Origin of the sequence: Bradyrhizobium sp. Leaf396, assembly GCF_001424605.1 — a bacterium.
GTDB classification, from domain to species: Bacteria; Pseudomonadota; Alphaproteobacteria; order Rhizobiales; family Xanthobacteraceae; genus Bradyrhizobium; species Bradyrhizobium japonicum_C.
Genome location: NZ_LMQJ01000009.1, coordinates 1 through 56,203, shown reverse-complemented (window position 1 = coordinate 56,203; position 56,203 = coordinate 1). Strand labels below are relative to the sequence as shown.

The window sequence follows — 56,203 nt, the reverse complement described above, 5'->3', positions numbered from 1 at the left end:
GATCGGCTTCCTGATCGCCGGCCCGGCCGGCGATCAGGTGGTGCCGGTGGTCTCGATGATCGGACTGGCGCTGCTGTGGGCTTCGGCGATCCTGACCATGTACACCGGCTACGACTATTTCCGTGCCGGCATCCATCACCTCATCGAGGAGGACGAGGGATGAAGGTGAAATATTTCGCCTGGGTGCGCGAGCGCGTCGGCAAGGCGGAGGAGATCATCGAGCCGCCCGCCAGCGTGCGCACGGTGGAGGAACTGATCGCCTGGCTCTCCGGTCAGAGCGAGGCCTATGCGTATGCCTTCGAGAAGCCGAAGGTGATCCGCGCCGCGATCGACCACGCCCATGTCAAGCCGGACGCCGCCATCGCGGGCGCCCGCGAGATCGCGTTCTTCCCGCCCATGACGGGCGGCTAGGCTCATGACCTGCCCAGTCACCATCCGCATCCAGGAAGACGATTTCGACATCGCGCGCGAGATCGCGCTCCTGACCAGGAGCCGGACCGACATCGGCGCGGTCGTGAGCTTCTCCGGCATCTGCCGCTCCGACGAGGACGGCGCGAAGGTCGCCGCGCTGACGCTCGAACATTATCCCGGCATGGCGGAAGAAGAGATCGCGCGCCATGTCGGCGAGGCCACATCGCGCTGGCCGCTGAACGGCGTTACCGTCATCCACCGCGTCGGCCGCTTCATGCCGGGCCAGAACATCGTTCTGGTGCTGACCGCCTCACAGCATCGACAGGCGGCATTCCAGGCGGCCGAGTTCCTGATGGACTATCTCAAGACCAATGCGCCTTTCTGGAAGAAGGAAGAGAGCGCCACCGGCACGGGTTGGGTCGAGGCCCACATCCGCGACGACGAAGCCGCCGCACGGTGGACCCGATCCTGATGGCAAAGGTCGCGAAAAAGACCGTGCGCGGCCGCGCCGCGCCAAAGCTCGCGAAAGTCGGGCCAGGCGAGCTTCTGACGCTGCTCGATTTCGTCCGTTATGCGGTGAGCCGCTTTGTCGAGGCGAAGCTCGCCTTTGCCCACGGCACCACCGACCCTGTGGCGGAAGCCGCCTTCCTGGTCTGCGAGGCGCTGCATCTCACTCCCGACCAGTTCGAGGGCTTCGCTCATGCGCGCGTCACCGCGGCAGAAGGCAAGACCATCCTCGACCTCATCCATCGGCGCGTCACCACACGCAAACCTGCTGCGTACCTCGTCAACAAGATCTATATGCGCGGCCTGCCCTTCTATGTCGACGAGCGCGTCATCGTTCCGCGCTCCTTCATCGGCGAGCTCCTGGATTCGCATTTCGGCGGCGAGGACAATGCGGGCTCGCTGATCGACGATCCAACGGCAGTCGGGCGCGTGCTCGATCTCTGCACGGGATCTGGATGCCTCGCCATTCTCGCCGCGCATCATTTCCCGAACGCCGCCGTCGACGCTGTCGACATCTCCAAGGGTGCACTTGAAGTCGCGGCGCGCAATGTCCGCGAATACGGGCTTCAGCATCGGATCAGCCTCTACCGCGGCGACCTGTTCGCCCCCCTCGGCGATAACAGATACGACCTGATCATCACCAACCCGCCTTACGTCGACGCCGAAGGCATGGCGGCGCTGCCGCCTGAGTGCAGGGCGGAGCCGAAGATCGCCTTCGACGGCGGCGCCGACGGTCTCGACGTGGTGCGCCGCATCCTGCGCGAAGCACCCGATCACCTCACGCCGGACGGCGGGCTGATCTGCGAGATCGGCCGCGGCCGGGAATTGGTCGACGAGGCGTTTCCGGAGCTGCCGCTGCTCTGGCTGGACACCGAAGACTCCGAGGGCGAGGTGTTCTGGATTGCCGCCGCCGATCTCGGTTGAATCCTCACGACCGATCAAGCTCCGTCGGAACAAGTCAAATACCGTAACGTTCATCCCTCGACGAACTGTCTGTCTCTCGGAGGATGTCCGCATGCTCGCGCCATCGGGCGAATTGCTGCGCGCCGGCATGGCGCTCAAGCTCAACCATCTCAAGCGCGCCGCGCAATCTTATATGCGTGACCGCACCAGCCAGGCCACGGGGCGCGCAACGTCCTATGCGATCGCGGCCGGCCTGTTTGCAGCCGCCGGATTGTTCGCGATCGCGACTTTCTTCGTCGGCTTGATCGCCCTTTATCGCTGGGTCGCCATCACCTACGGGCAATTCTGGGGATTCGCGGTCGTCGGCGCGGTGCTGCTGGTGCTGGCGGCGGTCTGTGGCGGCGTCGCCATGGCGATGATGAAGCGGCCGACCAAGCCGATCGTGCCACTTGCCAGCCGGATGCGCGTAGCGATCGCCAGCCCGCGGATTCCCCGCGGAACGGTCAAGCAGGCCGTCAAGGAGGTCGCGACGACCATTCCCCTGGCGCCGTTCGCGCCCGGCGAGCGCGGCCATGGCAGAACTGCCTGGCCCGTTCGCGCCAACCGGCCCGTGCAGCTCGGGCTCATGCTTGCGGCGGTTGGGCTGGCAGGGTTCACAGCGGCGCGGCGAAGGCGTCGCAGTCAGAGACTGGACGCCTAAATGCCGCTGCGGCGCTCCGATCAGGTGGACTCGTGGGTGCTTGTGGCCGCAACGGCGCTGTTCGTGCTGACCGCGGAGCGCTACTTCAAGGATTTCGGCCTGATCAGATCGGGGCCTCCACAAGAGCACCGGAGAGGGGAAGCGAATTCCCCCGAAACGCAGCCGGCCGGGGCGGCGATGCAGCCCGGCCGCGGTCGCAAGGCGAAAAGTCCCTTCGAGATCCCCTGGGCCGGCTGGAAGGATATCTTTTGGCGGACCTATCAGCGCATTGACGAGGATCGACTGCTCGCGACGGCAGGCGGCGTCGTCTTCTTCGGCCTGCTCGCGATCTTTCCGGCCGTGACCGCACTCGTCTCATCCTACGGCTTGTTTGCCGATCCCGCGACGATCAGCGCCAATCTTCACACGCTCGCGACCATGCTGCCCGAGGGTTCCTTCCAGATTGTCGAGGAGCAGGTCGCCCGCGTGGTGTCGAACGGCAATGCGACACTCGGTGTCACGTTCCTGTTCGGCCTGCTGCTCGCGATCTGGAGCGCCAATGCCGGCGTCAAGGCGATCCTTGACGCCCTCAACGTCGCCTATGAGGAACGCGAGAAGCGCAGCTTCGTTCGGCTCAACATGGTTTCGCTGGCCTTCACCGTCGGCGGCATCGTGGCGCTGCTGTTGATGGTTGGGGCCGTCGTCGCCTTCCCCCTTGCGCTCAATCATCTCGGCCTGGCGCCCGAAAACAAGCTGATCGTTGCGCTGGCGCGATGGCCGCTGCTGTTCCTGATCCTGCTTGTCGCACTCGCCGTCCTCTATCGCTTCGCGCCAAGCCGTGACGCGCCGCGCTGGCAATGGCTGAGCCTCGGCGCGGTCACCGCCGCGATTCTCTGGATCGCAGGTTCGGCCCTGCTGTCCTGGTACCTCTCGGAATTCGCCAATTACAACGCGACCTACGGCTCGCTGGGCGCTGCGATCGGCCTGATGATGTGGATGTGGATGTCGGTGATCGTCATCATGTTCGGCGCCGAGCTGAATTCGGAAATCGAGCGGCAGACCCTGCGCGACACGACCACGGGGCGGCCGAAGCCGCTGGGTACCCGCCAAGCCGTTTCCGCCGACACCGTGGGCGCGAACGCGCCATTTTGACCCGGTGACGGTCAGGCCGGGGGCCGGCCTGACCGCATCGCAGGCGTCGTCAGCGCTTGGTGATCACGGCTTCCAGATATTCGCTGTGCACCACGATCGTGCCGTCGTCGGCGTGGTTGAACTCCTCTAGCAGCGCCAGGAGATCGCGATTCAGTGCGGCCTGGCCGTTCGCGTCGAGCGCAGCGAACGCCTTCAGCGTGGGTCCGTAGAAGGTCTTGAAGATTTCGAGCCAATGGTCCGGCGAGCGATAGCGGAACACGAACATGCGCGGCTCGGCCGCGATCTCGGAAGCCTGGCTTGCGAACATCTCTTCGAGCCGCGCCGCCGTGCCCCACAGCGCCGGCGACTTCACCCCGGCCGGCGGCGGTAAATGCTGGCCGATGGTCCTGAACAGCTGGCCGATGAAGCCTTGCGGCGTCCAGCTGGCGAGGCCGATTTTGCCGCCGGACCTGCAGACCCGTGCGAGCTCGGAAGCCGCCTTGTCCTGATCCGGCGTGAACATCACGCCGAAGGTCGAGAGCACCACGTCATAGCTGGCGTTGGCGAACGGCAACGCTTCGGCATCAGCCTCGCGGAACTCGACCGTGAGATGTTCGGCCACGGCGCGCTCGCGCCCGCGCTTGAGCAGCGCCGGCACGTAGTCGGTGGACGTGACGTCACACCAGCGCCGCGCCGCAGCCAGAGTCGCATTGCCGTTGCCGGCGGCGACGTCGAGCACCTTGCTGCCGGCACGCAAGTCGATTGCCTCACAGAGCTGTTCGCCGACGATCTGCAAGGTCGTGCCGACCACGGCATAGTCGCCCGACGACCAGGCGCCGTGCTGGCGCTGCTTGAGGGCGGCAAGGTCGGGTTGGGTTGGAGCTGGCTTGAGCGCGGCGGATGTCGACATGGGCAATCTCCTGCGGTTGAGAACGCCGGAACGACTAGGGCACGTGCGGCTCGCTGGCCTTGAGAGGGGCGTTATTTTACGCTGAGAGCGCCTTGATTTCCCGACCGGAGCCGGGGAGGACGCGTGACGTTTCGGTGGAGCGCCGCGAACTGCGTGCGATCAAGCTCGCCCGCGACCGCATCGCGCGCTGCAAAGCTTTCGCCGGGCCGACCTGAGGTGGGCTGCGAGACAGTCTCTATCCCCTCGAATCAACAATGATGTTAGGGTGTTGCAATGCTTGGGGGAGCATGAGGCGCGACGGTTCGGACGCGACCCGTGTTTTCCCGGGTGAGGCAGTCAGCTCTTGAGGCGAACCCGCGGCATGATTCGCATTTCGACGATCTTCATCGCCATCTGCATGGTCCTGGTCGCGGCTTCGCTCGGGCTCGTGCTCTATTCGGTCGCGGGCATCAGCGGGACGCAATCGGCGATCGTGGCGCTGACCGCGCTGACTTTCCTGATTCTCTACAACGCGGTGTCGATGCGGCTGCGCGACCGCAGCGACGTCGGCGGCCAGATCGCCGACCTCTCGCGGGGCACCGCCGACCTCGCCCGCCAGGTGGCCGAGTTCGGCCGCCGGCTTGCCGCGATCGAGGGGCGCATCGCCTCCTCAAATGCGGCCAACTCCGACCGCATCCAGTCGGTGATCGGCGAAATCAACGAACTCGGCGGGCTGGTCAGGCAGCTTGCCACGACCGTGGCGACTCATGAGGATCTGCTGGCGGGCAACGCACCGGCGCCAGTTTCTGCACCGGTCACAAAGCCCGAGCCGGAGGCGATGATCGATCTGGCCGCCCCACTCGAGGAAAAGCCGGTCGCGCCTCCTCCGCTTCCCGCACCGCCCCCACGGCCGGCGCCGGTCGTTCAAACTCAATCCGCCAACCCGGTTCAGACCGCCAACGGACGCAATCAGACCCAGCTGCTGGCGACGCTGCGCAACGCGATTGACGAGAACCGCATCGACATCTTCCTGCAACCAATGGTGACGCTGCCACAACGCAAGGTGCGGTTCTACGAAGCGGTGACGCGCCTGCGCGACGAGCGCGACCAATTGATTGCCGCCGAGGAGTTCATCAGCATCGCGGAAGCCTCCGGGCTGATCGGGCGCATCGACAACATGGTGATGCTGCGCTGCGTGCAGGTGCTGCGGCGCCTGATGGTCCGCAACAAGGACGTCGGCGTGTTCTGCAACGTCGCGGTCTCCACGCTCGGCAATTCCACCACCTTCGCGCAATGCCTCGACTTCCTCGAAGCCAACCGGGCGCTGGCGCCCTCGCTGGTTCTTGAGTTCAAGCAGTCGACCTTCCGCAATCTCGGCCCGGCCGAGACCGAGAATCTCGCCGCCCTTGCCCAACGCGGCTTCCGTTTCTCGATCGACCACGTCACGGACCTGCGCATTGAGCCGCGCGAGCTCGCCGATCGCGGGGTCCGCTTCATCAAGGTGCCGGCTGCGCTGCTGCTCGACCCCAGACAGGCTTCGACCTCCGACATCCATCCGTCCGATCTTTCGGACCTGCTGGGCCGCTTCGGCATCGACCTGATCGCCGAGCGGATCGAGGGCGAGCGCGCGGTCGTGGACCTGCTCGACTATGACGTGCGATTCGGCCAGGGGTTCCTGTTCGCGCCGCCCCGGCCATTGCGGCCCGAGGGGGCATCTGCTACCGCCGGGACCTCACCTAACCAGGCGAAAGACATTCAGGGACCTAATGGCTCCGCTACACCCAGCGCAGGCGCGACGTCCTCTGCGCCTCCGCCACAACGCATCACCGGCAACGCGGCGCTCGCGCGTCGCATTTGATCGGCCGCGCGCCTCATGACTGCGCTGCATTTCGCCGAAGGCCTGCGCGAGCTCGTGGGCGGTGTGGACGTCGTGCTCAGCGATATCTGGGGCGTGGTCCACAACGGCCTGGAGTCCTTTCCCGAAGCCTGCGAGGCGCTGCACACCTATCGCAGCCACGGCGGTACGGTGATCCTGATCACCAACGCGCCGCGTCCGGCGGACTCGGTGCAGCGGCAATTGCGCAAGCTCGGCGTCGCGGATGAGACCTATGATGCGATCGTATCGTCGGGCGATCTGACCCGGCTCTATGTCGCCGAGCATCCCGGTCGCAAGATGTTCTGGCTCGGTCCCGAGCGCGACAACTCGATCTATCGTGGCCTCGACGCAGTGACAGCTCCGCTCGAGGAAGCCGATTACATCGTCTGCACCGGCCTCTATGACGACGAGACCGAGACGGCGGAAGACTATCGCGGCATGATGCTGAAGGCGCGCGAGCGCAAGCTGACGCTAGTCTGCGCCAACCCCGATATCGTGGTGGAACGTGGCGACCGGCTGATCTATTGCGCCGGCGCAATCGCGGAGCTCTACCGCGAGCTCGGCGGCGAGGTGATCTTCTACGGCAAGCCGCACCGGCCGATCTACGAGCGTGCCATGGCGCTCGCCGGAGAACGACAGGGCTACCAGATCGACCGCAAGAAGGTGCTTGCCATCGGTGATTCCGTCCGCACCGACCTAACCGGCGCGCGCGAGTTCGGCATCGATTGCCTGTTCGTGACCCGCGGAATTCATGCCGAGGAGTTCGAGGGTCTCGACCAGCTCGACCCGGCGTCCGTGATGGAATTGTTCGGCCACCCGCCGAAGGCGCTGATGCGCGAATTGAAGTGGTGACGGCTTCGGCCGACCGCGACAGTTCGGACTTAGACCAATTGCCTAAGTGCCCGACCCGTCACGGCCGGCTTGACTCGGCCATCCACGGCTCTCTGCACCAAAACGTGGATGCCCGGGACAAGCCCGGGCATGACGATCTCAGCAGATGAATGTTGTCAGGCGAGGCGCGCTTACGCGCTCGCCATGTCCGGGAAGACCGCCTCGATCTTGGTCTTCAACGTCGCCGCGTTGAACGGCTTGACGATGTAGTTGTTCACGCCAGCCTTCTTGGCGGCAATCACGTTCTCGGTCTTGGATTCCGCCGTGATCATGATGAAGGGCGTGGTGGCGAGGTTCGGATCCGCGCGCACTTCGCGCAACAGGTCGTAACCCGTCATCGGCTCCATGTTCCAGTCGGAGATCACGAGCCCGTATTTCTTGCCACGCATCTTGTTCAGCGCTGCCGAACCGTCGCTTGCATCATCGATATTCTCGAAGCCAAGCTGCTTCAGCAGATTCCGGATGATACGGATCATGGTGCTGTAGTCATCCACCACCAGAACCGGCATCGACAAATCAACCGCCATCTCGACTCCCCCAACGCAAACCCAGGAAATATTAGGATCGGATCTGCCAAGCCGGGGCCCGGCAGTTCCACGCTCAAGGACTAGCACCAAGGCGTTAAACAGCGCGTTAATTGCCGACATGTTCGAAGGACTGAAATCGTGTTCAATGTCTTCGCTCCCCCCGCTTGACTTGGTCGGGCCGGTCGCGCCACGGTCCGGGCCGGTCCTGCCCGCTTCGAGAATTTCCCTGATGGTCCAGCCTTTTACCGTTATCCGCGACACAACGCCGGATTCCGCGATTCCGAGGGGCGCCGTGGTCGCCATGGGCAATTTCGACGGGGTCCATCTTGGCCATCGGGCCGTGATCGCGGCTGCCCTGGAGATGGGCCGGACGCATGGCCGCCCTGCGCTGGCATTGACCTTCGAACCCCATCCGCGGCGGTTTTTCAGCCCCAACACCCCGCAATTCCGCCTGACGGACGAGCGGGCCAAGCTGCGACTTCTGGCCGGCACCGGCCTTGCCGGCGCCGTCGTCATGACATTCGACAAGGCCCGTGCCGGAACCAGCGCCCAAGATTTCATTCACCATGATCTGATCGGACGTCTCGGCGTCAGTGGTATCGCGGTCGGCTACGACTTCCATTTCGGCAAAGGTCGCGTCGGCTCGCCGAGCCTGCTCGTCAACGAGGCGCCACGGCTCGGAATCGAGGTCGACGTGCAGCCGCATGTCGATATCGACGAACGGCCGGTGTCCTCCAGCGCGATCCGGATCGCCCTCGCCGAGGGCCAGCTGGATGAGGCCACGACCATGCTGGGCGCACCCTGGTTCATCACCGGCGAGGTCATCCATGGCGAAAAGCGCGGCCGCGACCTCGGCTATCCCACCGCCAACATCCGCCTCGACGCCAATTGCGGTCTCAAGCACGGCATCTACGCGGTGCGGGTCGGCCGCGGCGCCGAGCGGCTCGACGGGGTAGCCAGCTTCGGCCGCCGCCCGACGTTCGACAATGGCGCCCCGCTGCTGGAAATCTTCCTGTTCGACTTCAAGGGCGACCTTTACGGGCAGCTCCTCGACTGCGCTTTCATCGGCTTCATCCGCGAGGAGCTGAAGTTCGACAGCCTCGAGGCCCTGATCCGCCAGATGGACGACGATTCCGCCCGCGCCCGCGCCATGCTGGCCGCCGCCCCGGACGCGTTTCCGCGGCTCGGGACGGTCGACTGAACCTGAAGCGAGCCTCCGAACCTTTGCGCTTCCCCTGGCCCCCTGCTATGGAGAGCCCATGTTTGCGCGGCGCATCATAGGGATTAGCGGCCCGGCTTCCGCCTGAGCCTGAAGGCTCGGCGCAAGACCGGGATTTCGTCGTTTCGCCCGCGATTCCGCATCGCCATTCGTTTCCGCGCCCTTCCGAGCCAGTCAGCCTCATGTCCGAAAAGCCGCAAAAGTCCCAAAAGTCTGAAGCCAAAGACTATTCGAAGACCCTGTTCCTGCCGCAGACCGAATTCCCGATGCGCGCCGGCCTGCCGCAACGAGAGCCGGAGATCCTCAAGCGCTGGTACGAGATCGGCCTCTACGAGAAGCTGCGCGAGAGTGCCAAGGGCCGTGCCAAGTTCGTGCTGCACGACGGCCCGCCCTACGCCAACGGCAACATCCATATCGGCACGGCGCTGAACAAGATCCTGAAGGATCTCGTCACCAAGAGCCAGCAGATGCTCGGCTTCGATTCCAACTACGTGCCGGGCTGGGACTGCCACGGCCTGCCGATCGAATGGAAGGTCGAGGAGGAGCACTATCGCAAGAAGGGCAAGCAGAAGCCCGACTTCCGCGACAGCGCCGCAATGATCGATTTCCGGAAGGAGTGCCGCGCCTATGCCACGCATTGGCTCGGCGTGCAGCGCGAGGAGTTCAAGCGCCTCGGCGTGATCGGCGATTGGGATCATCCCTACGCCACCATGAACTATCCCGCCGAAGCCCAGATCGCGCGCGAGCTGATGAAGTTCGCCGCCAACGGCACGCTCTATCGCGGCTCCAAGCCTGTGATGTGGAGCGTGGTCGAGAAGACCGCGCTGGCCGAGGCCGAAGTCGAGTACGAGGACCACACCTCCGATACGGTGTGGGTGAAGTTCCCGGTGACGTCGCCCGCGCACGGCGCGCTTGCCTCCGCAAGCGTCGTGATCTGGACCACCACGCCCTGGACCCTGCCCGGCAACCGCGCCATCTCTTTCTCGCCGAAGATCGCCTACGGCCTGTACAAGGTCACGGACGCGCCCGCCGACAATTGGACCAAGACCGGCGACCTCCTGATCCTCGCCGACGCGCTCGCTGAAGAAGTCTTCAAGCAGGCGCGTGTGACCGCCTATGAGAAAGTCCGTGACGTCCCTGGCGACACCATGGACGCGATCGAATGTGCCCATCCGCTGAAGGGCGTTGGCGGCGGCTATGACTTCGTCGTGCCGCTGCTGCCCGGCGACCACGTCACCGACGACACCGGCACCGGCTTCGTGCACACGGCTCCCGGCCATGGCCGCGAGGACTTCGACGTCTGGATGGCGCATGCACGCGATCTCGATGCGCGCGGCATCACCACTGCAATCCCCTACACCGTGGACGAGAACGGCGCCTACACCGATCATGCGCCCGGCTTCGTCGGCAAGCGCGTCATCACCGACAAGGGCGAGAAGGGCGACGCCAACGAGGCCGTGATCAAGGCGCTCGTTGAGCGGGGCATGCTGCTCGCGCGCGGCCGGCTCAAGCATCAATATCCGCACTCCTGGCGCTCCAAGAAGCCGGTGATCTTCCGCAACACGCCGCAATGGTTCATCGCGATGGACAAGCCGATTGTGGACGCCCCGGGCAAGGCCGGGGCTATGGACATCGCGACGGGAGGCAAGACCAAGAGCGGCGATACGCTGCGCGCCCGCGCGCTGCACGCGATCTCGGTGACGCAATGGGTGCCGCCGTCGGGCGAAAACCGCATCAACGGCATGATCGAGGCCCGCCCCGACTGGGTGATCTCGCGCCAGCGCGCCTGGGGCGTGCCGATTGCCGTGTTCGTGCGCGAGAAGGGTGACGGCTCCGCCGAGATCCTCCAGGACGAGGCTGTCAATGCGCGCATTGGTGAAGCTTTCGAAAAGGAAGGCGCAGACGCCTGGTACGCGAAGGGGGCGCGCGAGCGCTTCCTCGGATCGCGCGCGAGCGAAGACTGGCAGAAGGTCGACGACATTCTCGACGTCTGGTTCGATTCCGGATCCACCCATGCTTTCGTGCTGGAAGACCCCGTGCATTTCCCGGGACTGTCGGGCATCAAGCGCAAGGTCGATGGCGGCACCGACACGGTGATGTATCTGGAAGGCTCGGACCAGCACCGCGGCTGGTTCCACTCGTCGCTGCTGGAAAGCTGCGGCACGCGAGGTCGGGCACCCTACGACATCGTGCTGACCCACGGCTTCACCCAGGCCGAGGACGGCCGCAAGATGTCGAAGTCGCTCGGCAACACCATCGAGCCGCAGTCGGTCATCAAGGAATCCGGCGCCGACATCCTGCGGCTGTGGGTTGCATCCTGCGACTACACCGACGACCAGCGCATCGGCCCCGAAATCCTGAAGAACACCGTCGAAACCTATCGCAAGCTGCGCAACACCGTGCGCTGGATGCTCGGCACGCTACATCACTACAAGCCGGCCGACGCGGTCGCGCCCGACCAGATGCCCGAGTTGGAGCGCTTGATGCTGCACGAGCTCGCCGTGCGCGCGGCAGCGATCGGGAAGGCTTATCGGGAGTTCGACTACAAGAGCGTGGTCGCGATCCTGTCCGCCTTCCTCAACAGCGAGCTCTCGGCGTTCTATTTCGACATCCGCAAGGACACGCTGTATTGCGACCCGCCGTCATCCGCGACGCGCAAGGCGGCGTTGACGACCATCGATCTGTTGTGCGCCTCGATACTGAAATGGCTTGCCCCGATCCTCAGCTTCACGGCAGAGGAGGCGTGGCGCATGTACCGGCCCGACGCCGAGCCGTCCGTGCATCTGACGCTGTTCCCGACCGATCTCGAAGATTTGCGCGACGACGAGCTCGCTGCGAAGTGGGAGGCGATCCGCAACGTCCGGCGCGTCGTCACCGGCGCGCTCGAGCTGGAACGGGCCGCCAAGAACATCGGCTCCTCGCTGGAGGCCTCGCCGGTGATCTATGTCGCCGATCGCGGCATGCTGATGACGCTGTTCGACACCGACCTCGCCGAGATCTGCATCACCTCGAACTACGAGGTGCGTGAGGGCGAGGCACCAGCTTCGGCGTTCCGTCTCGATGCCGTGCCGGGAGTCGCTGTCGTGGTGGAGAAGGCAGTCGGCAGCAAATGCGCCCGCTCCTGGAAGATTTCGCCGACGGTCGGCGAAGACGCTGAATACCCCGACGTCACCCCGCGCGACGCCAAGGCGCTGCGCGAGTGGAAGGCGCTGGGGGTGAGCGTCTGATCGGTCGGCCATGACCCCGCTCCGCGCCGGCATCCTCGCGGCCGTGGTCACGCTCGTGGCCGACCAGGCCACGAAGCTGTGGCTCTTGAATGTGTTCGACCTCGCCCGCCGCGGCGTGGTGCGGGTGACGCCGTTCTTCGACTTGGTGCTGGCCTGGAACATCGGCATCAGCTTCGGCTGGCTCCAGAGCGACAATCAGGCGGCTCAGTTCGCGTTGATGGCCGTCAAAGGTATCGCGGTGGTCGCGCTGGCAGTCTGGATGGCCCGCTCGCACACTCTGCTGGCGACCATTGCGCTCGGCCTCATCATCGGCGGCGCCATCGGCAACGGCATCGACCGCCTGGCCTATGGCGCGGTGGTGGATTTCGCCCTGTTCCACATCGAGATCGCCGGAAAAACCTATAATTGGTATGTGTTTAACCTCGCGGACGTGGCCATCGTTGCTGGGGTGGCGGCGCTATTGTATGATTCCTTCCTGGGGGTACCCGCCGCAAAAGCGCCCTGATCCCGGCCGATACGGACCGGCAGCTGGAACCCGGCTTTGCGAGGGTTAGAGCCGCGTGCGAGCGGCAATCGGCCACGATATGAAACAGGTAAAGTGATGCGCAGCGCGATGACCAGCGGTTCGATGGTGCAAGACCCCCGGTGGGGGTTCTGGCGGGCATTGAAATTATCCGCTGTTGCACTCGGCATCGGTCTCGTCATGTCGACCGGCGCGGCCCGCGCCGGGGACGACGACGAAGAAGACGATATGACCTTCGAAGAGAGGCTCATCGACAACCTGATGTCGGGCATCGGTGCCAAGAGCATGGAGAAGAAGGGCATCGAGTACCGCGAGCGCTCGCCGCTGGTCGTGCCGCCCAAACTCGATCTGCCGCCGCCTGCGACCGAAGCCAAGGCTGCGCCGAACTGGCCCAAGGACCCCGACGAGAGGCGCCGCAAGGAAGCCATCGCCGCACGCAAGAAGGCCACGAAGGCAACGGAGAGCTGGCAGGCCGCCCAGCCTCTGACTCCTGCCGAGATGAAGTCTGGCCAGGTCGCCGCAGCGCCCCGCACCAGCAACGATCCAATTCAGCCGGGTACCAACAGCAACCCTTCTCTGAGCCCCGCCGAACTCGGTTTCACCGGTGGCCTGTGGAATATGATGAAGGGCGGCAGCAGCTCCGAAACCAAGCAGTTCACGTCGGAGCCGCCGCGCCAATCGCTGGTCGAGCCGCCGCCGGGATACCAGACGCCCTCGCCGAACTATGCCTATGGCGCCGGCGGGCCGGACAAGTCGCGACGGATGTACTACGACATCATGTCGGGCAAGGAGAAGGAACAATAGCGTTCCCCGTCCTGTCGCGACATTTTGACCGACGCGAGTCGAGGGTCGACGGCTCATGTCCGCGCCCGACGCCGTTTAAGATTGCCTATCAGTAACTTGCCTCCGCGTTGAGTTCTCTGCTTCGTGACGCGAAGCCTTGGCCGCACGGTGTAACATGCCGTGCCTTCAGAGCCGGACATCCGGGCTCGGCCTTTCACTAGGGATCATGATGTCATCTTACCGATCGGCTGCCTGCCTCCTTGCCGCGCTGCTTTCGACGAGTGTCCTCTCGGCCGGCGCCGCCACGGCCCAGACCACGGTAACATCGGCCCCACCCACCAGCTTCACGCTCGGCAACGGCATGCAGGTCGTGGTGATTCCCGATCGCCGCACGCCTGTCGTCACAGAGATGATCTGGTACAAGGTCGGCTCCGCAGACGAGACGCCGGGCAAGTCCGGCCTCGCCCACTTCCTCGAGCACCTGATGTTCAAGGGCACCGCGAAGCATCCGGCGGGAGAATTCTCCCAGACCGTGCTTCGCATCGGCGGCAACGAGAACGCCTCGACCTCGGTCGACTACACCAATTACTACCAGCGTGTACCGAAAGAGCAGCTGCCGACCATGATGGAGTTCGAGGCTGATCGCATGACCGGCCTCGTCCTCAAGGACGAGAACGTGCTGCCGGAGCGGGATGTCGTGCTTGAAGAGTACAACATGCGCGTCGCCAACAATCCGGACGCGCGGCTGAACGAGCAGATCATGGCCGCGCTCTATCTCAACCATCCCTATGGACGTCCGGTGATCGGCTGGCATCAGGAGATCGAGAAGCTCGATCGCGAGGATGCGCTCGCCTTCTATCGTCGCTTCTACGCGCCGAACAACGCGATCCTGGTGATCGCCGGTGACGTCGACGCTGCCGAGATCCGTCCGCTGGTCGAGCGCAATTTCGGTTCCATCCCGGCGCAGCCCGCGATCCCGGCGCGACGTGTTCGTCCGCAGGAACCGGACCCCACGGCGCCGCGCACCGTCACGCTGGCCGACCCGCGAGTCGAGCAGCCGAACATGCGGCGCTATTATCTCGTGCCGTCGGCGACCACGGCTGCAGCCGGGGAAAGCGCGGCTCTCGACGTGCTCGCGCAGCTGATCGGCAGCGGCAGCAATTCCTATCTCTACCGCGCGCTCGTCGTCGACAAGCCCCTGGCGGTCTCGGCCAGCGCCAGCTATTCGAGCATCTCGCTCGACCCAACCCAGTTCGCGATCTCCGCTGCGCCGAAACCCGGCGTCAGCTTCGCAGAGGTGGAGCAGGCGGTCGACGATGTCATCGCCAGCGTTGCGCAGAACCCGATCCGCGCTGAGGATCTGGAAAGGGTCAAGACCCAGCTCATTGCCGAGGCGATCTACGCCCAGGACAACCAGGCGGTGCTGGCGCGTTGGTACGGCGGCGCGCTGACCACGGGCCTTTCGATCGAGGATATCAGGAGCTGGCCCGATCGCATCCGCGCCGTCACTGCCGAGCAGGTCCGAGCCGTTGCGCAGAAATGGCTCGAGAAGAAGCGCTCGGTGACGGGCTATCTGATCAAGGACACCGCCACCGCCAAGCGCGAGGAGAAGCGTTCGTGACCCATCACTTCCTTCGCGCAAGATGCTTCCGAGGCACAAGACACGCCGCGCACTCCTTCGTCATCGGCGCGGCGCTTGCGCTGGCGGCGGTCTCGCCGTCGCAGGCTGCCGCAAAGATCCAGCACCTGATCTCGCCGGGCGGCATCGAAGCCTGGTTCGTGCAGGACGCAACCGTGCCGCTGATCGCCATGGAATATTCCTTCGCCGGCGGCTCGGCGCAGGACCCCAAGGACAAGCCGGGCGTTGCCAATCTGGTCGGCTCTCTCCTCGACGAAGGCTCAGGCGATCTCGATTCCAAGACATTCCGTGAACGGCTCGACCGACGCGCCATCGAGCTCTCCTTCAACGCCACCCGCGACACCCTCCGGGGCAGCCTGCGCATGCTGCGCGACAACAAGGACGAGGCCTTCGACCTGCTCAGGAGCGCGCTCACGTCACCGCATTTCAACCCGGCGGATGTCGAACGCATCCGCTCGCAGGTCATTTCGGGCCTGCGTCGCGAGACCACCAATCCCACCTCGCTGGCAAGCCGCAAGTTCCTGGAGGTCGCCTTCGGCGATCATCCCTACAGCCGGCAGACCAACGGCAACCTCGACAGTGTGCCGACCATCACCGTCGCCGATATGAAGGATTATGTCGGTCGGGTGATCGCCAAGGATGGGCTGAAGATCGCCGTGGTCGGCGATGTCGATCCGGCGACCCTCGGCAAGTTGCTCGACCACACGTTCGGTAGCCTGCCCGCCAAGGCCAATCTGACGCCGGTCCCCGACGTCGAGGCCGCCAATCCGCCGCAACGCGCCTTCGTCACGCTTGATGTGCCTCAGACCGTGATCACCTTCGGCGGCCCGGGCGTGAAACGCAGCGATCCCAACTTCATGGCGGCCTATGTCGTCAATCACATTCTCGGCGGCGGCGGACTGTCCTCCCGGCTCTATCGCGAGGTCCGCGAAAAGCGTGGACTGGCCTATTCGGTGTTCGAATCGCTGCTTTGGATGGAGCATTCGGCCATCTTCATCGGCAATACCGGCACGCGCGCCGACCGCGCCGGCGACACCATCGATGCCATCGAGAAAGAGGTGCGCCGCATCGCCGAGGAAGGCCCGACCCAGAAGGAGCTGGACGAGGCCAAATCCTACCTGAAGGGCTCGCAGATGCTGGCGCTCGACACCTCGTCCAAGCTGGCGCAGGCGCTGCTGCAATATCAGCAGGACAAGCTGCCGATCGACTATATCGAGAAGCGCAACGCCATCGTCGACGCGGTGACGCTGGACGACGCCAAGGCGGCCGCCAAGCGCCTGTGGGGCCAAGGTCTCCTGACCGTCGTGGTCGGCCGCACCCCGCAGGCCGCTGTGCAACCGGCGGCAGCACCGACGACGAAGTCGAACTGACCAGCTGCCATTCCGGGACGATGCAAGGCATCGAAGCATGGTGCGCGATTGCGCACCTGAGAATCTCGTCGTTCCGGCTGGCCCTTCGGACAGCCGGAATGACGAACTCCATCTAAAACCGCTATTGTGCGCACCCGAATCTCTTGCTGGTGCCATCATGCTGCGGATATCCCGCAATCTCGTCATCGACGAGGACGATATCGAGATCGGCTTTGTCCGCGCCTCCGGCCCGGGCGGGCAGAACGTCAACAAGGTCGCGACATCGGCGCAGCTGCGCTTCGATACACGCAAGCTGACCTTGCCGGAGGATGCGGCGATCCGCCTCGCCCGCCTCGCCGGCCAGCGTATGACCAAGGACGGCGTCATCGTCATCCAGGCGCAGCGCTTCCGCACCCAGGAGCGCAACCGGCAGGACGCCATCGACCGTCTCACCGAGATGCTGCGCGAGGCGATGATCAGGCCGACGCCGCGGCGCGCGACGCGGCCGACCTTCGCCTCCAAGCAGCGCCGGCTCGAAGGCAAGAAGCGCCGGAGTGACGTCAAGGCCGGACGCGGCCGTAGCTTCGAAGACTAGCGGTTGTTCCAAGGTGGACAGCATGTGGGCAGCCCGGACATGCCTCATGCAATTGAGCGCCAGCAGGACTAGATTGGCCGTCTGAACGTCCACTGAGTCCCCCATGCCCGTCCGCCAGCTTCCAGAACAGGTCGTCAACCGCATCGCCGCGGGCGAGGTGGTCGAGCGCCCTGCGAGCGTGGTCAAGGAACTGGTCGAGAACGCCATCGATGCCGGCGCGAGCCGCATCGACGTCTTCACCGACGGCGGCGGGCGGCGGCGGATCGGCATCACCGACGACGGCAGCGGCATGACCGCGAAGGATCTCGCCCTTGCCGTGGAGCGCCACGCCACCTCCAAGCTCGACGACGAGGATCTGCTGCAGATCCGCACCCTTGGGTTTCGCGGCGAGGCGCTGCCGTCGATAGGCTCGGTGGCGCGGCTGTCCATCACCACCCGACATGCCAGCGAACCGCACGCCTGGGCGCTGACCGTCGAGGGTGGCACAAAGTCCGAGATCATGCCCGCGGCCCTGGCCCACGGCACGCGGGTCGAGGTTGGCGACCTCTTCTATGCGACGCCAGCGCGGCTGAAGTTCTTGAAGACCGACCGCACCGAGGCCGAAGCCATTCGCGAGGTGGTGCGGCGCCTCGCCATGGCGCGGCCCGACATCGCCTTCACGCTCGCGGGCGAAGAACGCGCGCCGGTGACCTGGGCCGCCGCCCTGCCCGGCACCGCGGGACGGCTGACGCGGCTCGGCGACATTCTGGGCGCGGAATTCCGCAGCCACGCCATCGAGGTCCATGCCGAGCGCGAGGGCGTGGTCGTCGCCGGCTATGCCGCAGCGCCGGCGCTCACGAAGGCCAACGCGCTCGGGCAATATCTCTTCGTCAACGGCCGCCCCGTGCGCGACAAGCTGATCCTTGGCGCGGTGCGTGCGGCCTATTCCGACTATCTGCCGCGCGATCGCCATCCGGTGCTGGCGCTGTTCGTCACGCTCGATCCGCGCGAGGTCGATGCCAACGTGCATCCGGCCAAGACCGAGGTACGCTTCCGCAACGCGGGCCTCGTGCGCGCGCTCATCGTGCACGGATTGAAGGAGGCCCTCGCGCGCGAGGGCCGGCGGACCGCCGCCAACAGCGGCGAGAGCGCATTGTCATCGTTCCGGCCCGCCTTCACGCCGCAGCGTCCGGCGAGCTGGGACTGGCGGGCCTCGCCATCAGCTCCCGTCGCGCCGTTACCATCATTCGAAGGTGCCGCAGCGCCGGCCTTCGCTGAACGCGCGCAGGCGGCCTTCGATGTCGGTGCACCCAGCGCGGACGTGCGGATCGAGCCGCAGCCCGCCGGCGATCTCGTCGACCGCCCGCTGGGAGCGGCACGCACGCAGATCCACGAGACCTACATCGTCTCGCAGACCCGTGACGGCCTGATCATCGTCGATCAGCATGCCGCGCATGAGCGCATCGTCTACGAGCGGCTCAAAGCCTCGCTGGCCGCGAACGGCGTTCAGCGGCAGATCCTCCTGATCCCCGAGATCGTCGAGATGGACGAGGCGACCGTGGAGCGCCTGCTCGAGCGCAGCGCGGAGCTGGCATCCTTCGGCCTCGCGATCGAATCCTTCGGCCCCGGCGCAGTTGCGGTGCGCGAGACACCGTCGCTGCTCGGCAAGACCAATGCCGGCGGCCTCCTGCGCGATCTCTCCGAGCACATGGCCGAATGGGACGAGGCGCTTCCTCTGGAACGTCGTCTGATGCACGTCGCCGCCACCATGGCCTGCCACGGCTCGGTACGCGCCGGCCGCAGGCTGCGGCCGGAAGAGATGAACGCCCTGCTGCGCGAGATGGAGGACACCCCGAACTCCGGCCAATGCAATCACGGCCGGCCGACCTATGTGGAGCTGAAGCTGAGCGACGTGGAGAAGCTGTTCGGGCGGAGGTGACTCCGCAGCGGCAGGGTGGATGAGCCGAAGTCGTAATCCACCTCTTCCTCTTCCGCAGCGAGAGACCGTGGCGGATTACGCTTCGCTAACCCGTCCTGCGCAAGAACACGAATTCCGTGTCGTCGTACGCCCGCCGCTCCAACTCCTCAAAGCCCTCCGGCGGCACGACCTGCGCGGCCTTCGACTCTTCCACCACCAACAACGCGCCCGGCGTGAGCCAGCCGCCATCGCGCAAGCTCGCAAGCGCCTTTTCCGCAAACCCCTTCCCATAGGGCGGATCGAGGAAGACCAGCGAGAACGGCTCGACGGGATGCGCAGGGCCGAGATCCGTCGCATCGCGGCGGTAGACCTTGGTGACGCCGCCGAGGCCGAGCGCCTCGACATTGTTACGCAGCAGTGCACGGGCCTCGGCGCCATTGTCCACGAACAGCGTGAACCTCGCGCCGCGCGAGGCCGCCTCGATGCCGAGGGCGCCCGTGCCGGCGAAGAGATCGAGCACGCGCGCATCCTCGATCGGATTGTCATAGGCGTGCACGAGAATGTTGAACACGGACTCGCGCAGCCGGTCCGCCGTGGGGCGGATGTCGCGCGAGGACGGCGAGGCGAGATTGCGCCCCTTCAAACGACCGCCGACGACGCGCAACGTCAATCCTCCCGCGGGGTCAGGTCGCGCTTGCCGTGGTAGCCGCGCTTGGGACGGCGCGGCGGGCCATAGCCGCCCGCTTCCATCTCGTTGCGCTCGCGCGCCTCCTCGCTGCCGGTGCGCTGCACCAGCACGCGGCGGCCCTTGCGGTCGTTGATCACCGCGCGCTTGCTGGCGGGCTTCTTCGATCCATCGTCCTCGCGTGTGGCTGGTTTCGCCGGCACATCGAACTCGGCACCCGACTTCTCGATCACCTTGTCGCCGAGCTGCTCGCGCAGCACCCGGGAGCGGACCTCCTCGACCTGGCCCTCGGGGATCTCGCCGAGCTGGAACGGGCCGTAGGAGACGCGGATCAGGCGGTTTACCTCGAGCCCGAGATGGGCACAGACATTGCGCACCTCGCGGTTCTTGCCTTCACGGATTGCGAACACCAGCCAGACATTGGCACCCTGGTCGCGCTCCAGCGTCGCCTCGATCGGACCGTACTTGACGCCCTCGATCTCTATGCCGTTCTTGAGCTCGTCGAGCTGCGCCTGCGTGACGTCGCCATGAGCGCGGACGCGGTAGCGGCGCAGCCAGCCGGTGTCGGGCAGCTCGAGCGTGCGGGCGAGCCCTCCATCGTTGGTGAGCAGCAGCAGGCCTTCGGTGTTGAAGTCGAGCCGGCCGACGCTGATGAGGCGCGGCAGGCCCTCGGGCAGATTCTCGAACACGGTCGGACGCCCCTCAGGGTCGTCATGCGTGGTCATCAGCCCGCGCGGCTTGTGATAGAGGAACAGCCGCGTGCGCTCGCGCTCCGGCAACGGCTTGCCGTCGACCATGACGACATCGTTCTTCGTGATGTCGAGCGCCGGCGAGTTGATGACACGGCCGTTGACGGTGACGCGGCCCTGCGTGACCATTTCCTCGGCGTCGCGGCGCGAGGCAAGACCCGCGCGGGCCAGCGCCTTGGCGATGCGCTCTCCGGCCTTCTTCGGCTTCGGCGCGTCTTCGCGCCGCGGCCGACCCTCGAAGTCGCGATCACGCTCGCGATAGGCGCCGCGGCCGCCGAAAGCGGGGCGCTTCTCGAAAATCCTGCCGTCGTCCTCGTTGTCGCGCCGCGGCCTGTCGCGAAAACGACCTTCGTTGCGCGGATGCTCCTGCCAGTCCGTGCGGCCTTCCGGCCGTCCTTCGCGCGGACGCTTGAAGTGCGGACGATCGTCGCCGGAACGCTCCTCACGCGGGCGCGAGAAGCGCGGGCGATCATCCCCCTCGTCACGACGCTTGGAGAAGCGCGGACGGTCTTCGCCGCGACCACCGTCCGGGCGGTCGGGGCGCTGACGCCAGGGCTTCTCCTCGCCGCGGTCACGGCCGCCGAAGTCCCTGCCGAAGCTCTTGCGCGGGCGATCTCCATGCGGCCGGTCATCGCGCTTCTGCCACGGCTTGGAATCGCCGCGCTCGCCACGATCGCGCGGACGATCACCGCGATCGCCGCCACGCGAAAACTTCCGCTCGCCGTCGAACTTCCGTTCGGGACGATCGCCGCGCGGCGCATAGGGCCGCTTGTCGCCGAACTTCCGCTCGCTGGAGCGCCCGGCCGGACGCGCATCGTCGCGATCCCGGCTGCGCGGCGGGCGGTCGTCGCGGCTATGGGACGGACGGTCACCGCGGGGCTTGAACGGCCGCTTCTCGCCATCGCGCGAGCCGCGATCGGAAAACGGGCGGTCGCCGCGCGGCTTGAAGCTGCGCTCGCCGCGGCCCTCACCGCCGCGGTCGTCGCGCTTGACGCGGGGACGGTCGCTGAAATCGCGGCGCGGGGCATCGCCCTCCTCGCGGCGGCGGAACGGGCGGCTGTCACGGTCGCCTCGCGGCGGCGGACGGCTGTCGCGATCGCCCTTGCCCTCGAAGCCGCGCTTGGCGAATTTCTTCTCAGGCCCGCGCGGCTTGCCGCTGCGGCCTTTGGCGGGGCCTCGCCGGCCGCGGGAATCGTTGTCTTTGTCGCTGTCGCGAGGCATGACTAATCTCACTTGACGGGGTAGCCAGACGGCACTGCGCGCTCGTTCCGAGCCGCACGCTCAGGCAAATTCGGTATCCACTCTCGCTGAAGGCGGAGCTAGTAGCAGGTTTCTGGCGATGATACGAGGCATGAAAGCCCCTTCTTTCATGGATTTGGCGCTTCAGGCGGCTGAAAATGCCGGTCAATCGGGCGAAGTTCCGATCGGATGCGTGGTGGTCCGCAACCAGGAGGTGATCGCCACCGGGGCCAACCGGACGCTGACGGACCATGATCCGACCGCCCATGCCGAGATCGTCGCACTGCGCGAGGCCGCGAAAAAGATCGGCAGCGAACGTCTCGTCGACTGCGACCTCTACGTGACGCTGGAGCCCTGCACCATGTGTGCGGGCGCGATCTCCTTTGCAAGGGTGAGGCGCCTCTATTACGGCGCGGCGGACCCGAAGGGTGGCGCGGTGGAATCGGGCGTCCGGTTCTTCGCTTCGCCGACCTGCCATCACGTGCCGGACGTCTATTCCGGCGTCGGCGAGAGCGAGGCCGCGCGGCTGCTCAAGGAGTTCTTTCGCGAGCGGCGGTAGGTCTCTCCCCCGTCATTGCGGCTTAGCCTGAGAAGAACTCCAGCAGCGCCTTCGCGGTCACCTGCGGATTCTCCTCGGTGAGGAAGTGCCCTGAATCCACCGGCATGCCGTCGACGTTGGTGGCCCATTGCTTCCAGGTGTCGAGCGGGGTCGCGGCCGCCTGAGCGATGCCGGCATTGCCCCACAGCGCCAGCATCGGAATGGTGATCTTCTTGCCGGCCTCGAAATCGGCCTTGTCGAGGTCGTAGTCGAAATAGGCGCCGGCGCGGTAGTCCTCGCACATCGCGTGCACCCGGGAAGGATCGCGGAACGGGGCGATGTAGTGCTCGAGCGCGCGCGGATCGATCGCGTCCAGCGTCTTCGACCTGGTCTGGCTCGCCATCTTGAAGCGCAGGAAGAATTCGCCATTGCTCGCGATCAGCGTCTCCGGCAGCGGAGCGGGCTGCGCCAGGAAGGTCCAGTGGTAGATCTTCAGCGCTGAGGCGCGGTTCATCCGCTCCCAGTAATCGTAGGTCGGCAGGATATCGAGCACGGCGAGCTTCGACAGCCGGCCGGGATGGTCGAGCGCCAGGCGGTAGGCGACGCGGCCGCCGCGGTCGTGGCCGGCGAGACCGAAATGCACATGGCCGAGGCGCTCCATCGCCTCGACCATGGCTCGCGCCATCGCGCGCTTGCTGTAGGGCATGTGCAGCGCATCGCTGGTGGGCATGTCGGACCAGCCATAGCCCGGCAGATCGGCGATGATCAGCGTGAAGGCTTCCGCGAGGTCGGGCGCCACCCGGTGCCACATCACGTGCGTCTCGGAGAAGCCGTGCAGCAGCAGCAGCGGCGGGCCCTTGCCGCCGACACGGGCGAAGATGCGGCCGAAGGAGGTATCGATCCATTCGGCGGCGAAGCCCGGATAGAGGTCGACGAGGTCGGACATCTTCTTGCATCCTTATTGGTCGGTCGCGGGGCCGCCCGACACAGCGAAAGTCGAAAACAACCCCATGCACAGTACCGGTATTATCAGCCCGGCACCTAACCCCAACAGCTGATTGCATAATCTGCAATGCCGATGTGGCGGGGTGGTGACGCAAAACCGCGATGGACCGGACGGCCGGCTTGCGCGCCGGCCGGCATGACGGGCTAGCCCTGGGCCTTCTCCGCCTCCACCGCCTGCCAGCCGATGTCGCGGCGGCAGAAGCCGTCCGGCCAGTCGATGCGGTCGACGGCCTGGTAGGCGCGGGCTTGCGCCTCGGTCACGGTCTTGCCCAGCGCGCAGACGTTGAGGACGCGGCCGCCATTGGCGAGGATGGCGCCGTCCTTCGCCACCGTGCCGGCGTGGAAGATCTCGACGGTCTCGACCTTGGCGGCCTCCTCCAGCCCGGCGATGCGGGTGCCCTTCCGGTAGTCGCCGGGATAACCCTTCGCGGCCATCACCACGGTGAGCGCGGAATCCGGATGCCAGCGCAGGTCGAAATTCTTCAGCTGCCCGTCGCAGGCGGCCAGGAAGGCCGGCACGATGTCGCTCATCATGCGCAGCATCAAGACCTGGCACTCGGGATCGCCGAAGCGGACGTTGAACTCGAACAATTTCGGGCCCTGCGTCGTCAGCATGATCCCGGCATAGAGCACGCCGCGGAACGGCGTGCCGCGCTGCTTCATGCCTGCGACCGTCGGCAGGATGATCTTCGCCATGATCGCGTCGTGGACGGCAGGCGTGACCAGCGGCGTCGGCGAATAGGCGCCCATGCCGCCGGTGTTCGGGCCGACGTCGTGGTCGAACACGCGCTTGTGGTCCTGGGCGGAGGCGAGCGGAATCGCCGTCTCGCCGTCGCACAGCGCAAAGAAGCTGATCTCGCGGCCCGGCAGAAACTCCTCGATCACGACCTCAGCGCCGGCCTCGCCGAAGGCGCCCTCGAACATCATGGCGATGGCATCCTCCGCCTCGCGCACGGTCTTGGCGACGACGACGCCCTTGCCGGCGGCGAGGCCGTCGGCCTTGACCACGATCGGCGCGCCCTGGCTCTGCACATAGGCGCGCGCGTCATCGGCATTGGTGAAACGCTTGTAGGCGCCTGTGGGAATGCCGAACTCGGTGCACAGCGCCTTGGTGAACCCCTTGGAGCTTTCGAGCTGCGCCGCCGCCCGGCTCGGGCCGAACGCCTTGATGCCGCTAGCTGCGAGATCGTCGACGATGCCGGCCGCCAGCGGCGTTTCCGGCCCGACCACGACGAGCTCGACCTTGTTCTGCCGGCAGAAGTCGATCACCGCGGCATGGTCGGCGACATCGAGCGCCACGCACTCCGCCTCCCTGGCGATGCCGGCATTGCCGGGCGCGCACCAGAATTTGGTCACCAGGGGAGAGGCTGCGATCTTCCACGCCAGGGCATGTTCGCGGCCGCCGGAACCGAGCAGGAGAATATGCATAAGAGGCTCAGAATGAGGGGTTTTGCTGGGGCGGAGGTCGCATGAATCGGGGTGGGGCTCAAGGGGGACCTGCTCCGAACTCCCGTCATTCCGAGGCGCGCACGCTAGGGCGTGAGCCCCGATCCGTAGGCCGCCGGCTGTCAGCACGGACAGTATTTGCGCAAACCGGACACTCGGTTGGACCCACTAGTCTCAGATGGGCGAGGAGCGGACATCTCGAAGATTGGGAATGGCCGCGCTATGAGCAATGCGCGGTGGAAGCTGCACTGTCGCAGGTAGCGCCTCGGATCCAGCAAATCAAACCGACAAGGACCAAATCCGCTGGGGGTAACCTGAGCTGATTTATGTCAGGTTGCCCGTGCCACTTTACAATGCGCAACGAATCGTCGGTGCCGCGTCAGTGCGGCCGGAAGCTCAATCCCCAACAGACGTATCCCGCGTGAGGGTAGCGGCATGAAGGAAGAGCATGCATTTGACCAAAAAGCGCTGATCGAGATCGTCAGCGCCAAGCCGCAGAACTTCGCGTGGTTCCTGGGCGCTGGTGCATCACGGTCTGCTGGCCTCCCCAGCGCCACCGATCTCCTTTGGGACCTCAAGCGCCATTATTATTGCCGCGAGGAAAATCAGGAAATTACGCGCCAAGACATCCAGAACGACGCTGTCCGTCACCGTATCCAATCGTTCATGGAGTCTCGCGGATTTCCTGCCGAATGGGCCGACAACGAATACGAAGCGTACTTTGAGAAGCTGTTCGGCAAAGAAGTCCTTGAGGTCGGCGTTGAACACGAACCGCTTGTTTCGGTGCGCCGTGGCGTTCGTGACAATCGAAAAGTCCCTCTTAAAGCCGTGTGCCAGTCGGCACTGACTTCGGGAGCGGGATTGTTCCAACTCAACATGAATGTCCAAAAGAAGATCAGCCAACTTTGTCTGAATCATCTTCAGGCGCGGCTTGGGGGCCGTGATTAATCGCCAGCCACCTCCCTTCTTGGGTATAGTGAACTGCTCGTACTTCTGCTCATCAGGGAGCCAGTAAAGAACGAACGACAAGGATGCCGGTTGGACTCCCAAAACTCGTGCCAGTTGGGGGAGCGTCTTAACGCCTCTGAGTCTAGCCAGCTGTGTCATGAGGGAAAAGGGCTTGCGGATACTCGTACGCCAGATCAGACGCATAGACGCAGCGAACGGCACGGAGCGCGCATTCCTACGCGCATTCATATCAACTGTCGCGAAGCACAACAGCAAAATCTATCCGCAAGCCTTAGTTGCAGTTGATCAGTCCACTCTTGCTAGGGCAAGGCTCGCGGCTACTTATCAACAAGAGCATCAAGCGGTCTAAGCCCTCCCAGCCTTGTACCAACCGAAGCAGATTTAAACGTCAGAATTACGGTGACAGCCCGTAGGACAGGTTGAGCTCTTGCGAAACCCATCGCGCTTGTTTCGTGATAAGATCGCGTTATGACCGCGTACCGCCGCAACTTCGTGCCGGTGGTTGTTTCTTCTTCACCGTCAATCTGGCGGAGCGGAGGCTGTCATTGCTGACAGATCATGTCGAGGCGTTGCGCGCGGCGTTTCGCGAAACGCGTCAGCGCCATCCGTTCACGATCGATGCCATCGTGATTTTGCCTGACCACCTTCACACGGTGTGGACGCTACCAGAAGGTGATGCCGATTTTGCGATGCGCTGGCAGCTGATCAAGTCCACCTTTTCGCGCGGCCTGGCGCACAATGAAAGGATATCCCAAAGCCGCTTGGCCAAACGTGAACGGGGCATTTGGCAGCGCAGATATTGGGAGCATACCATTCGTGACGACGTCGATTTCGCGCGGCATGTCGACTATGTTCACATCAATCCGGTCAAGCACGGGCTCGTCAACCGGGTGCGTGACTGGGCGCCCTCGTCGTTTCATCGCCACGTCAGGCTTGGCAATTATCCGGTCGATTGGGCCAGCGATCAATTGGATCACGGCCGCGACTACGGTGAGCGGGGATAAAGCAGCGATGGGTTTCGCAAGGGCTCAACCCATCCTACGAACTGTCTGGTGGTGAGCTCGTCGAGCTCGGCCAGGCGCTTGCCGGCGATCGACTTTTCGCCGTGCGAGCAATCGGCTACACGGGAATTGCATTTCCCCCGCGTGCTCGCAAAGCGCTGATCCAACAAGGCCCAGAGATGACTGAAAAGCCGCAGCCGGGCGCGCCCGCCCTGGAAAAAGGGCTGGACCTTCTGGAGGCATTGGCGGGCGCTGCGCGCGGAATGAGCCAGAAGCAGCTTGCCGAACGCGTCGGGCGCTCCGTCAGCGAGATCTTCCGGATGCTGGTGGCGCTGGAGCGGCGCGGCTATGTCGCGCGCGACCCGGCGACCGGCGAATACACCTTGACGCTGAAGCTGTTCCGGATCGCCTCGCAATTCCCGCCGACCGAGCGGCTGCTGAAGGCGGCGCTGCCGGTGATGGAGCAGCTGGCGTCGCGCGTGCAATTGTCCTGTCACCTCACGGTGCTGCACGGCGAGCAGTTCATGGTGATCGCCCGGATCGAGCCGGAATGGCTGATGGGCTGGTCGGTCAAGGTCGGCGCGGTGTTTCCGCTCACCCAGCAATACGCCTCCGCGAAGGTGCTGGCGGCCTTCCAGCTCGAGGGCCGGCGCGAGGAGCTTGCGCAGGTCATCGCGACCAATGACCGGATCAGCACGAAAAAGGCGCTTGCCGCGCTCGACCGCATTTCGGCGGAGGGAGGAAACTTCTCCAATGACGACGGCTATACGCGCATCCTGGCCTATAGCTGCCCGATCGTCGAAGCCTCAGGCCGCGCGGTGGCCGCGATGACCGTCCCGCTGGTGCGGCAGGATCAAATCCCCGCTAGCGAGGCCGGCACCATCGCCGCCGAGCTGCGCAATGCGGCCAGGATCGTCTCCGAGAAGATCGGCGGCGTGTCCTGACGTAGGTTGGGATCAGGCTTGATTGCTACAACGCAATTGCACTCCCTCTCCCGCTCGCGGGAGAGGTTGCACCGAACCCGCCGGGATCGCTTCAGCCAAAGCCAACCCGCTCAAGCGCGATGCGCGGGCAGATCTACCCATCGTGCTCTGCTGCTTTCATCCTTCTTGCTTCTCTTCTGCGCTTTTTCCATCGGAGCTTTTCGAGCGCTCTTCGAAACGATCAGCCCCCTTGGCCAGATCGTGCCCCATCCTGCTCTCGTTCTTCGCTTCTTCCTTGGACGCTGCTTCACGCAAGCCTTCGGCGGCCTGTTGCCCCGCCCTTGATGATTTTCGTTCGTCATCCATTTGGTGGCTCCTTCCTGATAAGACGCCTCCCAGGAAACTCGCTGGTTGATCCCAGGATCGGGCGTACAACGTTCCAATCAGATCCCCACGGCATTGTTCCCGATTCCGTTGAGGCTCCTGGTCGAGCCGCGGCAATGCCTGCCTGGCGATTCCAGGAGACGCCTTCGAGGGTGTCAGTGTGATATCATGATCCGATGCAGCTTATTTTCATCTATGGGCAAGTCGCCTCGGGCAAACTGACTATCGCGCGCCATCTTGCCTCCCGGACAGGGATTGCGCTGTTTCACAATCACCTCGTCGTCGACGCAGTTGGCTCGGTGTTTCCGTTCGGCACGGAGGCATTCTCGCGTTTGCGCGAACAGTTCTGGATGGCCGTGTTCGAGGAAGCTGCCAAGGAGAAGCGATCGTTGATATTCACATTCGCCCCCGAGCCAACGGTGGCTGGGGACTTCCCGGTCCGGGTAAAAGAACTCGTGGAGCGGAATGGCGGCGAGGTCATCTTCGTGGCACTGCACCTGGAACAGGCAGAGCAAGAGCGACGCCTGGTCGATGACAATCGTGCCGCATTCGGCAAGATGCGGGACCTGTCGCTACTGCGCGCACTTCGACCGCAGTTCGACGCCTGCATGGTATCGATGCCTCAGCCTGCAGTCACCCTCGATGTAAATAATCTGAAGCCATCTCAGAGTGCCGAGGCTATCTCACGCCTGATCTCGGTAAATCCCGAGCGAGAGACCTGAGGCGCGCTGCGAGCGACAGCCCTGCCGGGCGCGACTTCCGCTCCGGGTCGATCAGCGCGCCGACACCGGACTCACGTCAGTTTGGCACCCGCTTTGAATCCGGCGCAAATCGTGCGCACGACGTTGCGGGCCATCTTCTCGCTGGGGAGATTGGCCGCGACGGCGGCTGCCACGTGGACGGGATGGACGAACACGGTCACCGCGTCCCGCACGACGCCGGCCGCGGCCTCGACGTCATCAACCCGGATTTCGCCGCGCTTTTTTGCGTCGGTCAGGATGCGGCCGACCAGAGACGTCATCGCTTTCGCATACGCCGCGATGATCTCAGGCCGCTCCTCCACGATCCGGCGGTACAGGCCATAGACCTCCGCGTCGGCCGTGAACCGTTCGCGCTTGCGGGCGTGCAGCGCCAGCACCATGCCCTCCAGGCGTTCCGCGAAGGATCCTCGCGCCTCGACGAACTGTCTCGCCATCTCTTCCTCGTCGCGCATCATTTCAACGACGAGGGCGTCGAAGATGTCGGCCTTGGAGCGGAAGTGGCGATAGATCGTGGTGTGCGACGTGCCGAGCGCGCGCGCGATGTCGACCACGTTCGTCTTTGCCTCGCCATGCCGACGCACCTGGGCTCGCGCGGTTTCGAGAATCTGCTCTCGGAACGAATTGTCGTCGGAAGAAGGACTTGAAGGCATATCGACCTGCGTTTGCTGGCGAAAAGTACAGCAAAGCCGCCCTGCGCGCAAATCCGAACAAGATATGAATTATGTTCGTTGACTTTTGAACGGGTGCGCGACATCATCAGGCTTAATCCAGCCCGAGAGGTTCGCCATGACTGATGCCCTGAAGCCATCCGAACAGGCCCGAATTGCGCTCGTGACCGGCGGCTCCGGCTTCGTCGGCGGCCGCCTGATCTCGCACCTTCTCAGCCACGGCTGGCAGGTGCGGGCGCTGGCCCGAAGCGCTTCGAGCGAGGCGCAGGTCAAAGCGCTGGGAGCGACGCCGGTGCGGGGTGCGCTCGACAACGAGCAGGCGCTGCGAATGGCGATGCAAGGCTGCGAAATCGTGTTTCACGCCGCCGCGCACTTCAAGCTTTGGGGCAAGCGCGAGCTTTTCGACCGGACCAACGTCGAGGGCACGCGCGTGGTCGTGAACGCGGCGGCGGCGACGGCCAGCGTGCGCCGCGTGGTCGCGGTCAGCGCAGCGGCGGTGGTCATGGGTGATCCCGAGCCGATGTCGAATGCCGACGAGAGCCTTCCGCTGCAAGTCCGCGCCTTCTCGCCCTACGCCTCATCGAAAGCTGAGGGCGAGCGTGTCTTGCTGGCCGCGAGCGGCGTCCGCCCGGGCCTGGAGACGATCGCGCTGCGGCCGCCCTTTGTCTGGGGAGGCAACATGCCGACCCTCGATCACATGGTGCAGACGGTAAAGGCCGGCCGGTGGCAATGGGTCGCTGGCGGCACGCAGGCCATCTCGAGCTGTCACGTCGACAATCTGTGCTCCGCGCTGATACTCGCCGCGGATCGGGGTCGTGGCGGGGAGGCGTACTTCGTCGCAGATTCGGAGCAGAGCACGCTCAAGAGCTTCATCTCGTCGCTGCTCGCCACCCGCGGGGTGAGCCCGCCAGACAAGTCCGTCCCGTTCGCCATGGCCTGGACCATGGCCGGCCTCATGGGCGCAGCGTGGCGCATCCTGCGCCTCGGCGGCGAGCCGCCGATCACGCGCCAGATGCTGCGCCTTATCGGCAAGCCGTTCACGATCAGCACAGCCAAGGCGCAGGCCGAGCTGGGCTACGCGCCGCAAATCACGATGACGGAGGGACTTGCCGCGATGCGGCAGGGCGAAGCCAGCCTCGCCAGTCTGGCCGGCCATCGCGGCGACCTGCGTGCAGTCGCCGTCTCCTGACGGCAGAGCGTCAGGCGCTAGAGCATTTTCGGTTCTGATTGAATCAGAACCGAAGCTCCAGATTCTTGTTTGACGCGTTTTCTTTGCGCAAACCGGTACCCACTTCGCTCGAAAACGAGCTAGGCCAGCGTCATCCCGCCGTCCACGACCCAGGCGGCACCATTCACATGCGCCGCCTCGTCGGAGGCGAGAAAGGCAACGACGTTCGCGACATCCTGCGGCCGCCCATGCGCTGTCGCAACGTTTCGACGCAACGCAATGGCGCTGTCATGCGCCTGGCCCTCCAGTTCCCGGATCATGCGCGACTCGACCGGTCCGGGCAGAACGGCGTTGACCCTGATCCTCGTCCCGGCCACATCGAGCGCCGCGGTGCGTGTCAGCCCGATCACCGCGTGCTTGGAGGCGACATAGCCGGCGAGCCCTGCACGCCCGCGGATCGCGGAGGTCGATGCCGTGTTGATGATTGCGCCCGTCCCACGCTGCATCATCCTTGCGATCACGTGCTTGAGGCCGAGAAACACGCCCCTGACGTTCACCTGCAGCAATCGATCGAACGTCTCGTCGGGGTATTCGTGGAGAGGCGCGACGACGCCCTCGATGCCCGCATTGTTGGCGAAGATGCCGATCGGCCCCAGGCGTGCTTCCGTCGCCTCGACGAAGGCGATCGTATCCTGCGCGCGCGAGACATCCGCGCGGATGGCGAGCGCCCTTGCCCCACCCTCCTCGACCAGTTGCGCCGTGGAGCGTGCAGCCGCTTCGTCGCGGTCGACGATCGCGACCGCAGCGCTCATCCGCGCCAGCCTCAACGCAATGGCGCGCCCGATATCGCCCCCGCCGCCGGTGACCAGCGCGACCGGCGGCCGGTCAGCACCGCTCACGACTTCAGGAACTCGCAGCCGCCATCCGCCAGCGGCCGCCAGGCCTCGGACGGCGCAATGGTCTTGACCAGCTTGTAATAGTCCCAGGGATATTTGGAATCGCCGGGCGTCTTCACCTCGAACAAATACATGTTGTGCAGCTTGCGACCGTCGGCGCGCACGCTGCCCTTGCCGAACAGGGGATCATCGGTCGGCAGCTTCTTCATCTGCTCGACCACGGCCTTGCCGTCGCCGGAGGCGCCGAGCGCATCGACGGCCTTGAGGTAGTGCAGCGTCGTGGCATAGGCGCCCGCATGCAATGCGGTCGGATAGCGGCCGTTGTTGCGCGGCGCAAAGCGCCTGGTCCATGCGCGCGTGTCGTCATTCAGGTCCCAGTAGAAGGACTCGGTGAACTGCAGGCCCTGCGCGATCTTCAAGCCGAGCGAATGCACGTCGCTGAGATACAGCACCGTAGCGACCACGCGCTGGCCGCCTTGCGGAATGCCGAATTCGACCGCCTGCTTGATCGAATTGATGGTGTCGCCGCCGGCATTGATCAACGCGATGATCTCCGCCTTCGACGACTGGGCCTGCAACAGGAAGGAGGAGAAGTCCTGCGTGTTGATCGGCGTGCGAACGGCGCCGAGAACCTTGCCGCTGGATTTCTGCACGACGTTCCTGATGTCGCCTTCCATGGCATGGCCGAAGGCGTAATCGGCGGTGAGCAGGAACCAGCTCTTGCCGCCGCTCTCGACGACGGCGCGCGCGACACCCGACGACAGCGCGTAGGTGTCGTAGGTCCAGTGCACGAGATTGGGCGAGCAGGACTTGCCGGTGAGGTCCGACGATGAGGCGCCCGACACCAGCAGCGTCTTGTTGTTCTGCTGCACGACGTTGCGCACCGCGAGGGCGACGGCCGAGTTCGGCGCATCGACGATGACATCGACGCTCTGCCGGTCGATCCATTCGCGCGCGATGTTGGCGCCGAGATCGGCCTTGTTCATGTGGTCGCCGCTGATGATCTCGATCGGCCGGGTCATCCTTGGACCCGAGGCCTGGAAATCCTCGACCGCCATTTTCGCTGCCAGCAGCGAGCCCGGGCCGGTGACATCGGCATAGAGGCTGGACATGTCGGTCAGCACGCCGATGCGGAGCGGCTTCGTCTCCTGCGCCCGCGCACCGAGCCCTGCCATGCCCAGCGCCAGTCCGCCGGCGCCAGCCAGCAGCCGGCGGCGGCTCACCCGAAATCGTCCTGCCATGTCGAGGCCCTCCTTGCCTTGTGCGTGTTTCTTCCCGGTATTCGCCGCCCGCACGTACATCGCATGCAGGCTGATCTTATTGTTCAGGGAGTGAGCCGCTCGATGAGCCGCCGGTCCTCGACCTCGAATCCGCCGCCATAGACGTCCGACACCATGAAATGCGCGCCGAGGATCTCCGGCTCGAGTTCGGCGATCGGATCGTACGCGCAGGCGTGCAGCGTCATCGAGGCGCGGCCCGGCAGCGGCCTGGAATATTTCAACGGCGTGCGGCGGTAGGCGATGTCGGCATAGGCCGTGCCGAGCCGCTCGGGGTGCGGCAAGCGGCGCACGTGGATCTCACCCGCCGGCAGTTCGTCGCCATCGACGACCCGGACCACGGGCGCGGACGGATCCGGCGTGAAGGCGAAATCGGCGAGCGGAATTCCGCGGCGCCGGACCCATCCGGTGATCGAGCCGTCCGGATGCTCGTCGAACGCGTAGTGCGCATCCTTCTTGGTGTAGCCGAACACTTCGCGCCCGGCGCAGATCCCCATGGGATCGCTGCAATACATGAAGATGTGCGTCTCGGTGAACAGTCCCTTGTAGCGCACGGGAACCGAGATCATCAGATCGAACATCTCGCCGGCGTGTACGGCGAGGGAGTGGCCAGGCGAACGCATGAAGCGGAAGGCGACGCGATCGCTTGCGATCTCGAACGGCGTGTCGGCGAGCAGGGTCGCGACCTTACCCGGCGCCACGCGGGTCATGATCTCGACGGTCCGCAACGTGCAGCCCCACTCGACCGGATAGGCCGGCGAATAGGGCGGATTGACCCCGCTGTTCGGCTTGAGCCGATAGTCCCCGAACATGCGTGCGCGCGGATCGTCGGGATCTGTGGCCACCGTCATCGGGTCCGCTTCCTCTTAATTCATATATGATTTGGTAATTTCATATATGAAACGAACCCGGAGTCAAGTGAGCGTCTTCGCGCCGGGTTCCCGCCCAATGGGAATCGATTGGCGCTTGCCTACGAAAATCCTTAACGTCCGGCGCGACCCCAAAATGCCGAATCGTTTGCCGATGCCGCCTGCGGAACAACTGCTCAACGCGCCCGAATTCACCGTCTCCGAGCTCTCCCAGTCCTTGAAGCGGACGGTGGAGGACGCCTTCGGCCATGTCCGGGTCCGCGGCGAGATTTCCGGCTTTCGCGGCGCCCATTCCTCCGGCCATTGCTATTTCGCGCTCAAGGACGAGAGCGCCAAGATCGAGGCGGTGATCTGGAAGGGCGTGCACGGCCGCATGCGCTTCAAGCCCCAGGAAGGGCTCGAGGTCATCGCCACCGGCAAGCTCACGACCTATCCGGGCTCCTCGAAATACCAGATCGTGATCGAGGCGCTGGAGCCGGCCGGCATCGGCGCGCTGATGGCGCTGATGGAGGAGCGCAAGAAGAAGCTCGCCGCCGAAGGCCTGTTCGACGAGGCGCGCAAGCAGCTTCTGCCCTGGCTCCCCGAGGTGATCGGCGTCGTGACCTCGCCGACCGGCGCCGTGATCCGCGACATCCTGCATCGGCTTGAGGACCGCTTCCCCCGCCGCGTGCTGGTATGGCCGGTCAAGGTGCAGGGCGAAGGCTCGGCCGAGCAGGTCGCGGCGGCGATCCGCGGCTTCAACGCGCTGCCGGAGGGCGGCAGGATTCCGCGCCCCGACGTGCTGATCGTCGCGCGCGGCGGCGGCTCGCTGGAGGATCTCTGGTCGTTCAACGAGGAGATCGTGGTGCGCGCCGCGGCCGAGAGCATGATCCCGCTGATCTCGGCGGTCGGGCACGAGACCGACATCACGCTGATCGATTTCGTCGCCGACAAGCGCGCGCCGACGCCGACGGCAGCGGCCGAGATGGCCGTTCCCGTGCGCAGCGAATTGCTCATCGAGGTCGCCGACCTCGGCCGCCGCACCCGCGCCTATTGGCAGCGCGCCCAGGAGAGCCGCCGCAGCGAGCTGCGCGCCGCCGCGCGCGCGCTGCCCGCGGCCTCCGATCTGCTCGCCATTCCCAGGCAGCGGCTGGATTCGGCGGGCGCGTCCCTGCCCCGCTGCCTCAAGGCCAACACGCATGCGCATTTCCGCCGGTTCACGGCCGCCGGCGCCAAGCTGACCTTGCGGGTGCTGCACGGCCAGATCGCGCAAGCCGATCACCGCCTCACCGTGTGCGGCGAACGGCTCGGCCTCTCGGCGCGCTCGCTGCTGCGGCAGCGGCGCGATCGCTTTGCCGGGCTGGAGGTACGCCTGCGCGCCTCGAAGCTGTCCAACGCGCAGGCGCAGCGCAACGCGATCGCCCGCCAGCGCGAGCGCACGCATCGCCTCGCCGAGCGCGCGGGGCGTGCGCTTGCGACGCTCCTGCACCGGCTCGACACTCGGGTCGAGAACAGCGGCAAGCTGCTTTCCGCGCTGTCCTATCGCAGCGTGCTCGCGCGCGGCTTTGCACTGGTGCGCGACGAGGCCGGCCACCCCGTGCATGCCGCGGACTCGATCGGTCCGGGGGCACGCGTCGAGATCGAGTTCGCGGACGGCCGCGTCGGCGCGACGGCGGATGCGGATCGCCCGCCTCCCGCCGCAAAGCGCGCGCCGGCGCAACCGAAGCCGGCTGCGCAGGAAACCAAGCCCGCACCGAAGCGGTTGGCCAAGCCGGTGGATCAGGGCAGCCTGTTCTGAGGCCTCGCCATTGCGAGGCGCAAAGCCACGAAGCAATCCAGAAATCTCTCCGGAACGACTCTGGATTGCTTCGCAGAGCCTGTCATCGGGCCGCGCTTCAGCGGCAGGACAATCCTGCATCGATCGTGGTCCAGAAACCGCAATGTCCCGGCGCGCGGTGCGGAGCTTTGGCCTGGGCTTCGAACAGGAAGACCGCGACGGTGAAGGCGATCAGTGCGGAAGCGAAGAGAGCGATGCGGTTGCGCATGTCACTGCGTTCAATCGACATCATGGTCGAATGATGGCGCCGTTGCGGGCCGAAAACCGGTCAGCTCCTCCGTCGGGCGACCGTCCGGAGGAATATGTAATCCGGTGTTGCGCCGCGCTCCATCCAGACTACGGGCTGCCATGCGTTGCGAGCGTTGACAACTCCCGTTGCGGGAGTAGCTTTTTCGTCGACAGAGCGGGACCAACCGCTCGCGACCTCTCGGGAGAAACGCCATGACGATCGCCATCCGGCAACTCCATAAGCATTTCGTCGGCGAGGTGTCCGGCCTCGACCTGCGCAAGCCGCTGACGGCGGACGAAGCGCGCGACATCGAAGCCGCGATGGACAAGTATGCGGTGCTGGTCTTCCATGACCAGGACATCACCGACGAGCAGCAGATGGCCTTTGCGCTCAATTTCGGCCAGCGCGAGGACGCGCGCGGCGGCACGGTGACCAAGGCGAAGGACTACCGCCTCCAATCAGGCCTGAACGACGTCTCCAATCTGGGCAAGGACGGCAAGCCGCTGGCAAAGGACAGCCGCACCCATCTGTTCAATCTCGGCAATTGCCTCTGGCATTCCGACAGCTCGTTCCGCCCGATCCCGGCGAAATTCTCGCTGCTGTCGGCGCGCGTGGTGAACCCGAAGGGCGGCAACACCGAGTTCGCCGACATGCGCGCGGCCTATGACGCGCTCGACGACGAGACCAAGACGGAGATCGAGGACCTCGTCTGCGAGCACTCGCTGATGTACTCGCGGGGGTCGCTCGGCTTCACCGAGTACACCGACGAAGAGAAGGAGATGTTCAAGCCCGTGCTGCAACGCCTGGTGCGGACCCATCCGGTCCACCGCCGCAAGTCGCTGTATCTGTCATCGCATGCCGGCAAGGTCGTCGGCATGAGCGTGCCCGAGGGACGATTGCTGCTGCGCGACCTGAACGAACACGCGACGCAGCCTGAGTTCGTCTACGTGCACAAATGGAAGCTGCATGACCTCGTGATGTGGGACAACCGCCAGACCATGCACCGCGTCCGCCGCTACGACCAGTCCCAGCCACGCGACATGCGCCGCGCAACGGTGGCGGGGACCGAGCCGACGGTGCAGCAGCAGGCGGCGGAGTAGGCAACACACGCCGTCATTGCGCGCCAACGGGTCCGCGCATAGCGCGGCCCGATGAAAGGCTCCGCGAAGCAATCCAGAATGCCTCCGCAGAGGGTTTCTGGATTGCTGCGTCGCTTCGCTCCTGGCAATGCCGGCAGCGACAGCTACGCGTGGCCGGCCTCGTTGGAGAGCATCCCGGGATCGATGCCGATCTTCTGCAAGGCGCGCGTGTATTTATCGTCGACGTCGTCGCCGAAGATCAGGTCGGCATCCGCATCGCAATGCAGCCAGCCGTTGCTCTGGATCTCGGTCTCGAGCTGGCCCGGCGCCCAGCCGGCATAGCCGAGCGCGAGGATGGCGTGCTTGGGACCGGAGCCGTTGGCGATCGCGCGCAGGATGTCGACCGTCGCGGTGAGGCAGACGCCGTCATCGATGCGCAGCGTCGCGTTCTCGATGTAGAAGTCACTGGAATGCAGCACAAAGCCGCGGCCGGTATCGACCGGGCCGCCGCGCAGCACCTTCATGCTTTCGGCATTTTCCGGCAGCTTGATGTGCTCGCCCTTCTTGACGATGCCGAGCTGCTGCAGGAGCTCGGGGAAATCGATGCTGCCGGCGGGATGGTTCACGATGATCCCCATCGCTCCCTCGGCGGAATGCGCGCAGAGATAGATGACCGAGCGCTCGAAGCGGGAGTCACCCATCACGGGCATCGCGATCAGCAGCCGGCCATCGAGATAGCCGGCCGAGCCGGAAAGCGCGAGGCCCGCACTGCGGGTGCTTTCGCCCGTCCTCTTTCCTGTGGGAGCCATCGGTGAAGCACTCCGGTTTCGATTCCTATCCTGATGTCGGGCCGGGCGACTGTCAAATCAAGGCTTGCACAGACTTGATTCCAGTGCATCCATCACAAGCAATTCAATGGTTTGGCCCAAGGCGACACTGTAAAGACGTGCCATGTCCAGCATAGTTCCCCTGCGTGCGGCGATTGGCGTCGCGACAATCTTGCTTGCGTCGTCACTGGCTTTCGCCGCCCATGCCGACGACGCCTCGCCGTGGCAGCGCGACGGACATTCCGCGGTGCGGCTTTTAGCGGGATCGCGCAGCGGGGCGGTGCTGCTCGGCGGTATCGCCTTCCAGCTCCAGCCCGGCTGGAAGACCTACTGGCGCATGCCGGGCGATTCCGGCGTTCCGCCGCGCTTCGACTTCTCGAAGTCCGAGAATGTCGAGGCGGTGACGGTCATGTGGCCGGCGCCGCTGAAGTTCGACGACGGCGCGGGCGGCCATTCGATCGGCTATCGCGACCAGATCGTGCTGCCCTTGCGCATCGTCGCCAAGGCGGCCGACAAGCCCGTGACGCTGCGCGCCGAGATCAGTTACGCGGTGTGCGAGAAGCTCTGCATTCCGGTCGAGGCCAGCGCCGAGCTCGGCTTCAACAGCGTCGCCTCGACCGAGGATGCGAACTTGCGTGCCGCGCTCGACACCGTGCCGAAGCCCGCCAATATCGGCGACCCCAATCCGCTCACCATCCGCGACGTCAAGCGTGACGGACCCAGGAACGTGGTGGTTGACGTGGTGACGCCGGACCGCCGGAACGTCAATCTGTTCGTGGAAGGCCCGACGCCCGATTGGGCGCTACCGATTCCGGCGCCCGTGCAGCACAGCCCGCCTGGGGTGACGCGCTTTGCTTTCGAGCTCGACGGGCTGCCGCCCGGCGCCAAGCCGGACGGGGCCGCGTTGAAGTTCACGCTGGTCGGGCCGGACAAGGCATACGAGTTCAATACGAACTTGGAGTGAGGGGTCGTCTCGGCGAAGCACAACGCCCGGGCGCTGCTGGCGCAGACCCAACCGAATCTTAACGAATGGTTGCTAGTTCCCAGGCATGCCGCAGCACGCGGGATGCCTTTGGGGGCTGTTCGACTTGGCCGTGATGGATGCACAACCTGCAACGACCGGACAGGCCGGGCTGATCGGGCGGCTGCGGGCCAAGCTGACGGGCGGATCGAACGAGGCGTCGCTGACGCGGCGGCTGGCCGGCACCATCTTCATCATCCGCGTCATCAGCGCCGGCCTTGCCTATGTCTCGCAGGTGCTGCTGGCGCGCTGGATGGGCACGTCCGATTACGGCATCTATGTCTATGTCTGGACCTGGGTGCTGCTGCTCGGCAGCATGATGGATTTCGGCATCTCTGCGTCCGCGCCAAAGATCATTCCGGAGTATCGCGCCAGCGGTGAGCACGCGCTGCTGCGCGGCTTCCTCTCCGGCAGCCGCTGGCTGACCCTTGCCGCTTCCATGCTGGTGTCGCTGGCCCTCGCCGGCATCGTCAAGCTGCTCTCGGCCTGGATGGATCCTGCCGAGGCGCTGCCGCTCTACATCGGCTGCATGACACTGCCGGCCTTCGTCGTCGCCAACACCCAGGACGGCATTGCGCGCTCGCACGACTGGATGCAGCTCGGCCTGATGCCGCAATTCATCATCCGTCAGGCATTGATCATCGGCATCACGGGCTCCGCCTTCCTGCTCGGCTATCACCTCGGCGCGGTCGCCGCGATGGCTGCAAGCGCCGCGGCGGTGTGGATCGCGATGACCGGGCAGATGGTGGTGCTGAACCGCAAGCTCGCCGATCACATCGAGCCGGGACCGAAGGCCTATGACGTCGGCGGCTGGCTCGCCGTCTCATTGCCCATCCTGCTGGTCGAGAGCTTCTACCTGCTCCTGTCCTACACAGACGTGCTGGTGCTGCAGCAGTTCCGTCCCTCCGAGGAGGTCGGCGTCTATTTCGCCGTGGTGAAGACGCTGGCGCTGGTCTCCTTCATCCACTACGCGATGTCGGCGACGACGGCGCATCGCTTCGCCGAATACCACGCGAGCGGCGACAAGGCGCGGCTGTCGGCTTACGTCGCGCACGCCATCAATTGGACGTTCTGGCCGTCGCTGGCGGCGACCATCGTGCTGCTGGGGCTCGGCAAGCCGCTGCTCTGGCTGTTCGGTCCGCAGTTCACGGTCGGCTACGACATCATGTTCGTCGCCGCAATCGGCCTCGTGGTGCGCTCTGCGATCGGCCCGGTCGAGCGGCTGCTCAACATGCTGGGCCAGCAGAAGATCTGCGCGCTGGCCTACGCGCTGGCCTTCCTCATGAACCTGGTGCTCTGCATCGCGCTGGTACCGCACTACGGCGGCCACGGCGCCGCGGCCGCAACCTCGATCTCACTCACCTTCGAGACGGTGCTGTTGTTCTGGATCGTGCGGCAGCGCCTCGGCCTGCATGTGCTGGCGTTTGGAAAATAGACAACGCCGCTGCCCGATGGGAAGCAGTGTCTTCGCAAGCGGCCGGCGAGCAGGGTAAATCGACTACGGCCTTTTTTGCCTGCAGCATGATTTTTCTTATTTGGCCCAAGCGGTTGCGTACTGGGGAAAGTTTATCTTAGGTCGTATTGCCCCGTCGACGAGATCAACCTAAGATTCGCCCTTACATGTTCGATCCACTCTACGTCGCCTCTGGTTTCGGTGTCGGTCTGCTCGTCGGCATGACGGGCGTAGGCGGCGGCTCGTTGATGACGCCGCTCCTGATCCTGTTGTTCGGCGTTCATCCCTCCACCGCGGTCGGAACCGACCTGCTCTATGCCGCCGCCACCAAGACTGCCGGCAGCGTGGTGCATGGCTGGTCGCGCAGCGTGCACTGGCCGGCCGTGCTGCGACTCGCCTGCGGAAGCATTCCGGCGAGCGCGCTGACGCTGCTGGTGCTGTGGAAGCTCGATCTCAAGAGCGATGCCGAGCGCAGCATGGTCAATCTGGTGCTGTGCTTCGCGCTGCTGCTGACCGCGACTTCGCTGATCTTCCGCAAGTCGCTCATGGAGCGCTATCGTCGTCGGCTCGAGCAGGTCGACGCGCGCGCCACCGCGATTGCGACCGTCGCCACCGGCATTGTGCTGGGCGTGCTGGTGTCGATCTCTTCGGTCGGTGCCGGCGCGGTCGGCGTCACGGTGCTGCTGCTGCTTTACCCGCGCCTGCCGATGGCGACCATCGTCGGCTCCGATATTGCACACGCCGTGCCGCTGACGCTGGTCGCCGGCATCGGACATTGGGCGCTCGGCGACGTCGACTGGGCGCTGATGGGCGTGCTGCTTTTGGGCTCGCTGCCCGGCATCGTTATCGGCAGCTACAGCGCAACGCGCGTGCCTGAAACCTTGCTGCGACTGACACTTGCCTGCGTGCTGTTCGCGGTCACAGGCAAGATCGTGTTTGCGGAACTGAATTTGTCGACGGTCTTCGTGACGGCGCTGGCCTGGACGCATTAGACCAAAGACCCCACACTCTCACGGCCATCGCCCGGCTTGACCGGGCGATCCGGTACCCCGGCAAGCTGTGATCGCATCGATAAGCCGCGGCGTACCGGATGCCCCGTCAAGCCGGGGCATGGCAGCGAGCCAGCTGAACCGGCGCGACCTACGCCGCCGTCCAGCCGCCGTCGATGGAGAGATTGGAGCCGGTGATCTGCGCAGCATCGTCGCTGCAGAGGAACAGCGCCAGCGCGGCGACCTGCTCGGAGGTGACGAACTCCTTCGTCGGCTGCGCATCGAGCAGCACGTCGTTGATGACCTGCTCGCGTGTCAGGTTGCGCGCCTTCATGGTGTCGGGAATCTGCTTCTCGACCAGCGGCGTCCAGACGTAGCCGGGGCTGATGCAGTTGCAGGTGATCTTGTGCGTGGCAACTTCCAGCGCCACGGTCTTGGTGAGTCCGGCGATGCCGTGCTTGGCCGAGACGTAGGCCGACTTGAAGGGCGAAGCGACCAGCGAATGCGCGGAGGCCGTGTTGATGATGCGGCCCCAGCCCCTCTTCTTCATGCCGGGGACGGCGGCACGGATGCCGTGAAAGGCCGAGGACAGGTTGATCGCGATGATCTGGTCCCACTTTTCCAGAGGGAACTCCTCGATCGGCGAGACGAACTGGATGCCGGCATTGTTGACGAGGATATCGACCGAGCCGAACGTCTTCTCGCCGAGCGCGATCATGCCGGCGATCTCGGCGGGCTTGGTCATGTCGGCGGGCGAGTAGATCGCCTTCACGCCGAATTCGGACTCGATCTTGGCGCGCTCCTTCTCGATATCTTCCGGCGCGCCGAAGCCGTTGATGACGACGTTGGCACCGGCGCCGGCGAACGCACGCGCATAGGCGAGCCCGATGCCGCTGGTCGATCCGGTCACGACGGCGTTCTTGCCTGACAGACTACCCATTCTATTCGCTCCTTTTTGCCGGGGGCGCGGTGACGTCCCCCGTGAGATCGTAGGTCACCATGGTCTCGCCGGACTGCGGCCGCTCGAGCCAGTCCTTGTGGCGCATCGACAGATGCACGTCGCGCACGCCGGCTTCCCAATGCTCGACCATGGCGACATGCGAGAAGTCGTAATCCTTGGACGAGGATTCGTAGTTCTTGCTGCGGTAGATCAGGTGCACCACCGTGACGGTGCTTTCGCGCGACACTTTCGCCAGGAATTCGACCGAAGGATCGTTCTTCAGGTCATCCGGCAATTTGCTGATGAGGTCGCGCACGGCCCTGCGGGCGTTATGCAACTGCTTGTTCTTGTCGGTGTTCATCCGCGTGCGGCTCGAATAGCGGATGTCCTTCTCGCGCTCGGCGGCCTCCAGCAGCGAGGTCGGCAGATCGCCGCGGGCGGAAAACAAATCGACCTGGAAGATCAGCATGTCGCGCTCGAGCTCGGTATCGAGCACGTAGTCGAGCGGGGTGTTGGAGGCGATGCCGCCATCCCAATAATGCTCACCGTCGATGATCACCGAAGGAAAGCCCGGCGGCAGCGCTCCCGAGGCCATGATGTGCTCGGGACCGATGATCTTGCCGAGCTTCTTGAACTCGAAATTGTCGAAATATCTGAAATTGCCCGAGGTGACGCCGACCGCTCCCACCGATAGTCGCGTCTTCAGATCGTTGATGCGGTCGAAATCGACCAGACCTTCCAGCGTCTTCTTGAGCGGCGAGGTGTCGTAATAGCTTTGTGCTTCGGGGTGCCCCGGCGGCCACAGCGGCGCCGGCGGAATGCGCGGCGTGAAGAACCCGGGCACGCCGAAGGTCGCGATCAGCGCTGCACTGGTCGAATTGAAAAGCTCGCGGCTTTGATCGCTCTTGCCGAGAGGCTTCCACGGCACCGGCGCCGACACCATCTCCCAGAATTCCTTGAGCCGCTTGACGCGCGTCTGGCCCTCATTGCCGGCGATGATGGCGGCGTTGACCGCACCGATGGAGATGCCCGCGACCCATTCGGGCTCGAAGCCGTAGCCGCACAGCGCCTGAAGGGCGCCGGCCTGGTAGGAGCCGAGCGCACCGCCGCCCTGGAGGACCAGGACGCGTTGCGCATTCGTGGGGATTGTTGCGATTTCCGGACTATGATCGGTCATGCTGGAACAATAGCAGAGGCCCGGTCAACGTGGCGACACTCCGCCGTGGCGTCAATGCACCCCAAATCAAGTCTGGCTTATCGCGGCTCCGTCGAGGCCAGGATCATGGTCCAGAACACCTTGTATTTGGTGCCGGGAGCATAGCTCGCCGCGATGCCCAATTTTGTGACACCGTTCTTGAGCATGTTGGCGCGGTGCGGAGGCGAATCGCGCCAGCCGGAAAACGCCTCCGCCAGCGTATGATAGCCTGCGGAGATGTTCTCGACGGCCACGGTCGCGGGATAGCCGCCGGCGGCCAGGCGCCTGGCCAGCGGCGCGCGGACATCGTGGTCCATCTTGTTGGCCGCCGCCATCGCATTGGACTGCGATTCGGCGAGCCGCGTCAGATCGGGGTCGATCACGACCGTGCCGAGCCCGTTGTTCTGGCGGTATTGCGAGATCATCACCGCTGCCGCTTGCACATCGAGCTTGGAGCCCGGGACCGCCATGTCGGTGTACATGGACGGCTGCTGGACCGGTGTCTCATTGCCGGCACAACCGGCGAGCAGCAAAGTGATGAGAATTGCGGCCGCAGCGCGCATGAATCGAGACCCCCAAATGAGGGGCCGTTGTTGCATACCAACCGTGGCTGAAAGGTGAATTTTGAGGAAAAATTGAGCCGTTATTCCCCACGCGCGCCTCAGCGCGAGCCCGGAATCTCGCGCGACGATCTCGCGATTCCGGGTTCGATGCTCCGCATCGCCCCGGAATGACCGGGCGCCTCAGCCCGCAAATATCCGGTAGCGGCGGGGCTCCAAGCCGATCATGTCGCCGACGCGCAGCTCCTTGTCGCGGGGGGCGTCGATCTCGATGGTCTCGCCGCCCGACAGCGCGACCTCGGCGCGCTGTACGGGGCCGAAATTGCGGACATGCCGAACAGCGCCCTCGAACGCGCCGCTGCCGGGCGGGCCGATCAGCATGTCGTGTCGCCGGACGAACAGCTTCGACGCGCCAGGCGCAAGCCCTTCGGCTGCGAGCCGAAGCGGCCGGCCACCGAGCCTGACAGCACCGCCCTCGACCTGGACCGGCAGCTCGATGGACTCGCCGATGAAGCCGTGGACGAAGGCGGTCGCCGGATATTCATAGACATCGCCGGGCGAGCCGATCTGCTCGATCCTGCCCTTGTCCATCACGACGACACGGTTGGCGACTTCGAGCGCCTCCTCCTGATCATGGGTGACGAAGATCGAGGTCACGTGGATTTCGTGATGCAGGGAGCGCAGCCATTCGCGGAGCTCTTTCCGCACCTTGGCATCGAGCGCGCCGAACGGCTCGTCGAGCAGCAGGATGCGCGGCTCGATCGCGAGCGCGCGGGCGAGCGCGATGCGCTGGCGCTGGCCACCGGAAAGCTGGCTCGGATAGCGGTCGGCGAGCCAGTCGAGCTGCACGAGATCGAGCAGCTCCTTGACCCGGGTCCGGATCGCGGCCTCGTCCTTGCGGACCGCGCGCGGCTGCACGCGCAGACCGAAGGCGACGTTCTCGAACACCGTCATGTGGCGGAACAGCGCGTAGTGCTGGAACACGAAGCCGACGTGCCGCTCGCGCGCGCCCTGGGCCAGTGCGTCCTCGCCATTGATGAAGACCTCGCCTGAATCGGGCCAGTCGAGGCCGGCGACGATCCGCAGCAACGTGGTCTTTCCGGAGCCGGACGGACCAAGCAGCGCCACCAGCTCGCCGCTGTCGACCTTGAGATCGATGCCGTCAAGCGCTTTGAAGCTGCCGAAAGTCTTGACGAGATTTCTGACTTCAATGGTCACTTGCGTCCTGTCCTTCGTCCAGATGGCGTTCGAGAACGGCCTTCGCGATCAGCGTGATCGGCGCCAGCATCGCCAGCAGCGAGGCGATCGCAAAGGCGGCGGCGAACTGATACTCGTTGTAGAGGATCTCGACCAGCAGCGGCATCCTATTGGTCTCGCCACGAACATGGCGGGAGACGCCTTCGACGACGCCCGATCAGTCTTGTAGATCTGATCAAAGTCGCCGCCATGGGCGAAATGCTCCTTCTGCGCCTTGGTCCAACCGCCGAAGACGTCCCGAACAGCTCGATCTTCGCGAAGATGCTCTCGTGCTTTCCTCGCAATCTTGGCGTCGCTGGAACGATAGAAAGTGCGCGCCGCGACCGCTCGCGCCCCTTAGTATACCAATACCGCAAGCAAGGGTCAGCCGCGTTCAGGCTGCTTTTCTGTCGACAACCTCGTCGACGATGGTGACGGGGGCTCGGCGAGGATCGATCGACGCAGTGCCACGGATAGGGCGACGAATTCTGCGCAGGCGCTTCTGCCAATCGGTCGTGGTGAGACCCTTGCGCGCGATGGCGTCGATCCCACAGGCCAGCGTAAGCGTCAGCACATCGGCCTGCCATCCATCGATCACCGCGCGCGCCTGCGAACGCTATCGCCATGCGACGGCCTGATCCCGACGCTCTTGCCTGTCTCCTTCCGATGGGCGGTCGAAGCCTCGTGACGGTGCTACGAAGCCTTCATCGTGTGAATGCCGCATTCTGTCTTGGCTCGGCCGCGCCAGCGACCAGCGCGCGCATCCTCACCCTCGGTCGTTCTGCTGGTGCAAGGCATGCACCCAACCGACAGGAATCCTGAAGCAACCAGAGGATGCCTCGGCAGCCTGGCGCGGACGAAGATCGCCTCGATCTCCTGGCGCGAAACATTGGCGAAGGGATTGAACTTCAAGCGCACGCCATCGTCCTCGACGACCGGAATCTCGGCGCGCGCATTGCCCTGGAAACGCTTGCGGCCGTTGATCCAGGCCGAGAACGGCTGCAGCGCGCGCGCCAGCGGCTCGACCTTGCGAATGCGGCAACAGGCGTCGGGATCGGAGAACCAGAGATCGCGGTCGGGATCGTCGAGCGACAGCACCTCCTCGGCCGGCTTGACCGAGCGGACATCCTTGAGGCCCAGCGTGGCGATCAGCGTATCGCGATAAGCCAGCGTCTCCTCAAACAACCAGCCGGTGTCGAGAAAGATCACCGGAATCGCAGCATCGACGTCTGCCATGACCTTGAGGAGCGTCGCCGATTCCGTGCCGAAGGACGACACCAGCGCGAGCTTGTCGCGCCCGACCGTCTTCAGCGCCGCCGCAACGATCTCCGCTGGCGAGGCATCGCGCAAGGCGCGATCGAGCTCGTCCGCCGAGGGCAACGAAGAGACTGCTGAAACCTGAGGCGCGACCGCATTCACGTGCCGACACCTTCAGAATGACGCAGCTGCATGCGCCGGTGCAGCGCCGTGATGCGGCCGTCGCCGGTCGGCTGGTAGAACACCGAATAGCGCTTGGCCGTCTGCATGAAGGCCTCGGCATCAGCCTGCTTCTTCACCTCGAAGGCATCGAACCCGGCGCGCAGCATGAACACGAACTGGTCGCGCAGCACCTGGCCGGTGGCGCGCAACTCGCCGCGGTAATTGTAGCGCTCGCGGAGCAGCCTCGCCTGGCTGTAGGCGCGCCCGTCCCGGAACGTCGGAAACACCAGCGCGACGGCGGCGACCTTGCCGAGATACGGCACCAGCTCAGCGATGTCACGATTGTTCGGCCAGATCACGCCAACCTTGCCCGAACGCTCGAGCAGCGCGTCGGCCTCAGCGAGAAACCGCTCGGCCGGCACCAGGATGTCGCCGCCCTCGGGCAGCGGGGTGTCGACGGCGAGCTTGACGAAGCCGTCGCCCGTGATCTTTCCGCCGCTAACGAGTGGCATAGACACGCTCCTTGAAGGGTTCGACGCCGAGGCGCTTGACCGTATCCATGAACAGCTCCTCCGGCCGCTCACGCAGCGCCAGATAGGCTTCCACGACGTCTTCGACGACATCGGCGACTTCGTCGAACTTGACGCCGGGGCCGATCAGGGTCCCGAGCGTGGCGTTCTCGTCGGCGCGGCCGCCGATCGTGATCTGGTAGACTTCCTCGCCGTTCTTCTCGACGCCGAGAATGCCGATGTGGCCGACATGGTGATGGCCGCAGGCATTGATGCAGCCGGAGATGTTGATGTGGAGCCGGCCGATGAGGTTGGCGAGCTCGTGATTGGCGAAGCGCCGCGTCAGCTCCTGCGCGATCGGGATCGAGCGGGCATTCGCCAGCGAGCAATAATCGAGCCCCGGGCAGGCGATGATGTCGGTGATCAGATTGACGTTCGGCGTCGCGAGCCCGAGCTTGTCGAGCGCCTTCCACAGCGCCGGCAGATCGCGCTTGGCCACATGCGGCAGCGCCAGGTTCTGCTCGTGGCCGACGCGAATCTCGCCGAAGGAATATTGGTCGGCGAGATCGGCGAGCGCGTCCATCTGCTTGGCGGTGGCATCGCCCGGAGGGCCGCCGGTCGGCTTCAGCGAGATCGTGACGATGGAATAGCCCTGCACCTTGTGCGGTGCGACCGAGTTCTTGCGCCACGCCTCGAAATCCGGATCGGCCGCGGCCTGGCGCAGCTCGTCGGGCATGTGCGGCAGCTTCTCGTAGGCGGGATAGGTGAAGCGCGAGCGGATGTCCTCGATCACCTCGTCGTCGATCTGGAGCGAGGAGTTGCGGATCTGCTGCCACTCCTCCTCGACCTCGCGCGAGAACTTCTCGATGCCGAGCTCGTGCACAAGGATCTTGATGCGCGCCTTGTAGATGTTGTCGCGGCGGCCGTACTGATTGTAGACGCGCAAGATCGCCTCGATGTAGCTGAGGATGTCGCGTCCGTGCACGAAGTGCTTGATGGTCTTGGCGATGAAGGGCGTGCGGCCGAGACCGCCGCCGACCAGTACCTCGAAGCCGGTCTCCCCCTTCTCGTTCCTGATCAGGCGCAGGCCGATGTCGTGGATCTTGATCGCGGCGCGGTCGTGATCCGAGGCGGTGATCGCAATCTTGAACTTGCGCGGCAGGAACGAGAATTCCGGATGCAGCGTGGTGTGCTGGCGGATCAGCTCCGACCAGATGCGGGGATCCTCGATCTCGCCGGGCGCGACGCCGGCCCACTGGTCCGAGGTGACGTTGCGCATGTTGTTGCCGGAGGTCTGCATCGCATGGATGCCGACCTTGGCAAGGTCTTCGAGCGCGTCCGGCAGCTCGGCGAGCTTGATCCAGTTGAACTGGATGTTTTGCCGCGTGGTGAAATGGCCGTAGCCGCGGTCGTATTTGCGCGCGACGTGGGCGAGCGCCCGCAGCTGGTTGGTCGCCAGCGTGCCGTAGGGGATCGCGACGCGGAACATGTAGGCGTGCAGCTGCAGATACACGCCGTTCTGAAGCCGCAGGATCTTGAACTCGTCCTCGGTGAGTTCGCCGGAGAGGCGCCGCTTCACCTGGTCGCGGAACTCCGAGACGCGCTCGTTGACGAGCGTGCGGTCGATTTCGTCGTAAGCATACATGAGTGCGTGCCTTAAACCTGGGCCGGCTGTCCGATGGTGACGCCGGTGCGGCGAATCTGTTCGCGCAGATTGCCGGGAACGATCCTGCCGTCGGCACCGATCTGAACCGGCGCGATATAGGGACCGATGGCACCGACGTCATCGGCCACGGCCTCCGCAAGCAACGCCTTGGCCTCCTCGGAGTTGCGCACGATCGCGGCTTCCGAGAGCTCCGCGGACCAGGCCCTAGCGGCGGTGCGGTACACGACGATGCCGTCCCAGGTGCGGTTGGCGGTCACGACGGAGGGGCCGGCGATGCGGATCTTCTTTTGTTCGAGCGGAGAGGTCATTCGGCTGCATCCAGGAGGTCGGAGATGATTTGTCTTGGAGATTGGCGGCGAAGCGAGCCGGCGTGCCGGACCACGTCGCCGATGATGAGGATGGCGGGACCGCCCTGGGTCCGCCGCACCAGTTCGGGCAGATCCCGCAGCGTGCCGATCGCGCCTTGCGCATCGGGCCGCGTGACGCGGGCGAACACGCCGACCGGCGTCTCCGGCGAGCGGCCGGCCGCGAACAGGCCCGCGCGCACGGCCGGCGCCGCGGTCATGCCCATGTAGACCACGACGGTCATCTTGGTGTCGGTCAACGTCGACCAGTCGACGGCTTCCGCATCGCGCGCCTTGTGTGCGGTGAGGAAAGTGATGCGCGTCGCTTCATGGCGGTACGTCAGCGGCACCTCGAAATCGGCGGCGCCGCCGAGGCCCGCCGTGATGCCGGGGATGATCGAATAAGCGACGCCGGCGGCACGCAGCGCTTCAACCTCTTCGCCGCCGCGGCCGAACACGAAGGGATCGCCGCCCTTCAGCCGCACCACGCGCTGACCGGATTGCGCCGCCTCGATCATGCGCTTGTTGATAGCGTCCTGGCCGATGCCGGGCTTGCCGACGCGGCGGCCGACCGCGACGCGCGTGGTGTCGCGGCGGATGCGATCGAGAATCTCGGGCGAGACCAGTTCGTCATGGAAAACGACGTCCGCATCCTGCAACGCGCGCAGCGCCTTGATGGTGAGCAGATCGGGATCGCCTGGCCCCGCACCGACCAGCGCGACCGAGCCTTCCGGCTTGTCGGCACGCGCGAATTCGGAAGGGTCGGCAATCGCCTTGAGCGATGCGTCCGCTTCGCTCCTGCGACCGGCGAGCACGGCGGCGCCGATCGGACCGTCGATCACGCGCTCCCAGAAGCGGCGACGCAGCGGAAATTCGGCGATACGTTCGTTGATGGACTTGCGGAAGCCGCCGATGAACTCCGCAAGCTCGCCGATGCGGGCCGGCAGCAGCGCCTCGATCTTCTCCCGCACGCGACGCGCCACCACCGGCGAGGTTCCGCCGGTGCCGACCGCGACCACGACATCCCCGCGATCGACGATCGCCGGGAAAATGAAGCTGGAATGTTCGAGATCGTCCATGACGTTGACGGGCAGGCCGGCAGCCTTGGCGCGGACCGACATCGCCACCCCGACATCACCCGCACCAGCGCAAACGATGGCGATGACACCTGAGAGATCGGCCGTGAGCGGATCGCCCGCCGCGATCTCGACGCGCGCCGCATCTTCCGGGTTGAGGCCAAGGTCATGGTTACCGTCGATCGCGTGCACGCGGATGCGTGCGCCGGCAGCAGCGAGCACGCGCAGCTTGGCGCGCAAAAGCTCGCCCGCACCGATGAGGACCACCGGACCGGCCTTGAGATCGAGAAATACCGGCAAGAACCGCATGCGCTACTCGCTTCCCCACAACCGGGGTTGACTGGAATTATTTTCTATATATGTCTCGTTTCTAGCGCGCAAAGAGAAAATTTTTTCTTCTCTTCCGCACTGCAACTATAGAATTTTCGCCTCCAAACGCAAAGTCGCAGAGATGCATCTTCTCAAGGACGATTCCGCCGCTGATCGAGTGAGCAAGCCGGCGCCGGCCGACCCCGCGCGCGCGCAAGAATTCTCCGCCGATGTCGCTCCGAGCATGGACCATCTCGACCAGCTCGAGGCGCAGAGCATCTACATCTTCCGCGAGGCTTTTGCCCGGCTGAAGAAGATCGCCTTGTTGTGGTCGCTCGGGAAAGATTCCAACGTGATGATCTGGCTGGCGCGGAAAGCCTTCTTCGGCAAGATGCCGTTCCCGGCTCTTCACGTCGATACCGGCAAGAAGTTTCCGGAGATGTATCGCTTCCGCGATCATTACGGCAAAGAATGGGATCTCGATTTGCGCGTCGAGCCCTGCCCGCCGATCGATGCCGTCGACCCGACGCTGCCGCCGGCCGCGCGTTCCGCCGCGCGCAAGACCGAGGGCCTCAAGATGGCGCTCGCCAAATACGGCTTCGACGGCCTGATCGCCGGCATCCGCCGCGACGAGGAGGCGACGCGCGCCAAGGAGCGCGTGTTCTCGCCGCGCGGCCTCGAAGGCAATTGGGATGTGCGCGACCAGCCGCCGGAGTTCTGGGATCATTTCAACGCCTCGCCGCCGCAGGGCGCGCATCTGCGCATCCATCCGATCCTGCATTGGACCGAGGCCGACATCTGGGCCTACACCAAGCGCGAGAACATCCCGATCATTCCGTTGTACCTCGCCAGGAACGGCAAGCGCTATCGCTCGCTGGGTGACCAGGACATTACCAATCCGGTCGCCTCAAACGCTTCGAACATCGACGAGATCCTGATCGAGCTCGAACAGACCAAGGTACCGGAGCGCTCGGGGCGCGCGCTCGATCACGAGACCGAGGACGCTTTCGAGCGCCTGCGCGTCGCCGGCTATCTCTGACCTCAAGGACGCGAGCGTTCCATGAACATGATCGTCACCACGGCTCCGCCGAGCACTCCGAACGGCACCACCCGTCCCCAGGTGCGCATCGTCATCGTCGGCCATGTCGATCACGGCAAGTCGACGCTGGTCGGCCGGCTCCTGCACGAGACCGGCAGCCTGCCCGAGGGCAAGCTGGACATGTTGAAAGCCGTCAGCGCGCGGCGCGGCATGCCGTTCGAATGGTCGTTCCTGCTCGATGCGCTGCAGACCGAGCGCGACCAGGGCATCACCATCGACACCACGCAGATCCGTTTCCGCACCAATTCGCGCGACATCGTGCTGATCGACGCGCCCGGCCATGCCGAGTTCCTGCGCAACATGATCACCGGCGCCTCCCAGGCCGACGGCGCGGTGCTGATCATCGATGCGCTCGAGGGTGTGCGCGACCAGACCAGGCGGCATGGCTATCTCCTGCATCTGCTCGGCGTGAAGCAGGTTGCGGTCGTCGTCAACAAAATGGATCGCGTCGATTTCTCCGTCAACCGCTTCAACGCGATCAGCGACGAGATCTCCGCGCATCTCAATGGCCTCGGCGTGACACCGACGGCGGTGATCCCGATTTCGGCGCGCGACGGCGACGGCGTCGCGGAGCGCACCGATCGGATCGGCTGGTACAAGGGACCAAGCGTGGTCGAAGCGCTTGACCGGCTCGAGCCCGCACGGGCGCTGGAGGCACTGCCGCTACGGCTGCCGGTGCAGGCAATTTACAAATTCGACGACCGCCGCATCGTCGCGGGCCGCATCGAGTCCGGCAACCTGATCGCCGGCGACGAGATCGTGATCATGCCCGCCGGCAAGATCGCCAGGATCAAGTCGGTCGAGAGCTGGCCGGTAACGTCGGTCGCCAGCCGTCAGGGCGCGGGCCGCTCGGTCGGCATCACGCTCGATCGCGAATTGTTCATCGAGCGCGGCGACATCGTCGCGCATGCAGGCAGCGCACCGCGCGAAACGCGGCGGCTGCGCGCGCGGATCTTCTGGCTGCACGACAAGCCGCTCGCCAGGGGCGACCAGCTGCTGGTGCGCTGCGGGCCGAAGGAAAGCCGCGCCACCGTGGTTGCCATCGAGAAGGCGATCGATCCCGGCGAGCTCTCGAGCTCCGAGAACAGGGTGATCGGCCGCAACCATGTCGGCGAGATCGACATCTCCCTGTCCAGTCCGATCGCGACCGACCCCTACACCGAGAACCCGCGCACCGGCCGCCTCGTGATCGAGGTGTCCGGACGCATCGCCGGCGGCGGCCTGGTGCTGTCGGTCGATGCCGGCCAACGCGCCGTGCCTGTTGACATCGTGCCGGTGGAATCGGCGCTGCGGCCCGACGAGCGCTCGGCGCGCTATCGCCACAACGGCGCCGTGGTCTGGCTCACCGGCCTGCCCGCCTCCGGCAAGTCGACGCTGGCAAAAGCGCTGGAGCGGCGGCTGTTCAGCCATGGCGGCTCGCCGATCCTGCTGGACGGCGACACGCTGCGCGCGGGCCTCAACAGCGATCTCGGCTTCTCCGCCGCTGATCGCAGCGAGAACATCCGCCGCCTCGCCGAGGTCGCGACGCACCTTGCCCGCAACGGCCATATCGCCATCGTCGCCGCGGTCTCGCCGGCCCGCGAGGATCGCGCAGCGGCACGCCGGATCGCCGACACCGCGTTCCGCGAGATCCACGTCGCGACGCCGGCCGAGGTGTGCGAGGAGCGCGACCCCAAGGGCCACTACAAGAAGGCCCGTGCAGGTGCATTGGCTTCGTTCACCGGGATCGGCAACGACTACGAGAAGCCTGACGCGGCCGAACTCGTGATCGACACGTCGAAGAGGACGGTCGCCGAGGCGACCGACGAGGTCGAGCACATGCTGAAGACGACCGGCGTGCTGTTCGACGAGGTCGTGGACCTCGCTGCGAATATTTGATTCTGTCCCAGCCCCCCGCGGTCCTCGCCCGATTGGCCGGGCGCCCCAATACGCCGGAGACAGCGATGGGATACGGAGAAGCCGCGGCGCACTGGCTTGCCCGCTTTCGCGGGAAATGACAGCGGCGCGAGCGGCTGCCCCTATTCCTTGACATTTTGACAACCGCGCGGGGGTCTTCTCACCGCCCCTTTTTTGGGGCTAATAGGCCCCCGAAAGCCGCTCCCTGGAGCGCATTTTGCTGCTGTCGGGTCAAAAGCAGCCAAAAGCAGCCATTTCCAACAAGAAAGCCCATCATGAAACGCGTCGACGCCCACGGATTGAAGATCGCTCCCGTCCTGTTTGATTTCATCGCCAAGGAAGCGGCCCCGAAAACGGGGATCGCGCCGGATGCGTTCTGGGCCGGGCTCGCCGGCATCATCAAGGAACTGGGGCCGAAGAACCGCGAACTGCTCGCATTCCGCGACACACTTCAGGCCAAGATCGACGACTGGCACCGGGCCAACAAGGGCAAGGCGTTCGACCTCGACGCCTATACCGCCTTCCTGAAGGAGATCGGCTATCTGGTCCCGGAGCCGGCGACCCAGAACGTCGAGACTGCCAATGTCGACGAGGAGATCGGCAAGATCTGCGGCCCGCAGCTGGTCGTGCCACTGACGAATGCGCGCTACGCGCTGAACGCGGCGAATGCGCGCTGGGGCTCGCTCTATGACGCCTTCTACGGCACCGATGCCATCCCGCATGATGCTTCCGAGAGCGGCAAGGGCTACAACAAGGCGCGCGGCGACAAGGTGATCGCCAAGGCCAAGGCGTTCCTCGATAACGCCGTGCCGCTCGCAACCGGCAGCCACACCGACGTCACCGCCTACAGCGTCGTCGCGGGCCAGCTTGCGGTAAAGCTGAAGAGCGGCAACGCCACCGCGCTGAAGAACGCCGCGCAGTTCGCCGGCTTCCAGGGCGATGCCGCCGCGCCGAGTGCAGTGCTGCTCGTCAACAACGGCCTGCATATCGAGGTCAAGATCGACCGCAGCAGCGCGATCGGCAAGGACGATCCGGCCGGCGTCGCCGACGTGATCATGGAGGCTGCAGTCTCGACCATCCTCGACATGGAAGATTCGGTCGCTGCCGTCGACGCCGAGGACAAGGTGCTGGTCTACCGCAACACGCTCGGCCTGATGAACGGCACGTTGTCGGCCGATTTCGAGAAGGGCGGCAAGACGCTGACGCGCTCGCTCAATGCCGACCGCAGCTACAAGACGCCTGACGGCAAGGGCGAGCTCAAGCTGCACGGCCGCAGCCTGCTCCTGATGCGCAATTGCGGTCACCACATGTTCACCGACGCGGTGCTGGACGAGAAGGGCGAGGAGGTCCCCGAGGGCCTGCTCGATGCCGCCGTGTCGGGCCTGCTTGCCATTCACGACCTCAAGGGTCTCTCCAAGGTCAAGAACAGCCGCACGGGCTCGGCGTATATCGTGAAGCCGAAGATGCACGGGCCGGACGAGGTATCGCTCACCTGCGAGATCTTCGACCGCGTCGAGAAGATGCTGGGCTTGCCCGAGAACACGCTCAAGGTCGGCATCATGGACGAGGAGCGGCGTACCACAGTCAACCTCAAGGCCTGCATCCAGCGCGCCTCCAAGCGGATCATGTTCATCAACACCGGCTTCCTCGATCGTACCGGCGACGAGATCCACACCTCGATGGAAGCGGGCCCCATGATCCGCAAGAACGAGATGAAGGCGCAGGCCTGGATCAAGGCCTATGAGGACTGGAACGTCGACATGGGCCTGGCCTGTGGCCTGCCCGGCCACGCCCAGATCGGCAAGGGCATGTGGGCCGCGCCCGACAAGATGGCGGATATGCTGGCGCAAAAGCTCGCCCATCCGCAGGCCGGCGCCACCACGGCCTGGGTGCCCTCGCCGACCGCCGCGACGCTGCACGCGCTGCACTACCACCAGGTCAACGTCATCGCGCGCCAGCAGGAACTCGCCAAGGGCGGGACGCGCGCAAAGCTCTCGGACATCCTCACCATTCCGGTGTCGAAGTCGAACTGGGCGCCAGATGACGTGAAGCAGGAGATTGACAACAATTGCCAGGGCATCCTCGGATACGTCGTCCGCTGGATCGACCAGGGCGTCGGCTGCTCCAAGGTGCCCGACATCCACGACGTCGGCCTGATGGAAGACCGCGCGACGTTGCGCATCTCCAGCCAGCATCTCGCCAACTGGCTGCACCAGGGCGTGATCACCGAGGCGCAGGTGATGGAATCGCTCAAGCGCATGGCCATCGTCGTCGACAAGCAGAATGCGGGCGACCCGATCTACAAGCCGATGGCGCCAAGCTTCGACGGCGTCGCCTTCAAGGCCGCCTGCGACCTCATCTTCAAGGGCCGCGAGCAGCCGAACGGTTACACCGAATACATCCTGACCGCGCGCCGCCGCGAGGCCAAGTCGCTGGGCTGAGCGAACTCAGTGAAACGTCAAAAGCCCCGGCGCATGCCGGGGCTTTTTCGTTGGACGAAACGCCGCAAGGTGCCGCGGAACCGGCTGCGAAGGGGTCGCGTTGTCGGGCCATCAACCAACAGGAGATGGTCATGGACTGGAATCGCATCGAAGGAAACTGGAAGCAGTTCAAGGGCTCGGCCAAGGAGAAGTGGGGCAAGCTCACCGACGACGACCTTCAACTGATCGAGGGTCGCCGCGAGCAGCTCGAGGGCCGGCTGCAGGAACGTTATGGCAAGGCCAAGGACCAGGTTCGGCAGGACGTCGACGACTGGCTCAAAGGGCTGCACTGAGAATTTACGCGAACGAAGCCCCGGCTCACCAGGCTGTGTGGAAACGATTGGAGGCTCCGGGTAACCGGGGCCTCTTTTGCTTCAGGTGCTTTCAGGCTGCGGCGGTTTTGATGTTGATGGCGCGGAGGATGTTGTAGGCGAGG

53 protein-coding genes and 2 pseudogenes (1 of these 55 cut by a window edge) are annotated in these 56,203 nt (G+C 65.1%); 31 read left to right on the top strand and 24 right to left on the bottom strand.

All coding sequences use genetic code 11. The annotated features are described in order from the left end of the window. The 6 genes from pgsA to ASG57_RS10880 form a co-directional block, all read left to right on the top strand. Positions 1-163 carry the 3' portion of a CDP-diacylglycerol--glycerol-3-phosphate 3-phosphatidyltransferase gene (pgsA, locus tag ASG57_RS10905; RefSeq protein ID WP_024340466.1) on the top strand. The gene continues 455 nt to the left of window position 1, outside the view, so only the last 163 of its 618 coding nucleotides appear in the window; its start codon lies off the left edge, out of view; the stop codon is at positions 161-163. Continuing rightward, entirely contained in the window at positions 160-411 is a 252-nt protein-coding gene (gene moaD, locus ASG57_RS10900) for a molybdopterin converting factor subunit 1 (protein ID WP_024340467.1), read from the top strand. The genes pgsA and moaD overlap by 4 nt, the downstream gene beginning before the upstream one ends. 4 nt (positions 412-415) lie before the next feature. Continuing rightward, positions 416-883, top strand: coding sequence for a molybdenum cofactor biosynthesis protein MoaE (locus ASG57_RS10895; protein ID WP_024340468.1), 468 nt, complete (start codon positions 416-418; stop codon positions 881-883). After that, positions 883-1,842 (top strand): 50S ribosomal protein L3 N(5)-glutamine methyltransferase, encoded by a 960-nt coding sequence (prmB, locus tag ASG57_RS10890; protein WP_024340469.1) that lies wholly within the window; start codon positions 883-885, stop codon positions 1,840-1,842. Before ASG57_RS10895 ends, prmB begins: the two co-directional genes overlap by 1 nt. Positions 1,843-1,933: 91 nt before the next feature. Further along, on the top strand, positions 1,934-2,521 hold the full coding sequence (locus ASG57_RS10885) for a phage holin family protein (protein ID WP_057196233.1): 588 nt from the start codon (positions 1,934-1,936) through the stop codon (positions 2,519-2,521). Beyond that, on the top strand, positions 2,522-3,652 hold the full coding sequence (locus ASG57_RS10880) for a YihY/virulence factor BrkB family protein (RefSeq protein WP_024340471.1): 1,131 nt from the start codon (positions 2,522-2,524) through the stop codon (positions 3,650-3,652). A 49-nt stretch (positions 3,653-3,701) separates the two neighbouring features. Here ASG57_RS10880 and ASG57_RS10875 read toward each other — a convergent pair whose 3' ends face one another. After that, complete coding sequence (locus ASG57_RS10875) at positions 3,702-4,541, bottom strand: class I SAM-dependent methyltransferase (RefSeq protein WP_024340472.1); 840 nt, start codon at positions 4,539-4,541, stop codon at positions 3,702-3,704. Positions 4,542-4,902: 361 nt separating this feature from the next. Here ASG57_RS10875 and ASG57_RS10870 point away from each other — a divergent pair, with 361 nt between their 5' ends. Continuing rightward, positions 4,903-6,378, top strand: coding sequence for an EAL domain-containing protein (locus ASG57_RS10870; protein ID WP_024340473.1), 1,476 nt, complete (start codon positions 4,903-4,905; stop codon positions 6,376-6,378). A 15-nt stretch (positions 6,379-6,393) separates the two neighbouring features. After that, on the top strand, positions 6,394-7,248 hold the full coding sequence (locus ASG57_RS10865; RefSeq protein WP_024340474.1) for a TIGR01459 family HAD-type hydrolase: 855 nt from the start codon (positions 6,394-6,396) through the stop codon (positions 7,246-7,248). 170 nt (positions 7,249-7,418) lie between these two features. Here ASG57_RS10865 and ASG57_RS10860 read toward each other — a convergent pair whose 3' ends face one another. Next, positions 7,419-7,814: a response regulator gene (locus ASG57_RS10860; protein ID WP_008567674.1), complete on the bottom strand. Its 396-nt coding sequence runs from the start codon at positions 7,812-7,814 to the stop codon at positions 7,419-7,421. A 229-nt stretch (positions 7,815-8,043) separates the two neighbouring features. On the opposite strand from ASG57_RS10860, the gene ASG57_RS10855 reads away from it, so the two are divergent. From ASG57_RS10855 to mutL, 8 genes are all read left to right on the top strand, one after another. Next, entirely contained in the window at positions 8,044-9,015 is a 972-nt protein-coding gene (locus tag ASG57_RS10855) for a bifunctional riboflavin kinase/FAD synthetase (RefSeq protein WP_024340475.1), read from the top strand. 200 nt (positions 9,016-9,215) lie between these two features. After that, entirely contained in the window at positions 9,216-12,260 is a 3,045-nt protein-coding gene (ileS, locus tag ASG57_RS10850) for an isoleucine--tRNA ligase (RefSeq protein WP_024340476.1), read from the top strand. Positions 12,261-12,270: 10 nt separating this feature from the next. Continuing rightward, positions 12,271-12,765: a signal peptidase II gene (gene lspA / locus ASG57_RS10845; protein ID WP_024340477.1), complete on the top strand. Its 495-nt coding sequence runs from the start codon at positions 12,271-12,273 to the stop codon at positions 12,763-12,765. A 96-nt stretch (positions 12,766-12,861) separates the two neighbouring features. Next, complete coding sequence (locus ASG57_RS10840; RefSeq protein WP_024340478.1) at positions 12,862-13,587, top strand: hypothetical protein; 726 nt, start codon at positions 12,862-12,864, stop codon at positions 13,585-13,587. A gap of 205 nt (positions 13,588-13,792) precedes the next feature. Next, positions 13,793-15,187 (top strand): M16 family metallopeptidase, encoded by a 1,395-nt coding sequence (locus ASG57_RS10835; protein ID WP_029674203.1) that lies wholly within the window; start codon positions 13,793-13,795, stop codon positions 15,185-15,187. Then, a complete protein-coding gene (locus tag ASG57_RS10830) occupies positions 15,106-16,575 on the top strand; it encodes a M16 family metallopeptidase (RefSeq protein WP_028145952.1) in 1,470 nt (489 codons plus the stop codon). The genes ASG57_RS10835 and ASG57_RS10830 overlap by 82 nt, the downstream gene beginning before the upstream one ends. A 157-nt stretch (positions 16,576-16,732) precedes the next feature. Continuing rightward, the gene (arfB, locus tag ASG57_RS10825; RefSeq protein ID WP_024340481.1) at positions 16,733-17,149 is read left to right on the top strand and encodes an alternative ribosome rescue aminoacyl-tRNA hydrolase ArfB; all 417 of its coding nucleotides are present in this window, start codon (positions 16,733-16,735) and stop codon (positions 17,147-17,149) included. A gap of 103 nt (positions 17,150-17,252) precedes the next feature. Further along, on the top strand, positions 17,253-19,067 hold the full coding sequence (gene mutL, locus ASG57_RS10820) for a DNA mismatch repair endonuclease MutL (protein WP_024340482.1): 1,815 nt from the start codon (positions 17,253-17,255) through the stop codon (positions 19,065-19,067). A gap of 85 nt (positions 19,068-19,152) precedes the next feature. Here mutL and rsmD read toward each other — a convergent pair whose 3' ends face one another. Together rsmD and ASG57_RS10810 are read right to left on the bottom strand one after the other, a co-directional pair. Continuing rightward, positions 19,153-19,710, bottom strand: coding sequence for a 16S rRNA (guanine(966)-N(2))-methyltransferase RsmD (rsmD, locus tag ASG57_RS10815; protein WP_024340483.1), 558 nt, complete (start codon positions 19,708-19,710; stop codon positions 19,153-19,155). Positions 19,711-19,712: 2 nt separating this feature from the next. Further along, the gene (locus ASG57_RS10810) at positions 19,713-21,701 is read right to left on the bottom strand and encodes a pseudouridine synthase (RefSeq protein WP_024340484.1); all 1,989 of its coding nucleotides are present in this window, start codon (positions 21,699-21,701) and stop codon (positions 19,713-19,715) included. Positions 21,702-21,819: 118 nt separating this feature from the next. Between ASG57_RS10810 and tadA the strand changes: the two genes are divergently transcribed. Further along, on the top strand, positions 21,820-22,278 hold the full coding sequence (gene tadA, locus ASG57_RS10805) for a tRNA adenosine(34) deaminase TadA (protein WP_029674204.1): 459 nt from the start codon (positions 21,820-21,822) through the stop codon (positions 22,276-22,278). A 22-nt stretch (positions 22,279-22,300) separates the two neighbouring features. Here tadA and ASG57_RS10800 read toward each other — a convergent pair whose 3' ends face one another. Continuing rightward, positions 22,301-23,203 carry an alpha/beta fold hydrolase gene (locus tag ASG57_RS10800; protein ID WP_024340486.1) on the bottom strand — a complete coding sequence of 301 codons (903 nt, stop codon included), beginning with the start codon at positions 23,201-23,203 and terminating at the stop codon, positions 22,301-22,303. Positions 23,204-23,406: 203 nt separating this feature from the next. Continuing rightward, on the bottom strand, positions 23,407-24,690 hold the full coding sequence (gene purD, locus ASG57_RS10795; RefSeq protein ID WP_024340487.1) for a phosphoribosylamine--glycine ligase: 1,284 nt from the start codon (positions 24,688-24,690) through the stop codon (positions 23,407-23,409). Positions 24,691-25,143: 453 nt separating this feature from the next. Between purD and ASG57_RS38350 the strand changes: the two genes are divergently transcribed. The 3 genes and pseudogenes from ASG57_RS38350 (at position 25,144) to ASG57_RS10780 (ending at position 27,622) form a co-directional block, all read left to right on the top strand. Then, on the top strand, positions 25,144-25,656 hold the full coding sequence (locus ASG57_RS38350) for an SIR2 family protein (RefSeq protein WP_162250046.1): 513 nt from the start codon (positions 25,144-25,146) through the stop codon (positions 25,654-25,656). 489 nt (positions 25,657-26,145) lie between these two features. Next, positions 26,146-26,681, top strand: a pseudogene (locus tag ASG57_RS10785) (REP-associated tyrosine transposase). A 176-nt stretch (positions 26,682-26,857) separates the two neighbouring features. Further along, positions 26,858-27,622: an IclR family transcriptional regulator gene (locus ASG57_RS10780; RefSeq protein ID WP_024340490.1), complete on the top strand. Its 765-nt coding sequence runs from the start codon at positions 26,858-26,860 to the stop codon at positions 27,620-27,622. Positions 27,623-27,778: 156 nt separating this feature from the next. Here the strand turns inward: ASG57_RS10780 and ASG57_RS36185 are convergent, their stop codons facing one another. Continuing rightward, positions 27,779-27,967: a hypothetical protein gene (locus tag ASG57_RS36185; protein WP_035698329.1), complete on the bottom strand. Its 189-nt coding sequence runs from the start codon at positions 27,965-27,967 to the stop codon at positions 27,779-27,781. 194 nt (positions 27,968-28,161) lie between these two features. On the opposite strand from ASG57_RS36185, the gene ASG57_RS10775 reads away from it, so the two are divergent. Then, positions 28,162-28,707, top strand: coding sequence for a P-loop nucleotide/nucleoside kinase family protein (locus ASG57_RS10775; protein ID WP_024340491.1), 546 nt, complete (start codon positions 28,162-28,164; stop codon positions 28,705-28,707). A 71-nt stretch (positions 28,708-28,778) separates the two neighbouring features. Here the strand turns inward: ASG57_RS10775 and ASG57_RS10770 are convergent, their stop codons facing one another. Then, a complete protein-coding gene (locus ASG57_RS10770) occupies positions 28,779-29,396 on the bottom strand; it encodes a TetR/AcrR family transcriptional regulator (protein ID WP_024340492.1) in 618 nt (205 codons plus the stop codon). Positions 29,397-29,532: 136 nt separating this feature from the next. Here ASG57_RS10770 and ASG57_RS10765 point away from each other — a divergent pair, with 136 nt between their 5' ends. Next, positions 29,533-30,603, top strand: coding sequence for an NAD-dependent epimerase/dehydratase family protein (locus ASG57_RS10765; RefSeq protein WP_051160691.1), 1,071 nt, complete (start codon positions 29,533-29,535; stop codon positions 30,601-30,603). A gap of 119 nt (positions 30,604-30,722) precedes the next feature. On the opposite strand, the gene ASG57_RS10760 is transcribed toward ASG57_RS10765, so the two are convergent. From ASG57_RS10760 to ASG57_RS10750, 3 genes are all read right to left on the bottom strand, one after another. After that, positions 30,723-31,481 (bottom strand): SDR family NAD(P)-dependent oxidoreductase, encoded by a 759-nt coding sequence (locus tag ASG57_RS10760; RefSeq protein WP_057196232.1) that lies wholly within the window; start codon positions 31,479-31,481, stop codon positions 30,723-30,725. Continuing rightward, entirely contained in the window at positions 31,478-32,719 is a 1,242-nt protein-coding gene (locus ASG57_RS10755) for an ABC transporter substrate-binding protein (RefSeq protein WP_051160694.1), read from the bottom strand. Before ASG57_RS10755 ends, ASG57_RS10760 begins: the two co-directional genes overlap by 4 nt. 83 nt (positions 32,720-32,802) lie before the next feature. Then, on the bottom strand, positions 32,803-33,606 hold the full coding sequence (locus ASG57_RS10750; RefSeq protein ID WP_200948545.1) for an acetoacetate decarboxylase family protein: 804 nt from the start codon (positions 33,604-33,606) through the stop codon (positions 32,803-32,805). Between the two features lie 172 nt (positions 33,607-33,778). Here ASG57_RS10750 and xseA point away from each other — a divergent pair, with 172 nt between their 5' ends. After that, positions 33,779-35,401 (top strand): exodeoxyribonuclease VII large subunit, encoded by a 1,623-nt coding sequence (gene xseA, locus ASG57_RS10745; protein ID WP_024340497.1) that lies wholly within the window; start codon positions 33,779-33,781, stop codon positions 35,399-35,401. A gap of 97 nt (positions 35,402-35,498) precedes the next feature. Here xseA and ASG57_RS37635 read toward each other — a convergent pair whose 3' ends face one another. Beyond that, on the bottom strand, positions 35,499-35,672 hold the full coding sequence (locus ASG57_RS37635) for a hypothetical protein (RefSeq protein ID WP_162250045.1): 174 nt from the start codon (positions 35,670-35,672) through the stop codon (positions 35,499-35,501). Between the two features lie 209 nt (positions 35,673-35,881). On the opposite strand from ASG57_RS37635, the gene ASG57_RS10740 reads away from it, so the two are divergent. Next, the gene (locus tag ASG57_RS10740) at positions 35,882-36,769 is read left to right on the top strand and encodes a TauD/TfdA dioxygenase family protein (protein WP_024340498.1); all 888 of its coding nucleotides are present in this window, start codon (positions 35,882-35,884) and stop codon (positions 36,767-36,769) included. Between the two features lie 143 nt (positions 36,770-36,912). Here the strand turns inward: ASG57_RS10740 and ASG57_RS10735 are convergent, their stop codons facing one another. Next, complete coding sequence (locus ASG57_RS10735) at positions 36,913-37,557, bottom strand: YqgE/AlgH family protein (protein WP_024340499.1); 645 nt, start codon at positions 37,555-37,557, stop codon at positions 36,913-36,915. A gap of 142 nt (positions 37,558-37,699) precedes the next feature. On the opposite strand from ASG57_RS10735, the gene ASG57_RS10730 reads away from it, so the two are divergent. The 3 genes from ASG57_RS10730 (at position 37,700) to ASG57_RS10720 (ending at position 41,041) form a co-directional block, all read left to right on the top strand. Beyond that, positions 37,700-38,539, top strand: coding sequence for a protein-disulfide reductase DsbD domain-containing protein (locus tag ASG57_RS10730; RefSeq protein WP_024340500.1), 840 nt, complete (start codon positions 37,700-37,702; stop codon positions 38,537-38,539). A gap of 124 nt (positions 38,540-38,663) precedes the next feature. Continuing rightward, entirely contained in the window at positions 38,664-40,031 is a 1,368-nt protein-coding gene (locus tag ASG57_RS10725) for a flippase (RefSeq protein ID WP_024340501.1), read from the top strand. Between the two features lie 185 nt (positions 40,032-40,216). Further along, positions 40,217-41,041: a sulfite exporter TauE/SafE family protein gene (locus tag ASG57_RS10720; protein ID WP_024340502.1), complete on the top strand. Its 825-nt coding sequence runs from the start codon at positions 40,217-40,219 to the stop codon at positions 41,039-41,041. A gap of 148 nt (positions 41,042-41,189) precedes the next feature. On the opposite strand, the gene ASG57_RS10715 is transcribed toward ASG57_RS10720, so the two are convergent. From ASG57_RS10715 to cysG, 11 genes and pseudogenes are all read right to left on the bottom strand, one after another. After that, positions 41,190-41,978, bottom strand: a complete 789-nt coding sequence (locus ASG57_RS10715; RefSeq protein WP_024340503.1) for a 3-hydroxybutyrate dehydrogenase — start codon at positions 41,976-41,978, stop codon at positions 41,190-41,192. Position 41,979: 1 nt separating this feature from the next. Next, positions 41,980-43,155 (bottom strand): DUF3734 domain-containing protein, encoded by a 1,176-nt coding sequence (locus ASG57_RS10710; RefSeq protein ID WP_024340504.1) that lies wholly within the window; start codon positions 43,153-43,155, stop codon positions 41,980-41,982. A gap of 77 nt (positions 43,156-43,232) precedes the next feature. Next, the gene (locus tag ASG57_RS10705) at positions 43,233-43,736 is read right to left on the bottom strand and encodes a CAP domain-containing protein (RefSeq protein ID WP_024340505.1); all 504 of its coding nucleotides are present in this window, start codon (positions 43,734-43,736) and stop codon (positions 43,233-43,235) included. Between the two features lie 180 nt (positions 43,737-43,916). Further along, positions 43,917-44,951: a sulfate/molybdate ABC transporter ATP-binding protein gene (locus ASG57_RS10700; protein ID WP_024340506.1), complete on the bottom strand. Its 1,035-nt coding sequence runs from the start codon at positions 44,949-44,951 to the stop codon at positions 43,917-43,919. Further along, positions 44,941-45,144, bottom strand: a pseudogene (cysW, locus tag ASG57_RS36575) (sulfate/thiosulfate ABC transporter permease CysW); the annotation flags it as partial. The gene ASG57_RS10700 and the pseudogene cysW, both read right to left, overlap by 11 nt. Positions 45,145-45,363: 219 nt before the next feature. Continuing rightward, on the bottom strand, positions 45,364-45,567 hold the full coding sequence (locus tag ASG57_RS10695) for a hypothetical protein (protein ID WP_024340507.1): 204 nt from the start codon (positions 45,565-45,567) through the stop codon (positions 45,364-45,366). 95 nt (positions 45,568-45,662) lie between these two features. Beyond that, positions 45,663-46,388, bottom strand: coding sequence for a phosphoadenylyl-sulfate reductase (locus ASG57_RS10690; protein WP_024340508.1), 726 nt, complete (start codon positions 46,386-46,388; stop codon positions 45,663-45,665). Next, on the bottom strand, positions 46,385-46,900 hold the full coding sequence (locus ASG57_RS10685; RefSeq protein WP_024340509.1) for a DUF934 domain-containing protein: 516 nt from the start codon (positions 46,898-46,900) through the stop codon (positions 46,385-46,387). The genes ASG57_RS10690 and ASG57_RS10685 overlap by 4 nt, the downstream gene beginning before the upstream one ends. After that, positions 46,887-48,542, bottom strand: a complete 1,656-nt coding sequence (locus tag ASG57_RS10680; RefSeq protein ID WP_024340510.1) for a nitrite/sulfite reductase — start codon at positions 48,540-48,542, stop codon at positions 46,887-46,889. The genes ASG57_RS10685 and ASG57_RS10680 overlap by 14 nt, the downstream gene beginning before the upstream one ends. A gap of 11 nt (positions 48,543-48,553) precedes the next feature. Continuing rightward, positions 48,554-48,871, bottom strand: a complete 318-nt coding sequence (locus ASG57_RS10675) for a DUF2849 domain-containing protein (protein WP_024340511.1) — start codon at positions 48,869-48,871, stop codon at positions 48,554-48,556. Continuing rightward, the gene (gene cysG, locus ASG57_RS10670; RefSeq protein WP_024340512.1) at positions 48,868-50,292 is read right to left on the bottom strand and encodes a siroheme synthase CysG; all 1,425 of its coding nucleotides are present in this window, start codon (positions 50,290-50,292) and stop codon (positions 48,868-48,870) included. The genes ASG57_RS10675 and cysG overlap by 4 nt, the downstream gene beginning before the upstream one ends. A 244-nt stretch (positions 50,293-50,536) precedes the next feature. Between cysG and cysD the strand changes: the two genes are divergently transcribed. The 4 genes from cysD (at position 50,537) to ASG57_RS10650 (ending at position 56,060) form a co-directional block, all read left to right on the top strand. Continuing rightward, the gene (gene cysD, locus ASG57_RS10665) at positions 50,537-51,331 is read left to right on the top strand and encodes a sulfate adenylyltransferase subunit CysD (protein WP_024340513.1); all 795 of its coding nucleotides are present in this window, start codon (positions 50,537-50,539) and stop codon (positions 51,329-51,331) included. A gap of 21 nt (positions 51,332-51,352) precedes the next feature. Next, complete coding sequence (gene cysC / locus ASG57_RS10660) at positions 51,353-53,269, top strand: adenylyl-sulfate kinase (RefSeq protein ID WP_024340514.1); 1,917 nt, start codon at positions 51,353-51,355, stop codon at positions 53,267-53,269. Positions 53,270-53,562: 293 nt separating this feature from the next. Further along, a complete protein-coding gene (locus tag ASG57_RS10655) occupies positions 53,563-55,728 on the top strand; it encodes a malate synthase G (protein ID WP_024340515.1) in 2,166 nt (721 codons plus the stop codon). A 131-nt stretch (positions 55,729-55,859) separates the two neighbouring features. After that, the gene (locus ASG57_RS10650; RefSeq protein ID WP_024340516.1) at positions 55,860-56,060 is read left to right on the top strand and encodes a CsbD family protein; all 201 of its coding nucleotides are present in this window, start codon (positions 55,860-55,862) and stop codon (positions 56,058-56,060) included. The last annotated feature ends 143 nt before the right edge of the window (positions 56,061-56,203 follow it).

What these genes read in the sequence shown, in the direction of transcription:
- ASG57_RS10810 (WP_024340484.1), bottom strand. Translation starts at nt 21,701, where the DNA reads ATGCCTCGCGACAGCGACAAAGACAACGATTCCCGCGGCCGGCGAGGC.
- ASG57_RS10865 (WP_024340474.1), top strand. Translation starts at nt 6,394, where the DNA reads ATGACTGCGCTGCATTTCGCCGAAGGCCTGCGCGAGCTCGTGGGCGGT.
- ASG57_RS10740 (WP_024340498.1), top strand. Translation starts at nt 35,882, where the DNA reads ATGACGATCGCCATCCGGCAACTCCATAAGCATTTCGTCGGCGAGGTG.
- ASG57_RS10780 (WP_024340490.1), top strand. Translation starts at nt 26,858, where the DNA reads ATGACTGAAAAGCCGCAGCCGGGCGCGCCCGCCCTGGAAAAAGGGCTG.
- ASG57_RS10705 (WP_024340505.1), bottom strand. Translation starts at nt 43,736, where the DNA reads ATGCGCGCTGCGGCCGCAATTCTCATCACTTTGCTGCTCGCCGGTTGT.
- ASG57_RS10755 (WP_051160694.1), bottom strand. Translation starts at nt 32,719, where the DNA reads ATGGCAGGACGATTTCGGGTGAGCCGCCGCCGGCTGCTGGCTGGCGCC.
- cysG (WP_024340512.1), bottom strand. Translation starts at nt 50,292, where the DNA reads ATGCGGTTCTTGCCGGTATTTCTCGATCTCAAGGCCGGTCCGGTGGTC.
- ASG57_RS10880 (WP_024340471.1), top strand. Translation starts at nt 2,522, where the DNA reads ATGCCGCTGCGGCGCTCCGATCAGGTGGACTCGTGGGTGCTTGTGGCC.
- ASG57_RS10860 (WP_008567674.1), bottom strand. Translation starts at nt 7,814, where the DNA reads ATGGCGGTTGATTTGTCGATGCCGGTTCTGGTGGTGGATGACTACAGC.
- ASG57_RS10730 (WP_024340500.1), top strand. Translation starts at nt 37,700, where the DNA reads ATGTCCAGCATAGTTCCCCTGCGTGCGGCGATTGGCGTCGCGACAATC.
- ASG57_RS10775 (WP_024340491.1), top strand. Translation starts at nt 28,162, where the DNA reads ATGCAGCTTATTTTCATCTATGGGCAAGTCGCCTCGGGCAAACTGACT.
- ASG57_RS10650 (WP_024340516.1), top strand. Translation starts at nt 55,860, where the DNA reads ATGGACTGGAATCGCATCGAAGGAAACTGGAAGCAGTTCAAGGGCTCG.
- tadA (WP_029674204.1), top strand. Translation starts at nt 21,820, where the DNA reads ATGATACGAGGCATGAAAGCCCCTTCTTTCATGGATTTGGCGCTTCAG.
- ASG57_RS10765 (WP_051160691.1), top strand. Translation starts at nt 29,533, where the DNA reads ATGACTGATGCCCTGAAGCCATCCGAACAGGCCCGAATTGCGCTCGTG.
- ASG57_RS10885 (WP_057196233.1), top strand. Translation starts at nt 1,934, where the DNA reads ATGCTCGCGCCATCGGGCGAATTGCTGCGCGCCGGCATGGCGCTCAAG.
- lspA (WP_024340477.1), top strand. Translation starts at nt 12,271, where the DNA reads ATGACCCCGCTCCGCGCCGGCATCCTCGCGGCCGTGGTCACGCTCGTG.
- xseA (WP_024340497.1), top strand. Translation starts at nt 33,779, where the DNA reads ATGCCGCCTGCGGAACAACTGCTCAACGCGCCCGAATTCACCGTCTCC.
- ASG57_RS10655 (WP_024340515.1), top strand. Translation starts at nt 53,563, where the DNA reads ATGAAACGCGTCGACGCCCACGGATTGAAGATCGCTCCCGTCCTGTTT.
- ASG57_RS10715 (WP_024340503.1), bottom strand. Translation starts at nt 41,978, where the DNA reads ATGGGTAGTCTGTCAGGCAAGAACGCCGTCGTGACCGGATCGACCAGC.
- ileS (WP_024340476.1), top strand. Translation starts at nt 9,216, where the DNA reads ATGTCCGAAAAGCCGCAAAAGTCCCAAAAGTCTGAAGCCAAAGACTAT.
- ASG57_RS10685 (WP_024340509.1), bottom strand. Translation starts at nt 46,900, where the DNA reads ATGCCACTCGTTAGCGGCGGAAAGATCACGGGCGACGGCTTCGTCAAG.
- moaD (WP_024340467.1), top strand. Translation starts at nt 160, where the DNA reads ATGAAGGTGAAATATTTCGCCTGGGTGCGCGAGCGCGTCGGCAAGGCG.
- ASG57_RS37635 (WP_162250045.1), bottom strand. Translation starts at nt 35,672, where the DNA reads ATGATGTCGATTGAACGCAGTGACATGCGCAACCGCATCGCTCTCTTC.
- ASG57_RS10895 (WP_024340468.1), top strand. Translation starts at nt 416, where the DNA reads ATGACCTGCCCAGTCACCATCCGCATCCAGGAAGACGATTTCGACATC.
- ASG57_RS36185 (WP_035698329.1), bottom strand. Translation starts at nt 27,967, where the DNA reads ATGGATGACGAACGAAAATCATCAAGGGCGGGGCAACAGGCCGCCGAA.
- ASG57_RS10750 (WP_200948545.1), bottom strand. Translation starts at nt 33,606, where the DNA reads ATGACGGTGGCCACAGATCCCGACGATCCGCGCGCACGCATGTTCGGG.
- cysD (WP_024340513.1), top strand. Translation starts at nt 50,537, where the DNA reads ATGGACCATCTCGACCAGCTCGAGGCGCAGAGCATCTACATCTTCCGC.
- ASG57_RS10680 (WP_024340510.1), bottom strand. Translation starts at nt 48,542, where the DNA reads ATGTATGCTTACGACGAAATCGACCGCACGCTCGTCAACGAGCGCGTC.
- ASG57_RS10800 (WP_024340486.1), bottom strand. Translation starts at nt 23,203, where the DNA reads ATGTCCGACCTCGTCGACCTCTATCCGGGCTTCGCCGCCGAATGGATC.
- ASG57_RS10735 (WP_024340499.1), bottom strand. Translation starts at nt 37,557, where the DNA reads ATGGCTCCCACAGGAAAGAGGACGGGCGAAAGCACCCGCAGTGCGGGC.
- prmB (WP_024340469.1), top strand. Translation starts at nt 883, where the DNA reads ATGGCAAAGGTCGCGAAAAAGACCGTGCGCGGCCGCGCCGCGCCAAAG.
- ASG57_RS10710 (WP_024340504.1), bottom strand. Translation starts at nt 43,155, where the DNA reads ATGACCGATCATAGTCCGGAAATCGCAACAATCCCCACGAATGCGCAA.
- ASG57_RS10675 (WP_024340511.1), bottom strand. Translation starts at nt 48,871, where the DNA reads ATGACCTCTCCGCTCGAACAAAAGAAGATCCGCATCGCCGGCCCCTCC.
- ASG57_RS10835 (WP_029674203.1), top strand. Translation starts at nt 13,793, where the DNA reads ATGATGTCATCTTACCGATCGGCTGCCTGCCTCCTTGCCGCGCTGCTT.
- ASG57_RS10830 (WP_028145952.1), top strand. Translation starts at nt 15,106, where the DNA reads ATGGCTCGAGAAGAAGCGCTCGGTGACGGGCTATCTGATCAAGGACAC.
- ASG57_RS10720 (WP_024340502.1), top strand. Translation starts at nt 40,217, where the DNA reads ATGTTCGATCCACTCTACGTCGCCTCTGGTTTCGGTGTCGGTCTGCTC.
- cysC (WP_024340514.1), top strand. Translation starts at nt 51,353, where the DNA reads ATGAACATGATCGTCACCACGGCTCCGCCGAGCACTCCGAACGGCACC.
- ASG57_RS38350 (WP_162250046.1), top strand. Translation starts at nt 25,144, where the DNA reads ATGAAGGAAGAGCATGCATTTGACCAAAAAGCGCTGATCGAGATCGTC.
- ASG57_RS10840 (WP_024340478.1), top strand. Translation starts at nt 12,862, where the DNA reads ATGCGCAGCGCGATGACCAGCGGTTCGATGGTGCAAGACCCCCGGTGG.
- mutL (WP_024340482.1), top strand. Translation starts at nt 17,253, where the DNA reads ATGCCCGTCCGCCAGCTTCCAGAACAGGTCGTCAACCGCATCGCCGCG.
- arfB (WP_024340481.1), top strand. Translation starts at nt 16,733, where the DNA reads ATGCTGCGGATATCCCGCAATCTCGTCATCGACGAGGACGATATCGAG.
- ASG57_RS10875 (WP_024340472.1), bottom strand. Translation starts at nt 4,541, where the DNA reads ATGTCGACATCCGCCGCGCTCAAGCCAGCTCCAACCCAACCCGACCTT.
- ASG57_RS10870 (WP_024340473.1), top strand. Translation starts at nt 4,903, where the DNA reads ATGATTCGCATTTCGACGATCTTCATCGCCATCTGCATGGTCCTGGTC.
- ASG57_RS10770 (WP_024340492.1), bottom strand. Translation starts at nt 29,396, where the DNA reads ATGCCTTCAAGTCCTTCTTCCGACGACAATTCGTTCCGAGAGCAGATT.
- ASG57_RS10855 (WP_024340475.1), top strand. Translation starts at nt 8,044, where the DNA reads ATGGTCCAGCCTTTTACCGTTATCCGCGACACAACGCCGGATTCCGCG.
- purD (WP_024340487.1), bottom strand. Translation starts at nt 24,690, where the DNA reads ATGCATATTCTCCTGCTCGGTTCCGGCGGCCGCGAACATGCCCTGGCG.